The organism is Lentzea chajnantorensis (assembly GCF_054300775.1).
Genome location: NZ_JBSDZT010000002.1, coordinates 511,687 through 566,952 on the forward strand (window position 1 = coordinate 511,687; position 55,266 = coordinate 566,952).

56 protein-coding genes and 2 pseudogenes (2 of these 58 cut by a window edge) are annotated in these 55,266 nt (G+C 70.6%); 33 read left to right on the plus strand and 25 right to left on the minus strand.

Annotation, left to right across the window (positions count from 1 at the left end; all coding sequences use genetic code 11):
* Window positions 1-495: the 3' portion of a helix-turn-helix domain-containing protein gene (locus tag ACVDFE_RS03015; RefSeq protein WP_458429506.1), read on the plus strand. Its footprint begins 354 nt before the window's first position; 495 of the gene's 849 nt are visible here — the last part of the coding sequence; its start codon lies off the left edge, out of view; it ends in the stop codon at window positions 493-495.
* A complete protein-coding gene (locus tag ACVDFE_RS03020; protein ID WP_458429507.1) occupies window positions 470-643 on the plus strand; it encodes a DUF397 domain-containing protein in 174 nt (57 codons plus the stop codon). Before ACVDFE_RS03015 ends, ACVDFE_RS03020 begins: the two co-directional genes overlap by 26 nt.
* On the opposite strand, the gene ACVDFE_RS03025 is transcribed toward ACVDFE_RS03020, so the two are convergent.
* Entirely contained in the window at window positions 640-1,398 is a 759-nt protein-coding gene (locus ACVDFE_RS03025; RefSeq protein WP_458429508.1) for an SDR family oxidoreductase, read from the minus strand. The genes ACVDFE_RS03020 and ACVDFE_RS03025 overlap by 4 nt on opposite strands.
* 75 nt (window positions 1,399-1,473) lie before the next feature.
* On the opposite strand from ACVDFE_RS03025, the gene ACVDFE_RS03030 reads away from it, so the two are divergent.
* From ACVDFE_RS03030 to ACVDFE_RS03075, 10 genes are all read left to right on the plus strand, one after another.
* Window positions 1,474-1,818: a winged helix-turn-helix transcriptional regulator gene (locus ACVDFE_RS03030; protein ID WP_360385683.1), complete on the plus strand. Its 345-nt coding sequence runs from the start codon at window positions 1,474-1,476 to the stop codon at window positions 1,816-1,818.
* A gap of 250 nt (window positions 1,819-2,068) precedes the next feature.
* Entirely contained in the window at window positions 2,069-3,031 is a 963-nt protein-coding gene (locus tag ACVDFE_RS03035; RefSeq protein ID WP_360385681.1) for a gamma-glutamylcyclotransferase family protein, read from the plus strand.
* Window positions 3,032-3,096: 65 nt separating this feature from the next.
* Complete coding sequence (locus ACVDFE_RS03040; RefSeq protein WP_458429509.1) at window positions 3,097-3,690, plus strand: DUF4232 domain-containing protein; 594 nt, start codon at window positions 3,097-3,099, stop codon at window positions 3,688-3,690.
* A gap of 197 nt (window positions 3,691-3,887) precedes the next feature.
* Window positions 3,888-4,319, plus strand: a complete 432-nt coding sequence (locus ACVDFE_RS03045) for a hypothetical protein (protein ID WP_458429510.1) — start codon at window positions 3,888-3,890, stop codon at window positions 4,317-4,319.
* Between the two features lie 238 nt (window positions 4,320-4,557).
* Window positions 4,558-4,818 carry a hypothetical protein gene (locus ACVDFE_RS03050; RefSeq protein ID WP_360385675.1) on the plus strand — a complete coding sequence of 87 codons (261 nt, stop codon included), beginning with the start codon at window positions 4,558-4,560 and terminating at the stop codon, window positions 4,816-4,818.
* Complete coding sequence (locus ACVDFE_RS03055) at window positions 4,818-5,069, plus strand: hypothetical protein (RefSeq protein ID WP_458429511.1); 252 nt, start codon at window positions 4,818-4,820, stop codon at window positions 5,067-5,069. The genes ACVDFE_RS03050 and ACVDFE_RS03055 overlap by 1 nt, the downstream gene beginning before the upstream one ends.
* On the plus strand, window positions 5,069-7,888 hold the full coding sequence (locus tag ACVDFE_RS03060; RefSeq protein ID WP_458429512.1) for an FtsK/SpoIIIE domain-containing protein: 2,820 nt from the start codon (window positions 5,069-5,071) through the stop codon (window positions 7,886-7,888). The genes ACVDFE_RS03055 and ACVDFE_RS03060 overlap by 1 nt, the downstream gene beginning before the upstream one ends.
* Entirely contained in the window at window positions 7,885-8,328 is a 444-nt protein-coding gene (locus ACVDFE_RS03065; RefSeq protein WP_360385669.1) for a hypothetical protein, read from the plus strand. The genes ACVDFE_RS03060 and ACVDFE_RS03065 overlap by 4 nt, the downstream gene beginning before the upstream one ends.
* Window positions 8,329-9,042, plus strand: coding sequence for a GNAT family N-acetyltransferase (locus ACVDFE_RS03070; RefSeq protein WP_458429513.1), 714 nt, complete (start codon window positions 8,329-8,331; stop codon window positions 9,040-9,042). It abuts the gene before it with no gap.
* Between the two features lie 85 nt (window positions 9,043-9,127).
* Window positions 9,128-10,135, plus strand: a complete 1,008-nt coding sequence (locus tag ACVDFE_RS03075; RefSeq protein WP_458429514.1) for an NADP-dependent oxidoreductase — start codon at window positions 9,128-9,130, stop codon at window positions 10,133-10,135.
* A 61-nt stretch (window positions 10,136-10,196) separates the two neighbouring features.
* On the opposite strand, the gene ACVDFE_RS03080 is transcribed toward ACVDFE_RS03075, so the two are convergent.
* The gene (locus tag ACVDFE_RS03080) at window positions 10,197-11,765 is read right to left on the minus strand and encodes an FAD-binding oxidoreductase (protein ID WP_458429515.1); all 1,569 of its coding nucleotides are present in this window, start codon (window positions 11,763-11,765) and stop codon (window positions 10,197-10,199) included.
* On the opposite strand from ACVDFE_RS03080, the gene ACVDFE_RS03085 reads away from it, so the two are divergent.
* Window positions 11,764-12,330, plus strand: a complete 567-nt coding sequence (locus tag ACVDFE_RS03085) for a TetR/AcrR family transcriptional regulator (RefSeq protein ID WP_458429516.1) — start codon at window positions 11,764-11,766, stop codon at window positions 12,328-12,330. The two genes, ACVDFE_RS03080 and ACVDFE_RS03085, sit on opposite strands and share 2 nt — an antisense overlap.
* Window positions 12,327-13,712: a glycerol-3-phosphate dehydrogenase/oxidase gene (locus ACVDFE_RS03090; RefSeq protein WP_458429517.1), complete on the plus strand. Its 1,386-nt coding sequence runs from the start codon at window positions 12,327-12,329 to the stop codon at window positions 13,710-13,712. The genes ACVDFE_RS03085 and ACVDFE_RS03090 overlap by 4 nt, the downstream gene beginning before the upstream one ends.
* Before the next feature lie 73 nt (window positions 13,713-13,785).
* Here ACVDFE_RS03090 and ACVDFE_RS03095 read toward each other — a convergent pair whose 3' ends face one another.
* Genes ACVDFE_RS03095 through ACVDFE_RS03105 form a run of 3 tightly spaced genes read right to left on the minus strand, consistent with a single transcriptional unit; the run spans window position 13,786 to window position 16,330 of the window.
* Complete coding sequence (locus tag ACVDFE_RS03095) at window positions 13,786-15,552, minus strand: WXG100 family type VII secretion target (protein ID WP_458429518.1); 1,767 nt, start codon at window positions 15,550-15,552, stop codon at window positions 13,786-13,788.
* Window positions 15,549-15,857: a hypothetical protein gene (locus ACVDFE_RS03100; RefSeq protein ID WP_360385655.1), complete on the minus strand. Its 309-nt coding sequence runs from the start codon at window positions 15,855-15,857 to the stop codon at window positions 15,549-15,551. Before ACVDFE_RS03100 ends, ACVDFE_RS03095 begins: the two co-directional genes overlap by 4 nt.
* Before the next feature lie 20 nt (window positions 15,858-15,877).
* A complete protein-coding gene (locus tag ACVDFE_RS03105; RefSeq protein WP_360385653.1) occupies window positions 15,878-16,330 on the minus strand; it encodes a YbaB/EbfC family nucleoid-associated protein in 453 nt (150 codons plus the stop codon).
* A gap of 129 nt (window positions 16,331-16,459) precedes the next feature.
* Here ACVDFE_RS03105 and ACVDFE_RS03110 point away from each other — a divergent pair, with 129 nt between their 5' ends.
* Together ACVDFE_RS03110 and ACVDFE_RS03115 are read left to right on the plus strand one after the other, a co-directional pair.
* A complete protein-coding gene (locus ACVDFE_RS03110; RefSeq protein WP_458429519.1) occupies window positions 16,460-17,368 on the plus strand; it encodes an ABC transporter ATP-binding protein in 909 nt (302 codons plus the stop codon).
* The gene (locus ACVDFE_RS03115) at window positions 17,365-18,546 is read left to right on the plus strand and encodes an ABC transporter permease (protein WP_458429520.1); all 1,182 of its coding nucleotides are present in this window, start codon (window positions 17,365-17,367) and stop codon (window positions 18,544-18,546) included. The genes ACVDFE_RS03110 and ACVDFE_RS03115 overlap by 4 nt, the downstream gene beginning before the upstream one ends.
* Here the strand turns inward: ACVDFE_RS03115 and ACVDFE_RS03120 are convergent.
* The 4 genes from ACVDFE_RS03120 to ACVDFE_RS03135 all read right to left on the minus strand — a co-directional run bounded on the left by ACVDFE_RS03120 (window position 18,536) and on the right by ACVDFE_RS03135 (window position 22,918).
* Complete coding sequence (locus ACVDFE_RS03120; RefSeq protein ID WP_458434255.1) at window positions 18,536-19,783, minus strand: cryptochrome/photolyase family protein; 1,248 nt, start codon at window positions 19,781-19,783, stop codon at window positions 18,536-18,538. The genes ACVDFE_RS03115 and ACVDFE_RS03120 overlap by 11 nt on opposite strands.
* Before the next feature lie 68 nt (window positions 19,784-19,851).
* The gene (locus ACVDFE_RS03125; RefSeq protein ID WP_360385647.1) at window positions 19,852-21,165 is read right to left on the minus strand and encodes a citrate synthase; all 1,314 of its coding nucleotides are present in this window, start codon (window positions 21,163-21,165) and stop codon (window positions 19,852-19,854) included.
* A 223-nt stretch (window positions 21,166-21,388) separates the two neighbouring features.
* Window positions 21,389-22,321, minus strand: a complete 933-nt coding sequence (locus tag ACVDFE_RS03130; protein ID WP_458429521.1) for a carbohydrate kinase family protein — start codon at window positions 22,319-22,321, stop codon at window positions 21,389-21,391.
* 6 nt (window positions 22,322-22,327) lie between these two features.
* A complete protein-coding gene (locus ACVDFE_RS03135; protein WP_360385643.1) occupies window positions 22,328-22,918 on the minus strand; it encodes a TetR/AcrR family transcriptional regulator in 591 nt (196 codons plus the stop codon).
* An 82-nt stretch (window positions 22,919-23,000) separates the two neighbouring features.
* On the opposite strand from ACVDFE_RS03135, the gene ACVDFE_RS03140 reads away from it, so the two are divergent.
* Complete coding sequence (locus ACVDFE_RS03140) at window positions 23,001-24,140, plus strand: acyl-CoA dehydrogenase family protein (RefSeq protein ID WP_360385641.1); 1,140 nt, start codon at window positions 23,001-23,003, stop codon at window positions 24,138-24,140.
* On the opposite strand, the pseudogene ACVDFE_RS03145 reads toward ACVDFE_RS03140, so the two are convergent.
* Window positions 24,137-25,352 (minus strand): annotated as a pseudogene (locus ACVDFE_RS03145) (amidohydrolase). The gene ACVDFE_RS03140 and the pseudogene ACVDFE_RS03145 overlap by 4 nt on opposite strands.
* A 659-nt stretch (window positions 25,353-26,011) precedes the next feature.
* Complete coding sequence (locus ACVDFE_RS03150; RefSeq protein ID WP_458429522.1) at window positions 26,012-26,896, minus strand: aldose 1-epimerase family protein; 885 nt, start codon at window positions 26,894-26,896, stop codon at window positions 26,012-26,014.
* 38 nt (window positions 26,897-26,934) lie between these two features.
* Between ACVDFE_RS03150 and ACVDFE_RS03155 the strand changes: the two genes are divergently transcribed.
* The gene (locus ACVDFE_RS03155) at window positions 26,935-27,711 is read left to right on the plus strand and encodes an MBL fold metallo-hydrolase (RefSeq protein WP_458429523.1); all 777 of its coding nucleotides are present in this window, start codon (window positions 26,935-26,937) and stop codon (window positions 27,709-27,711) included.
* Between the two features lie 79 nt (window positions 27,712-27,790).
* On the opposite strand, the gene ACVDFE_RS03160 is transcribed toward ACVDFE_RS03155, so the two are convergent.
* Window positions 27,791-29,185 carry an APC family permease gene (locus ACVDFE_RS03160; protein WP_458429524.1) on the minus strand — a complete coding sequence of 465 codons (1,395 nt, stop codon included), beginning with the start codon at window positions 29,183-29,185 and terminating at the stop codon, window positions 27,791-27,793.
* Between the two features lie 104 nt (window positions 29,186-29,289).
* On the opposite strand from ACVDFE_RS03160, the gene ACVDFE_RS03165 reads away from it, so the two are divergent.
* Window positions 29,290-30,084 carry a hypothetical protein gene (locus tag ACVDFE_RS03165; RefSeq protein WP_360385631.1) on the plus strand — a complete coding sequence of 265 codons (795 nt, stop codon included), beginning with the start codon at window positions 29,290-29,292 and terminating at the stop codon, window positions 30,082-30,084.
* On the opposite strand, the gene ACVDFE_RS03170 is transcribed toward ACVDFE_RS03165, so the two are convergent.
* The 8 genes and pseudogenes from ACVDFE_RS03170 to ACVDFE_RS03205 all read right to left on the minus strand — a co-directional run bounded on the left by ACVDFE_RS03170 (window position 30,068) and on the right by ACVDFE_RS03205 (window position 38,533).
* The gene (locus ACVDFE_RS03170; protein ID WP_458429525.1) at window positions 30,068-31,321 is read right to left on the minus strand and encodes an MFS transporter; all 1,254 of its coding nucleotides are present in this window, start codon (window positions 31,319-31,321) and stop codon (window positions 30,068-30,070) included. The genes ACVDFE_RS03165 and ACVDFE_RS03170 overlap by 17 nt on opposite strands.
* 67 nt (window positions 31,322-31,388) lie before the next feature.
* Entirely contained in the window at window positions 31,389-33,323 is a 1,935-nt protein-coding gene (gene asnB, locus ACVDFE_RS03175; RefSeq protein ID WP_458429526.1) for an asparagine synthase (glutamine-hydrolyzing), read from the minus strand.
* Window positions 33,324-33,509: 186 nt separating this feature from the next.
* Window positions 33,510-34,166: a pyridoxamine 5'-phosphate oxidase gene (pdxH, locus tag ACVDFE_RS03180; RefSeq protein ID WP_360385627.1), complete on the minus strand. Its 657-nt coding sequence runs from the start codon at window positions 34,164-34,166 to the stop codon at window positions 33,510-33,512.
* A 156-nt stretch (window positions 34,167-34,322) separates the two neighbouring features.
* On the minus strand, window positions 34,323-35,024 hold the full coding sequence (locus ACVDFE_RS03185; RefSeq protein ID WP_458429527.1) for an urease accessory protein UreD: 702 nt from the start codon (window positions 35,022-35,024) through the stop codon (window positions 34,323-34,325).
* Window positions 35,021-35,684 (minus strand): annotated as a pseudogene (gene ureG, locus ACVDFE_RS03190) (urease accessory protein UreG). The gene ACVDFE_RS03185 and the pseudogene ureG overlap by 4 nt, the downstream one beginning before the upstream one ends.
* On the minus strand, window positions 35,647-36,258 hold the full coding sequence (locus ACVDFE_RS03195; RefSeq protein WP_458434256.1) for an urease accessory protein UreF: 612 nt from the start codon (window positions 36,256-36,258) through the stop codon (window positions 35,647-35,649). The pseudogene ureG and the gene ACVDFE_RS03195 overlap by 38 nt, the downstream one beginning before the upstream one ends.
* Entirely contained in the window at window positions 36,255-37,934 is a 1,680-nt protein-coding gene (locus ACVDFE_RS03200; protein ID WP_458434257.1) for an urease subunit alpha, read from the minus strand. The genes ACVDFE_RS03195 and ACVDFE_RS03200 overlap by 4 nt, the downstream gene beginning before the upstream one ends.
* Window positions 37,934-38,533, minus strand: a complete 600-nt coding sequence (locus tag ACVDFE_RS03205; protein WP_458429528.1) for an urease subunit gamma — start codon at window positions 38,531-38,533, stop codon at window positions 37,934-37,936. Before ACVDFE_RS03205 ends, ACVDFE_RS03200 begins: the two co-directional genes overlap by 1 nt.
* A 197-nt stretch (window positions 38,534-38,730) precedes the next feature.
* Between ACVDFE_RS03205 and ACVDFE_RS03210 the strand changes: the two genes are divergently transcribed.
* From ACVDFE_RS03210 to serC, 5 genes are all read left to right on the plus strand, one after another.
* Complete coding sequence (locus tag ACVDFE_RS03210) at window positions 38,731-39,555, plus strand: ABC transporter ATP-binding protein (RefSeq protein ID WP_458429529.1); 825 nt, start codon at window positions 38,731-38,733, stop codon at window positions 39,553-39,555.
* A complete protein-coding gene (locus ACVDFE_RS03215) occupies window positions 39,552-40,349 on the plus strand; it encodes an ABC transporter permease (RefSeq protein WP_360385617.1) in 798 nt (265 codons plus the stop codon). The genes ACVDFE_RS03210 and ACVDFE_RS03215 overlap by 4 nt, the downstream gene beginning before the upstream one ends.
* Window positions 40,328-41,383: a sensor histidine kinase gene (locus tag ACVDFE_RS03220; protein ID WP_458429530.1), complete on the plus strand. Its 1,056-nt coding sequence runs from the start codon at window positions 40,328-40,330 to the stop codon at window positions 41,381-41,383. The genes ACVDFE_RS03215 and ACVDFE_RS03220 overlap by 22 nt, the downstream gene beginning before the upstream one ends.
* On the plus strand, window positions 41,380-41,982 hold the full coding sequence (locus ACVDFE_RS03225) for a response regulator transcription factor (RefSeq protein ID WP_360385613.1): 603 nt from the start codon (window positions 41,380-41,382) through the stop codon (window positions 41,980-41,982). The genes ACVDFE_RS03220 and ACVDFE_RS03225 overlap by 4 nt, the downstream gene beginning before the upstream one ends.
* A gap of 162 nt (window positions 41,983-42,144) precedes the next feature.
* Window positions 42,145-43,272, plus strand: coding sequence for a phosphoserine transaminase (gene serC, locus ACVDFE_RS03230; protein ID WP_458429531.1), 1,128 nt, complete (start codon window positions 42,145-42,147; stop codon window positions 43,270-43,272).
* 57 nt (window positions 43,273-43,329) lie between these two features.
* On the opposite strand, the gene ACVDFE_RS03235 is transcribed toward serC, so the two are convergent.
* The 4 genes from ACVDFE_RS03235 to ACVDFE_RS03250 are packed head-to-tail and all read right to left on the minus strand — an operon-like array spanning window position 43,330 to window position 46,654.
* On the minus strand, window positions 43,330-44,442 hold the full coding sequence (locus tag ACVDFE_RS03235; RefSeq protein ID WP_458434258.1) for an ABC transporter permease: 1,113 nt from the start codon (window positions 44,440-44,442) through the stop codon (window positions 43,330-43,332).
* Window positions 44,443-44,471: 29 nt separating this feature from the next.
* Entirely contained in the window at window positions 44,472-45,122 is a 651-nt protein-coding gene (locus tag ACVDFE_RS03240) for an ABC transporter ATP-binding protein (RefSeq protein ID WP_360385609.1), read from the minus strand.
* Window positions 45,119-46,171, minus strand: coding sequence for a peptidoglycan-binding protein (locus ACVDFE_RS03245; protein WP_458429532.1), 1,053 nt, complete (start codon window positions 46,169-46,171; stop codon window positions 45,119-45,121). Before ACVDFE_RS03245 ends, ACVDFE_RS03240 begins: the two co-directional genes overlap by 4 nt.
* A gap of 27 nt (window positions 46,172-46,198) precedes the next feature.
* Window positions 46,199-46,654 carry a hypothetical protein gene (locus ACVDFE_RS03250; protein WP_458429533.1) on the minus strand — a complete coding sequence of 152 codons (456 nt, stop codon included), beginning with the start codon at window positions 46,652-46,654 and terminating at the stop codon, window positions 46,199-46,201.
* Window positions 46,655-46,743: 89 nt separating this feature from the next.
* Here ACVDFE_RS03250 and ACVDFE_RS03255 point away from each other — a divergent pair, with 89 nt between their 5' ends.
* The 6 genes from ACVDFE_RS03255 to ACVDFE_RS03280 all read left to right on the plus strand — a co-directional run bounded on the left by ACVDFE_RS03255 (window position 46,744) and on the right by ACVDFE_RS03280 (window position 50,887).
* Window positions 46,744-47,403: a response regulator transcription factor gene (locus tag ACVDFE_RS03255; protein ID WP_360385603.1), complete on the plus strand. Its 660-nt coding sequence runs from the start codon at window positions 46,744-46,746 to the stop codon at window positions 47,401-47,403.
* The gene (locus tag ACVDFE_RS03260; protein WP_360385601.1) at window positions 47,400-48,548 is read left to right on the plus strand and encodes a sensor histidine kinase; all 1,149 of its coding nucleotides are present in this window, start codon (window positions 47,400-47,402) and stop codon (window positions 48,546-48,548) included. The genes ACVDFE_RS03255 and ACVDFE_RS03260 overlap by 4 nt, the downstream gene beginning before the upstream one ends.
* Before the next feature lie 101 nt (window positions 48,549-48,649).
* Window positions 48,650-49,573 (plus strand): septation protein SepH, encoded by a 924-nt coding sequence (gene sepH / locus ACVDFE_RS03265; protein WP_360385599.1) that lies wholly within the window; start codon window positions 48,650-48,652, stop codon window positions 49,571-49,573.
* A gap of 82 nt (window positions 49,574-49,655) precedes the next feature.
* Window positions 49,656-49,940: a hypothetical protein gene (locus tag ACVDFE_RS03270; RefSeq protein ID WP_458429534.1), complete on the plus strand. Its 285-nt coding sequence runs from the start codon at window positions 49,656-49,658 to the stop codon at window positions 49,938-49,940.
* Between the two features lie 64 nt (window positions 49,941-50,004).
* Entirely contained in the window at window positions 50,005-50,388 is a 384-nt protein-coding gene (locus ACVDFE_RS03275) for a hypothetical protein (protein WP_458429535.1), read from the plus strand.
* A 76-nt stretch (window positions 50,389-50,464) separates the two neighbouring features.
* A complete protein-coding gene (locus ACVDFE_RS03280) occupies window positions 50,465-50,887 on the plus strand; it encodes a hypothetical protein (protein ID WP_360385593.1) in 423 nt (140 codons plus the stop codon).
* Here ACVDFE_RS03280 and ACVDFE_RS03285 read toward each other — a convergent pair.
* Window positions 50,874-51,098 carry a hypothetical protein gene (locus tag ACVDFE_RS03285; protein ID WP_458429536.1) on the minus strand — a complete coding sequence of 75 codons (225 nt, stop codon included), beginning with the start codon at window positions 51,096-51,098 and terminating at the stop codon, window positions 50,874-50,876. The two genes, ACVDFE_RS03280 and ACVDFE_RS03285, sit on opposite strands and share 14 nt — an antisense overlap.
* A gap of 124 nt (window positions 51,099-51,222) precedes the next feature.
* Between ACVDFE_RS03285 and ACVDFE_RS03290 the strand changes: the two genes are divergently transcribed.
* The 3 genes from ACVDFE_RS03290 to ACVDFE_RS03300 form a co-directional block, all read left to right on the plus strand.
* Window positions 51,223-52,995 carry an ABC transporter ATP-binding protein gene (locus tag ACVDFE_RS03290; RefSeq protein ID WP_458429537.1) on the plus strand — a complete coding sequence of 591 codons (1,773 nt, stop codon included), beginning with the start codon at window positions 51,223-51,225 and terminating at the stop codon, window positions 52,993-52,995.
* Window positions 52,992-54,833, plus strand: a complete 1,842-nt coding sequence (locus ACVDFE_RS03295) for an ABC transporter ATP-binding protein (RefSeq protein ID WP_458429538.1) — start codon at window positions 52,992-52,994, stop codon at window positions 54,831-54,833. Before ACVDFE_RS03290 ends, ACVDFE_RS03295 begins: the two co-directional genes overlap by 4 nt.
* 403 nt (window positions 54,834-55,236) lie before the next feature.
* A protein-coding gene (locus tag ACVDFE_RS03300) for a DUF2537 domain-containing protein (RefSeq protein ID WP_458429539.1) crosses the window boundary here: on the plus strand, window positions 55,237-55,266 show its 5' end (the start). The gene runs 582 nt beyond the window's last position; 30 of the gene's 612 nt are visible here — the first part of the coding sequence; it begins with the start codon at window positions 55,237-55,239; its stop codon lies beyond the right edge, outside the window.

A 55,266-nucleotide genomic window follows, 5' to 3' on the forward strand; every position in this document is an offset into this window, starting at 1 on the left:
CTCCTGCAGACCGACAGGTACGCGGATGGTCTCTACCGGCACTCCGGACTCGTCGTGGAGGAGCGAATCCCGGCCCTCGTGCAGATCCGGGGTCATCGCCAGGCGGTTCTGCGGCGGCACGACCGGCCGGACTGCCTGTTCTACATCCACGAGCTGGCCCTGCGGCAGCGGTTCGGCGACGACCAGGTCATGGAGGAGCAGTACCTCCACCTGCTCTTCAACGTGCGCCTGATCCGGATCGTGCCTGCCGACGTACCCGCCATCTCGACGGGACTGATCCTCTGGGAGTTCGAGAAGGCGTTGCCGGTCGCGTTCAACGACTCGGACCTCGCGAAGGTGTTCGTCCAGGAACCCGGAGCCATCGCGCGGATCAGGTTGACCTTCGATCGCTTGAAGCAGGTCGCCCTGGATGAGGAACAATCGCGGCAGAAGCTGATGGAGTACATCAGCCTGCCGCGAGAGGGTGTCGATGAGCGAGGACCGCGAATGGCGTAAGAGCAGCCACAGCGGCGGCAGCGAGGACAGCGCCTGCGTCGAGGTGTCCCTCGGCCACGACGCGCTCGTCCGCGACTCGAAGAACCCGGCCGGTGAGGTGCTGGTCTTCAGCACCCCGGCCTGGCGCGCGTTCCTGCGCCGTCCCTAGACCGCGATCGGGGTGGTGGGGCGGCCGATCAGCTTTTCCAGGTCCGGGCGGACCTGCGCGAACACGCCGTTGCGGATGGCGGTGAAGAAGTCGACGGCGAACGCGGGCACGCCGGCCGCGATCAGGTCCTCGTCGCTGACGTCGCGGAACCGGTCGCCGGCGAGCTCGGGGAACGACCAGGTGGTGGAGCCGGTGAGCTCGTAGGTCTGGTTCTCGTGGCCCTCGGTGCTCAGCGCGACGGCAGCGCCCAGGGCGTAGTCGTCGCGGGCGGCGCTGGCGATGCGGCCGTCGCCGGTGGAGACGGCGACGATCTCGGCGGACAGCGGGCCGAGGTAGTTCTCGTGGTACATGCCGTTGCGCAGGAACGTCCAGGTCAGGCCGGAGTCGCGGATGATCTCCTCGGTGGCCTTGTGCACGACGGCCGCGCCCACGGTGGAGGTGTCGGCGTCGGTGATGCTCGTGTAGAAGACGTGGCCCACGCCGTGCTCGACGGCCTTGGCGACGGCGTTGGCGTGCTGCTGGATGCGCACGTCCGAGTCGTGCGCGTCGGCCGAGACGATGAGCAGCCGGTCGGCGCCGCGGAAGTCGAGGGTCTCGGGGCGGTCGAAGTCGCCCTGGCGGACCTCGACGCCGGGGACGTCGAACTTCTTCGGGTCGCGCACGGACACGACGAGCTGCTCGTCGGTGCGGGCGAGGAGGTGGCGGACGACGCCGCCGCCGAGCTGACCGGTCGCGCCGGTGATGAGGATCGTCATGGCGTCGACGTTATGGTTAGCGCTAACCTGTGGAAAGTACCTACTTCTGAGTGGGGTACTTACCCGGAGGTGAGCATGCAGGTCACGATCTGTCCCGAGCGGGCGGTCATGGAGCACGTCACAAGCAAGTGGGGCGTGCTCGTGCTGCAGGCGCTGTTCGACGGGGCGTCCTGGCGCTTCAGCGACCTGCGCCGCGAGCTGGAGGTCGTGAGCGAGAAGATGCTCACCCAGACGCTGCGGACGCTGGAGCGCGACGGGTTCGTGCACCGCGAGGTCCACCCGGTGATCCCGCCGCACGTCGAGTACACCCTCACGCCGCTCGGCAAGGGCGCGGCCGTCCACCTCGTGGCGCTCGCCTCGTGGATCTCCGCGAACAGCGCCGAGGTGGCCGAAGCGCAGGAAAGCTATGACGCCTCCTGAGCTTCACCGGAACATCTCGCCACAGACATCGGGTCAGTCACCCGTTTGCGCAGTGAACGTTCTCACTTAACCGCCCTCCGTCGGCAGTAGAGATCGGATAGGTCACGATCTGGGGGCGGCAAACCGAGCGAATCCTTGGCACAATGGACCAATGGCCCAACCGTTCACCGACGAAAGCCATCCGGCGGAGCCCTATCCGGGCACTCGTCCAGACCACTGTTTCGTCCACGTCGACGAAACGGGCTGGCCAGTGCGACCGGACCTCACGATGGAGTCGGGATGGCGGGTCGAGCCGGATGACATCGATCTGGACCAATGGCTCATCAGCCGAGGTGAACCGCCCCTCGCGGCCCGGATGCCGGTGCTCGGCTACGGCTCCAACGCGAACCCCAGCAAGGTCACCTGGCTCCGCGAGGAACTGGGTCTCGAAGGCCCCGCGGTCGTCCTGCGCGCGCGTTGCGAGGGCATCTCCGCGGTGTGGGCCGATGGCACGCGTGCGCGCGATGGCCAGCGCCCGGCCACCCTGGCAGCGGCTCCCGGCGTCGTCGAGGAGCACTCGGTCTGGTTCGCCACGCCCGAGCAGCTGCGCGTGCTGGACCGCTGCGAGGGCCGCGGTCTGCGTTATCGCCTTGTACGCCTGCACACGGGCCGTGTGGTGCTCTACAACGGCGGTGTCGTCGACAGCGTTCTGGCCTACACGGCCGGTTCGAAGAAGCGCATGCCGATCCTCGTCAACGGGCGCATGGTGCCGTGCTCGAACCTCTCGCAGCGGCACGCCCTCCACCTCGGCGGCCGTCCTGCGCCGACCGACGGCCTGGACGTGACCGAGGTGCAGGGCGACCCGTCGGCGGACGACTGGCCGGAGCTGCTCTTCGCCTACGGCACGCTCCAGCCGGGCGCAAGCGCTTGGCACCTGATGGAGCCGCACGTCGTGGACTCCGAGGAGACCCACCTGCCCGGCAGGTTGCTCGACACCGGCCTGGGCTACCCGGCCCTGCGGCCCGGCGCCGGCCTGGGCGTGCCCGGCTTCGTGCTGCGGCTGCGGTCGCCCGAGGTGGCGCTGCCGCAGCTCGACGAGTACGAGGGCGCGGACTACCGGCGGGTGCGGGTCGTGCTGCCCGACGGCCGGATCGCCTGGACGTACCTGTGGACCGCCGCCGTGGAGGGGCTCGCCGAGCTGCCCGACGGGTGGGACGTCCACCAGATCCGGTGAATTTCCGGCAGGTTGTGTGAGCTAGTTGGTGAATGGGCACATCCTCACTGGTAGGAGGTGCACCCATGACCCGACGGTTGATCGCTTGCAGCCTGCTGGTGCTCGCTTCCGTGACGGCCTGCGGCGACAGAAGCGCGGAGGTGGGATCGGGCACGCTGCCGACCGCGGCTCCGTCCACGTCGAGCTCTTCGAGCTCATCGGCCACACCGTCCACGGCGGCCGGCAACGCGGGCGGCGAGGTCTCGAACCGCTGCAACGCCACCGTGCTCAAGGGCGCGGTGGAACCCACCGACGCGGGCGCGGGCAACCGGTACGGCAAGTTCGTCGTCACGAACACCGGCTCCCAGCCGTGCACGCTGAACGGCTACAGCGGCTTCCAGCTGGAGAACGGCGCCGGCGCGGTGCCGACGAAGCTGGAGCGCATGGCCGATCCCGGCCCCAAGCCATTGAACCTCGCGCCGGGTGCCAAGGCCGCCGCGAACCTGCACTGGGGTGTCGTGCCCGCCGGCTCCGAGCCGGTGCAGGGCGCGTGCCAGCCGGAGCCGTCGAAGGTCGCGGCCATCCCGCCGAACGAGACGGCGCCGCTGAGCGTGCCGTGGACGTTCGGACCGGTGTGCTCGGGCGGCCACATCACGATCAGCGCGTTCTACGCGGTCTGAGGAACCGGCGACGGGCTCGTCGTGCTCCGGCACGGTGAGCCCGCCGCCGTTCGTCCCGGCGGAAGTTCTCACCCCATCGGCCTATGAAGTGGGTCTTCCACGCTAACGATGCGCGCGCAGGGGGCCACAATCATCCGTACGGCGCAAGCGGCCCGGTACCGGGACTCCGTCCGCGCTGGGGGACAATCACGCCCGAGATGAGCGATGACGACCTCGTGCTGCTGATCACCGTGGTGGTCGAGGCGGCGGACGAGCACCAGGCGCGGGGCGCGTGCGACGCGCTCAGCAGCCGTACCGGCGCGCGGGTCCTGGACGCCAGGGACTGCTCGGACGAGGAACCGAACTGCTGGGCCGTGGTCATCACCGAGCCCAGCGCCGAGAAGACCACGCACAACGTGTCCGCGGCGCTCGCGCGAGCGGTGCGGACGTTCGTGCGCGGGCTGGGTGACGGGTTCCCGACACCGCGGGTGGCGTGCGAGCCGCCGACGGCGTGGACGGTGCTCGACGAGCCCGAGCTGATCAACGGGCTGGTGCCGGGGGCAGAGCGCGTGCTGGTCGAGGCGTGGGCCGGCGATGACCCGTTCGGGGCAGGCACTCCGCGTGACAGGTCACCTGGAAGGAAGTCGTGAGTCACCCGGCCGGCGGGGTGCGGCGACCACGGGCCGTGAGGCGTGCGAGAGCGTCACTTCACGTTCGGGGCAAGGGTTCTGTGACGCGGCTAACTGATCATTAAAGCAAGGCCCGTTCGAGTGCATTCAGGCATCCACCCGGTTAGCCGATCTTCGTTATGAACTGTGAAAATCTGGGCACAATCTCTACTGGGGTGGCCGTGCGACCACCCTGTTCCGGGAGGGTTCGGGAGTCGACATGGCCAGCATCGAAGAGGTCCGTGCCGCAATTGCCCAGGCGATCGACAAGGCGAGCCAAAGCCAGTCGGCCCTCCAACAGGCGGCCGATCTCGCCGAGGACGCGCAGCAGCTGCTGACATCGGTCACCCAGGGCTCCGTGCAGGCGGACGTCGAAACGACGAACGCGCAGTTCCAGCAGGTCGTCTCCGGTGTGAGCGAGCTGCAGAACTACCTCGGCGCCGGCATCTCCGGGGCCGAGGGCATCAACAGCAGGCTTTGATGGCATCGATCGGCGAGGTCCGCGCCGCGCTCGAGCAGGCGAGCGAGATCCTGCGCGAGTCGTACCGCAGTGTGCGCAGCGCGCAGGACGGTCTCGACGAGGCGGTCGCCATCCTCGCCGAGTCGAGCGAGAACCACCACGAGTCGCTGCTTCCAGCGGAGTTCGTGCGTGCGAAGGAAAGATTCCCCGAACAGCTGGAGCTGATGGTGGGAACCCTCGAGCGCATCCAACGACTCACCGTGGAGCTGTGATGAGCAGGCGGGACGACCGGCGGCGCCGGATCGAGGAGGCCTTCGCGGACTTCCAGCGCGCCGTCGCGGCCGCGCTGGGCTCCGTGGCACGGGAGCACCGCGCCCTCGCCACGGAGCACGCGAAGGACATCGTCGAGTTCACCGTGCGCGGCGTGGGCATCGACCGGGCGTTGCGGGACGCGGCGCTCGCCGACGTGACCGCGTTCCTCACCGTGGACGAGAAGCGGACCGGGCACCCGCGCCAGGCCCCGCTGTCCATGCCGGAGTTCGCCGAGCGGCTCGACCAGATCAGGCACGACTGGCAGCAGTCCTACCACGAGTGGTCCGCGACCGGGCCCGACCAGCTGACCGCGCTGGTGAGCTCGGTCGCCGCCGGACCGGCGTCGTGGCCGCACGAGTCGTGGCTCGGCACGCCGGGCGCGCACGACGGCAGCGAGGGCGTGCCGGAGCTGTGGCGGATCGGCACCGGCGTGGTCACCTCCGCGCCGGAGGCCCAGCCGTTCCCGGTCGCCGTGCCGCTGCTGGACCAGTCGCACCTGCACGTGGCGTCCACACCGGACAGCCGCCAGCTCGCGGACACGCTGGTGGAGAACCTGTTGCTGCGGGTCCTCTCGCACTTCCAGCCGGGTCTGGTGCACGTGCACGTGTGGGACGTCGGGCAGCTGACCGGGTCGTTGCCGGGGCTGTACCCGCTGACCCGCGCCGGTCTGCTGACGGTGCACGATCCTGCGCGCCTGCACGAGCTGCTCGACGAGCTGTCCGAGCACATCCGCCAGGTGCACACCAAGGTCCTGGTCGACGGGCACCTCACCGTCCGGTCGGTCAGCGGCGAGGGCCGGCGCACCGAGCCGTGGCGGATCGCCGTGCTGTTCGGCAACCGCAAGGCGTTGCGCGAAGAGCACCAGCAGCAGCTGCAACGCGTGGCGCGCAACGGTTTGGCGTGCGGCGTGCAGCTGTTCATCGTGGACATCCCGATCACGGTCAACTCGCCGGTGGAGACGGTGTCGTTGCGCGGCGACGGAACCGCGACCTGCACGATGACCGGCAAGCACGTGACCGTGACGCTGGACCCCGCGCTGCCGCGGACGCTGGTGCCGCGCGCATGTGCCGCCATCGCGGACAAGCGCGAGGAACGCCGTTCGCGGATGGGCAAGTTCGGCGACCTGCTGCCGGAACGCCCGTGGACGGAGAACTCGGCGGCCGGAGTCATTGCGCCCGTGGGATTCGACGACGGCCAGCAGGTCTGCGTGCAGCTCGGCGACACCTCGCCGCACGCGTTGATCGGCGGGCCCTCCGGGTCCGGCAAGACGAACTTCCTCTACGCGATGCTCGGTTCGCTGTGCGCGCGCTACTCGCCCGACGAGCTCGAGCTGTACCTGCTGGACTTCAAGGAGGGCGTGTCGTTCGCGCAGTTCGCGCCGGGCCGCAAGGACCCGTCGTGGCTGCCGCACGCGCGCCTGGTCGGCGTGAACGTCAACACCGACCGCGAGTTCGGCGTGGCGCTGCTGAAGTTCCTGTCCGACGAGATGCGCAGGCGCGCGGACGCGGCCAAGCAGCACGAGGTGACGAAGCTCGAACACCTGCGGGTCGAGGACCCCGGTGGCCGGTGGCCGCGGATCGTCGCGGTGATCGACGAGTTCCAGTACCTGTTCGGCGAACGCGACCAGGTCACGGCGGCGGCCACGCAGCTGCTGGAGGACGTGGCGCGGCGCGGCCGGTCGCAGGGCATCCACCTGGTGCTGTCGTCGCAGGACGTCTCGGGCATCGAGGGGTTCTGGGGCAAGTCGGCGATCTTCGAGCAGTTCACGGTCCGCATCGCGCTGCCGAAGGCCCGCCGGGTGCTGGCCGAGCCGCAGAACGACGCCGCCGTGGAGCTGCCGCGCTGGCACGCGGTGATCAACCACGAGTCAGGTGTGAAGCCGGGCAACGAGATCGCGCGCATCCCGGACTCGACGTCCAAGGGCACCATGGACTTCCTGCAGTCCGAGCTGTGGCGGCGCGAACCCGGCCAGGCACCCGGCCTGTTCGACGGCAGCAAGGTCCCGCTGCTGGACGCGACACCGGACTTCCTCGACCTGCGACCGGGCGACGCATCGCCCACGGTGCTCCTCGGACAGGTCATCGACGTCGCGGGCAGCGCGGCGAAGGTGCGCTTCGCCCGCACGCCGGGACGCAACATCGCGGTGATCGGCTCCGTGGTCCAGGACGCGGCCGCGGTGCTCGGTGGAGCGGCCGCGTCGCTGGGCCGCCAGCACCACCCGCACGAGGCGGTGTTCACGCTGGCCTGCCTGGTCGAGGAGGCGATGCCCTCCGCGCTCCACCTGATGAAGCGCCTGAGCCACGACGGGCACGACGCGGACGTGGTCCAGATCGACCGCATCCGCGAGGTGCTGGACCAGACGGCGGCCCGGCTGCAGTCGATCGGCACGGGCCAGGCCGAGGCGCCGTTGAAACCGCACTACCTGGTGCTGTACGGCGTCGACGCGGCGCTCACGCTGCTGGAGCAGAAGGACCCGGCGACGCGGTCGTCCGGTGTGGACAGCCTGCGGGCGGTGCTGAAGCACGGCCCGGAGCACCGCACGCACGTGCTGGGCTGGTGGCGCGGTGTGCAGCGGCTGAAGTCGAGTCTTCCGCCCGGTGTGTACGACGACATCGGCGCCTGGGTGGCGTTCGACGTCCAGGGCAAGGAGCTGCTGTCGCTCGGACCGGAACAGGTGATGGCGTGGTCGCCACGACCGCGGCGCGGCCTGTTCTTCGACCGGTTCGAGCACTCGCGACCGCAGGTGATCATCCCGTTCGACACAGGTGAGGTGTCATGAACCCGATGACTACGGCGATGTTCGAGTCGGTTCCGGCTCAACGCCAGAGCGAGGAGGTGGTCGAGGCGCCGGCGCTGTCCGCGGTGGAGCGCTACAAGGAGATCATCGCCATCGCCACGGAAGCGGCGGCACGCCAGCGCAAGCTCGACGAGGTGCGCTGCGCCGAGCTGGCCGAGCGGATCGCGGCCACGCAGCGGCAGATCGCCGAGGTCCGCGACCGCGAGCGGGTGGTGCGGATGGGTGCCGCGCTGCACTGGGAGCAGGCCGTCGAGCAGCTGTGGAACGAGCGCTGGTTGCAGATGACCACGCCGCCGCTGCCGGACGAGTCGGTGCAGCCCCGGCCGCAGAGCGAGTACAACGAGCGGATGGACCTCGCCTACCAGGCGCTGGAGAACGCGCTGGCCAAGCGCACCCTGTTGCGCCGCAAGCAGAAGGACTGAGTGCGCCGTTTGCGCACCACCGCCGACGTGCTCGACGCCTGCGCGGACCCGCTGGTCCGGTGGGCCGCTCAGGCGTTGTCGGCGGGCGGTGCGGCCTGGGAGCACCGCGGCGCGGTCGCCGTGCACGCACCGTGCCTGACGCGCCGGCGCAGGCTGGTGCTGTCCGGTCCCAGCGAGGGCGTGGCGTCGCTGCTGGCGGCGCACGGGCGCGGTGTCTCGTTGCGGCCCATGCTGGAGCGGTCGGTGGCGGCGGAGGTGCGGGCGCTGATGCCGGAGCCGTGGGTGGAGGACGGGCCGTTCGGGTGGATGGACCGCTCCGGTTCGCTGGCTGCTCCTCCCGGCGTGGGCTGGCTGTCCTCGGACGACGAGGTGGAACCGTTGCTGCGCAAGGCGTTGCCGTCGTCGTGGGCGTGGCCGGGCGAACCGGGCGTGCGCCGCTGGGCCGGTGTGGTCGAGGACGACGCGCTGGTGGCGACGGCCGCGGAGGCGTGGTCGTCGGTGGACGTCGGTTTCATGATGGGTGTGGCGGTGCACCCTTCCCACGCGCGGTGCGGTCTGGGGCTGCGGGTGTGCCAGTTCGTGGCGTCGGCGCTGCTCGACCTGTACGGCACCTGCGCGCTGCTGGTGGAGAACTCCAACCAGCCGGCCATCGCCTTGTACCGCAAGCTGGGGTTCGCGTACCGCGACGTGACGACCCTGCTGCCTGCGACCTAGCTCACAAAGTGGAATCTTTATCCGTTTACGGGGCGTTGTGCGGGGTACCGACGTTCACACGACTCTGGATGGAGATGGTTCGACCATGACCAGCACCGCACTCGAGGTCCGGCTCGCGTCCCGCCCGACCGGCTGGCCGACCGAGGACACCTTCGAGATCGCCGAGGTGGAGATCCCGACGCCGGGCGAGGGGCAGGTCCTGGTGCGCAACGTGTTCATGAGCGTCGACCCGTACATGCGCGGCCGGATGAACGACGTGAAGTCGTACGTGCCCCCGTTCCAGGTCGGTGCCCCCCTCGACGGCGGTGCGGTGGGCGAGGTCGTGGCCTCGAACGCCGAGGGCTTCGCGGTCGGTGACCACGTCCTGCACGGCCTAGGCTGGCGCGAGTACGCCGTCGTCGCCGGCACGCACGCCGTGAAGGTCGACCCGTCCGTCGCTCCCCTGTCGGCCTACCTGGGCGTGCTCGGCATGCCAGGGCTGACCGCCTACGCGGGCCTGCTGGTCACCGCGGAGTTCAAGGAGGGCGACGCGGTCTTCGTCTCCGGCGCCGCGGGTGCCGTGGGCCAGCTCGTGGGCCAGATCGCCCGCCTGAAGGGCGCCTCCCGCGTCATCGGCTCGGCCGGCTCCCCCGAGAAGGTCAAGTACCTCGTCGAGGAGCTCGGCTTCGACGCCGCGTTCAACTACAAGGACGGCCCGGTCGCACCACAGCTCGCGGCCGCCGCGCCCGACGGCATCGACGTGTACTTCGACAACGTCGGCGGCGAGCACCTGGAAGCCGCGATCGGCGCGCTGAACCTCAACGGGCGCATCACGATGTGCGGTGCGATCTCGCAGTACAACGAGGCCGGGACGCCCACCGGCCCGCGCAACCTGATCCAGGTCCTGGCGAAGCGGCTGACGTTGCGCGGCATGCTCGTGGGTGACCACAAGGCGTTGCAGCCGCAGTTCGTGGCCGAGGTCGGGGCGTGGATCGCGTCCGGGGAGCTGAAGTACAGCGAGACCGTCGTCGAGGGCGGCGTCCGGCAGGCCCCGGCGGCGTTCCTGGGCATGCTGCGCGGCGACAACACCGGAAAGATGCTCGTGAAGTTCTGATTTCGAGTGCACGCGGGGCGCTTTCGTACTCTTCTGGAGCACGAAAGCGCCCCGCGTGCGTTCACAGCGGCAGCAGTTTGCCGGGGTTGAGGATGCCGGTCGGGTCGAGGCGGGTCTTCACGGCGCGCAGCACGTCGACGCCGATGGCGCCGATCTCGTGCTCCAGCCACGGCCGGTGGTCCCGCCCGACCGCGTGGTGGTGCGTGATGGTCCCGAGCCGGGAGATCGCCTCGGACGCCGCCACCTTCGCCCGCGCCCACTGCCCCACCGGGTCGGCGAGGTCGCGCGGCACCAGCACCGTGAAGTACAGCGAGGCACCCGTCTCGTACGCGTGGGAGATGTGGCACATGACCACCGCGTCCCCCAGCTCGCCCAGCAGGGCCTCCCGGACCGCGTCCCGCAGCTGCGAGACCCGCGACCAGTGCGTGGCGGTCTCCAGCGTCTCCACGGCCACACCCGCGTCGAGCAGTGCGTCGCGTTGGCGCGGCCCGTTGTACCGGCCGTGCAGCCAGGACGCCCCCATGGCGCGACCGAGGCGCACGACGCGGTGGCCGCTCAACGAGCTCATGGTCGCCGACCGCGAACGGCACTCCCAGCCCAAGATGACCAGGCACGGGTTGCGGACTCCCCGTAGGCGCAGATAGCGCGTCACCACGGAGGCCTTGCTACCGGCCAACGCCAGCGCGACCTCCGTTTCGTGCTCATCGGACAGACGGGTGATGTCGGCCAGAGCGCCGTTCTGGGCCAGCGTGCGCACGAGCTCGACGCCCGCCTCCCAGCCGTCGACCACGAAGCCCTCGTAACGCGGGCCGTTCGGCTTGGGGCGCACCCGCACCGACACCTCGGTGATCACGCCGAACTGGCCCTCCGAGCCGATGACCAGCTGTTTCAGGTCCGGGCCCGCGGCGGAGGCCGGTGCGGTGCCGACGACCCACTCACCGGCGGGGGTGGCGATGCGGACCGACTCGACCATGTCCTCGAAGCGGCCGTAACCCGAGGAGGCCTGGCCGGCGGAGCGGGTGGCCGCGAAACCGCCGATCGTGGCCCGTTCGAACGACTGCGGGAAGTGGCCGAGGGTGAAGCCGTGCTCGCCGAGCAGGCGTTCGGCCTCCGGGCCGGTGACGCCCGCCTGGAGCACGGCCACGCGGGAGACCGGGTCGACCGACACCAGGGAGCCGAGTCCGGCCAGGTCGAGGGCGACGACCGCGTCCTTGGGGCCGCGCAGGGCCTCGACACCGCCGACGACCGAGGTGCCGCCGCCGAACGGGACCACGGCCACGTCGTGCTCCACGCAGACGCGCAGGACCTCGGCGACCTCCTCGGGAGAGGCGGGGACGACCACGGCGTCGGGCACGGGCAGGTCGCCGTGGCCGCGGTGGCGCAGCAGGTCGAGGTACGAGAGGCCGCCGGCGTGTCCGAGGCGGTCGGCGGGCAGGACGCTGATCGTGCACACGGCTTCCAGGGCCGTGAACGCGTCCTCGGAGAGCGCGGACGGCGGTGCCTGCACCGGTGCGGGCGCGAGGGGGTCGCCGAGGCCCACGCGGGCGCTCAGCCAGGCCAGCGCGTGCGGCGGCAGCGGTGCGGTCTCGGTGGTCCAGCGGGCCCTAGTCACTGCTACAGTGTTACACATGACGTCTCAACGTCACACCGACGAGGACCTGCTGGACGCGACCCGCGAGTGCGTGCTGGAGGTGGGGGTGCGCCGCACGACCCTCACCGACGTCGCGAAACGGGCCGGCGTGAGCCGCATGACGCTGTACCGGCGGTACCCCGACGTGGACCACCTGGTGCGGGCGTTGATGACGCGCGAGTTCGCGGCACTGCTGGAGCGGACGCAGGGGCGCGGCAACGCCCGTGAGCAGCTGGTCAGCCGGGCCGTGGACGCGATCCGGCTGCTGGGCGCGAACCCGCTGATGCAGCGGGTGCTCCAGCTCGACGCCGAGCTGATGCTGCCGTACCTGGTCGAACGGCTGGGCAGCACGCAGCGGCTGGTCGAGGAGTTCCTGGTGGCGCAGATCGAGGCCGGGCACCTCGACGGGTCGATCCGGTTCGGCGACGCCAAGACGCAGGCACGCGTGGTGCTGCTGACGACGCAGGGCATGGTGCTGTCGACGCGGCCGGCGACGTCGGGCCTCGACCCCGCCTCGCTGCTGGACGAGCTCGCCCGGCAGCTGGACGGGGCGCTGAGGCCGTGAACACGTCGCTGAACGCCGCCCGCCGCCGGGAGGACCTGGAGGCGGCGCAACGGGAGGTCGTCGACGTGCTCGTGGTCGGCGGCGGGGTCACGGGCGCGGGGGTCGCGCTCGACGCGGCCTCGCGCGGGCTGCGGACCGTGCTGCTGGAGGCGCACGACCTGGCGTTCGGGACGTCGCGGTGGTCGAGCAAGCTCGTGCACGGCGGGCTGCGGTACCTGGCGAACGGGGACGTGAAGCTCGCGCACGAGAGCGCGGTCGAGCGCGGCATCCTCATGACGCGCACGGCACCGCACCTCACCCGCACGTTGCCGATGCTGTTCCCGTTGCACGACAAGGCGAACAACCTCGTCCTGGCCGGACTGAAGGCGGGCAACGCGCTGCGCATCGCCGCCGGCACGTCCGCGCGGGTCCTGCCGCGGCCGCGCCGGGTGGACCGGCACGAGGCGCTGGCGCTGGTCCCGGGGCTGAGCCCGCGCAACCTCCTCGGCGGCCTGCTCAGCTACGACGGCCAGCTGACCGACGACGCCCAGCTGGTCGTCGCGCTGGCCAGGACCGCGGCGGGGCACGGCGCGCGGATCATCACCCGCGCGAAGGTCACCGCGCTGGAGGGTGACGGTGCCGAGGCGGTGGACACGCTCACCGGCACCGCGTTCACGGTCAGGGCCAGGGCGGTGGTCAACGCCACCGGTGTCTGGGCCGGGACGCTCGCACCGGTGCGGCTCACGCCGTCGAGGGGCTCGCACCTGGTGGTCGACGCGAAGGGCGTCGGTCTCGCGGGGACGGCGGTCACGATCCCGGTCCCCGGTGAGCGCAACCGGTACGCGTTGCTGCTCCCCCAGCCGAACGGCCGCGCCTACCTGGGTCTCACCGACGAGCCGGTCGACGACGTCCCGGACGTGCCGGTCGTTCCCGAGTCCGATGTGGACTTCCTGCTGCGGACCGCTTCCCATGTGCTGCAACGGGAGCTGACGAGGCAGGACGTGATCGGCAGCTACGCGGGGCTGCGGCCGCTGCTGGAGGCCGAGGGCCGCTCGGCCGACCTGTCGCGCAACCACACCGTCCTCACGGCACCGAACGGCGTGCTCACGATCGTCGGCGGCAAGCTCACCACCTACCGCAGGATGGCGGCGGACGCGGTGAACGCGACGGGCCTGACCCGGATGCCGTGCCGCACCAAGGACATCCGCCTGGTCGACGACCGGCCGCACCCGACCACGCCGATCGCTCCCGGCGTGACGGAGGCGGACGTGCTGCACGCCGTCCGACACGAGGGCGCGCTCACCGCCGACGACGTGCTCGACCGGCGCACCCGCATCGGCCTGGTGCCCGCGGACCGCGCCAGGGCGGAGCCGGAGATCGCGAAACTCCTCGCCACCGTGTGAAAAGGGCGTCTGCAAGTACTACCGGCACGAAGTCGGTGGTACTCGCAGACGCCCTCAGCGCGAGGAACGCGGGTTATTCGCCGATGACGGGCTTCGCGGCCTTGGGCGGGTCGACCAGGGCGTCGCCCTCGATCCGCACCTTCCGCTTGTGCTCGTTGGAGCCGCCCTGCTGACCGGCGGCACCGGCCATCGGAGCGCCACCCATCATGCCGCCCGCGGCACCACCACCGCCGCCACCGCCACCGCCGGCGGGAACAGCGCCACCGACGCCACCCGTGGCGGTCGGCATGACGCCGGCCGCGCCACCGTGCTGCATCGCGGTCGCACCCGTGCCACCGCCACCGCCAGGGCCGCCGCCGAAGGCACCGGCGGGGATGCCGCCGCCTCCGCCGCCCATGCCCTTGGGGATGCCACCGCCGCCACCGCCCGCCGCGGACGTGGCCGAGTGCGCCGACGTGGACGACGCGGGCGACGCCGGGTGCTCGACGGCCGGCCGGTACCAGTCATCCGTGCTCGGGGTGCCGATCGACGGCGGCCTCGTCCCGGTGTTGCCACCGGCCGTGGTCGTCTGGTCGTACTCCCAGTGACCGGGGACCCAGCGGCCGGGGCCCTGGCTGCCGGTGCCACCGGAGCCGCCACCGGGTCCCTGGGGGTAACCGGGGTAGCCGCCGGAGCCGCCACCCGGTCCCTGGGGGTAACCGGGGTAGCCGCCGGAGCCGCCACCGGGTCCGGGCACCCACTGACCGCCGGAACCGCCGGAACCACCGCCGGGACCGGGCACCCACTGACCGCCGCCCGATCCCTGGCCGGGCGGCGTGTACGGCGGGCGGACCACCGGGCCGCCGGTGCCGGACGTGCCGGTGTTGCCGCCGCCCGCGCCGACGGGGACGCCACCGGGGTTGTAGACCGGCTGGACCTGCGGACCGCCGCTGCCGCCACCGGGGCCGCCGCGGTAGCCGCCCTGGTCGTGCGAGTACTGGCCGTTCGCGCCGCCGGACACCCGGTCGAGGTGGCCCGCGTCGATGCCCAGGCCGCCGGAGGACGGGCGGGTCACGCCACCGCCGCCACCGCCGGCGCCCTTGTGCGCCATCGCGGAGATCGCGTTGATGACCTGCTCGGCCGTCTGGGCGATCTTCTGCACGCTCTGGACCAGCTTCATCAGCTTCTGCAGCGAACCGGAGAGCTTCTGCAGGAAGTCGGCCAGCTTCTTCGCGTACTTCACCGCGGTGGTCACGATGTCGGAGATCGCGCCCGCGATGGCCGCGCCGAAGGTGAGGAACGAGGCCGCGAGCCACTGGATGATCTTCATGACCATGTCGGACACGGCCTGGCTGATCATGTCCATGATCATCTTGCGGACGGTGCCGACCAGCTGGCCCGCGCCTTCGACGGCACCCGCGATGCCGTCGGCGGCCTTGGCCAGCGACTCCAGACCGCCCGCGTGCTTCTGGGCGGCCGCGCGGTAGCCGTCGGCGGCCTTGCCCTCCCACTCGCGGGTCTGCTCGACGCAGATCTTCTTGTACTCGGCCGCGATGTCGTGGACCTGCTTGCCGGCCGACCGGAACGACCCGGCCATCTTGCCGATGGCCTCCGGGTTGCCGAGCAGGACGTCGAACGGCTCGCGCAGGAAGTCGACGTGCTGGATGGCCCAGCTGAAACCGGCGGAGAGGAAGCCGCTGAGCGGGTTCGACGCCATGCCGACGATGCCCATCGCGGTGTTGGCGATGCCGAGACCGCCCTGCACCCAGTCACCGCGCTCGATCGCGGAGTAGGTGCTCGAAATGGTGCTGATCAGCTGCTGCGGGTCGGTTCCCGCGGCCTGGGTGGCGGGCGCGTTCATCCTCGGCCCTTTCCGGTGAAGCCGAACATGTTGTCGAGGTCGACCTGCTCGTACTGCTCGATGGTCTCCTTGAGCCCGATGCCCATGTCCATCAGCGAGTTGGCGGCCTTGCCGAGACCGTCCTGCGACAGCCCGGCGGTCTTGAGGATGTGCGAGGCCAGGAAGCCCGCGAACACGCCGAACGCCTCGGTCGTGAGAGCACCCGGATCACACGTCTCGGTGGCCTTGCGCATCCGATCGGTCAGCCGTTCCACGCTCGCGGCGTGGCGTCTGAGCTCGTCGAGATCGAGATTGAACTGGCTCATGCCTTAACCCCCTCCTGCACTCAGGCCATGACGTCGGGCGGGTTCGTGAAGTACTCGTCGTCGGGCCGCGTGTCCTTGCGCTCCAACTCCGACTTCGGTTCGTCCTCGTCGGTTCCGTCGCCCTTGTATCCGTTCGGCATCTGTTGCTTCACGAAGTCCAGGGCCGGGCTCTCGCCGACGAAGTCGGTCATGATCTGCACCACCCGCCCGGAGGCCTCACGCTGGGCCTTCGCCGAGGCGGTGAGGATCTCGGACGCGATCTGACCGGGGTCCATGCCGCGGGCTTCCGGCTTGATGCGGAGATCTGTCAACACGCCGGTGGCGTTGACGGTCACCGTGATCATCCCGTCCGGCGAGCTGGCGCTCCCGCCCACGCCTCCGAGCTGGTCGCGGGCCTGCTCGGCCTGCTGCTTGGCCTGCTCGATCTTCGCCCCGTACTGGGCGAGCCACTGGTCGGGCTCGATGGGCTGCATGGTCACCCCCGTTGAGTGAATCAGTCGTTCGTTCGATTCGCCGTAGACGCCCGTATCGTTTCACCCGTTCCCTGCTCATCGATACTTTGAGTCCGATTACCGCCATCCGGGCTAACGAAGGGGTGCACCGTGCCTGAGGGGGTGCTGGAGATCGACGCGGTCTCCAAGCGCTACGGAGAGGTCGTCGCCCTGCGGGACATGTCGTTCGACGTGCGTGCGGGCGAAGCCTTCGGGTTCGTCGGCAGCAACGGCGCCGGGAAGACCACGACCATGCGGATCGCGCTGGGCGTGCTCGCCGCCGACTCCGGCGAGGTGCGGTGGAACGGCAGAGCCGTCGACCTCGACACCCGGCGGCGGATCGGCTACATGCCGGAGGAACGCGGGCTCTACCCGCGGATGAAGGTCCTCGACCAGCTCGTCTACCTGGCCGAGCTGCACGGCCTGGGCACGAACGAGGCGCACCGCAACGCCGAGAACTGGATCGCCCGGCTCGGGCTGCGCGACCGGCGCACCGACGAGGTGCAGCGGCTCAGCCTCGGCAACCAGCAGCGCGTGCAGCTCGCCGCGGCCCTGGTGCACGACCCGGACGTCCTGGTGCTCGACGAACCGTTCTCCGGCCTCGACCCGGTCGCGGTGGACGTGATGAGCGGCGTGCTGCGCGAGAAGGCCTCCGCCGGGGTGCCCGTGGTGTTCTCCAGCCACCAGCTCGACCTGGTGGAACGGCTGTGCGACCGGGTCGGCATCGTGAGCGAGGGTGCGATGGTCGCCGTCGGCACCGTGGACGAGCTGCGGTCGGGCGGGGTGCCGCGCCTGGTCGTCGAATCGCCGACGACCGACTGGGCTGCCACGCTGGACGGCGTGCGGGTGATCGAGAAGAACGGGACGCGCTGCGTGCTGGAGCTCGTGGACGGCACCGACGACCAGGCCGTGCTGCACGCGGCCCTGTCGGCCGGTCCGGTGCACGAGTTCTCCCGGCAGCGCCCGGCGCTGACCGAGCTCTTCCGCAACGTCGTGACCACCGGGGAGAGGACCGCATGACATCCGCCAGGGCGGTCGGACTGGTGGCGCGGCGCGAGTTCGTCACGAAGGTGCGCACGAGGTCGTTCCTCATCGGCACCGCGGTGATCATCGCGGTGCTCGCCGGGTACGTGGTGCTGCAGTCGGTGCTGTTCGACGACCACCAGCGCAGCGTCGTCGGGTTGTCCGGCCAGGCCACGCAGCTCGCGGAACCGCTGCGGGACAAGGCGATGTCGTTCGGCGTCGAGCTGGAGACGCGCGACGTCACCACCGACGCCAACGCCGAGCAGCTGGTCCGCGACGGCGCGCTCGACGCGCTGGTGACCGGTGCGCCGCCGGAGCTGAAGATGATCGTCAAGGGCTCCGGCGACTCGGTGCTGACCACGGCGCTCAACGACGTGCTGCGCCAACAGGTCCTGGTCGCGCAGCTCGCGGAGGCGGGCATCACCCCGCAGCAGGTCGCGGAGAACCTCGCCAACGTGCGGGTGGGCGTGACAGCGCTGGAACCCGTTGACCCACAGCAAGGTCAGCGCCTCGCCATCGGGCTGGTAGTGGCCGCGCTGCTGTACTACTCGTTGCTGGTCTACGGAACCATGGTCGCGCAGGGCGTGGTCGAGGAGAAGTCGAGCCGGGTCGTGGAGATCCTGCTCGCGACCGTGCGGCCGTGGCAGTTGTTGCTGGGCAAGGTGATCGGCCTCGGCGCGGTCGGGTTGCTGCAGCTGCTGGTGATCTCCACGGTCGGGCTCGCGCTGTCGTCGGGGTTCGACGTGGTCGACGTCGGCGCGGTGGGCGTGACGGCGCTGGCGACCGGCGTGCTCTGGTACCTGCTCGGGTTCTTCCTGTACGCCACGGTGTTCGCGGCCGCCGCGTCGCTGGTGTCGCGGCAGGAGGAGCTGCAGTCGGTGCTGACGCCGATCAGCATGACGATCATCGTGGCGTTCGTGGCCGGCATCAACCTGATGATCGGCAGCCCGTCCGGGGCGACCGTGACGGTCCTGTCGCTGCTGCCGCCGTTCGCCCCGATCCTGATGCCGGGCCGGATGGCGCTGGGCGTCGCCCCCGCCTGGCAGGTGGTGCTGGCCGTGGTGCTGGCGCTGGCGGCCATCGCGGTGATCACGTGGCTGGGCGGCAAGGTCTACGCGAACGCCGTGCTGCGGACCGGCGCTCGCGTCAAGCTCCGCGAGGCGTTCAGGACTTGATGGCCTGGTAGCGGTCGAGCGCGACCTGGCGTTCCACCGCGTGGTCGACGATCGGCGTGAGGTCCGCCGAGTCGGGCGCGTACCTGCGGACGTACGCGCCGGCCGGGTCGAACTTCTTGGCCTGCGTGATCGGGTTGAAGATCCGGAAGAACGGCGCCGCGTCCGTGCCGCAGCCGGCGACCCACTGCCAGTTGTGCTGGTTCGACGCGAGGTCGCCGTCGACGAGGTGCTCCATGAAGTGCCGCGCGCCCCACCACCACGGCAGGTGCAGGTCCTTCACGAGGAAGCTGGCGACGATCATGCGCACCCGGTTGTGCATGAAGCCTTCCGCGAGCAGCTGGCGCATGCCGGCGTCGACGATCGGGTAGCCGGTGCGCCCCTGCTTCCAGGCCTCGAACAGCTCCCGGTCGTCGTCGTGCACCATCCGGTCGAACTTGCGGTCGAGGTTCTGCCGCGCGGTCTCCGGCTTGTGCCACAACACGTCCGCGTAGAACTCGCGCCACGCGAGCTCGCTGCGGTACGTGCCGTCGCAGTCCCGCAGGAGCGTGCGGGGGTGCAGCACGCCCCACCGCAGGAACGCCGACAGCCGGCTCGTGGCGTCGAGGTCGGGCCGGTCGCGGGTCTTGTCGTAGTCGGGGAGCCGTTCGTCGCGGAACTCCTCCCACAACCGCATGGCGTCCGGCAGCTTCTCGGTGGCCTTCGGGATCGCGTTGCTGTGCGGCGGTTCGAGCCAGTCCACAGTGGAGGAGTCGGTGTCGGCGGGCGCGCGCCAGCCGTGGTCGAGCCAGGCGTTGCGGAACGGCGTGAAGACCTTGAACGGCGTGCCGTCGCCCTTGAGCACCCGGCCGGGTGCGACGGCGTAGGGCGAGCCGGAGCGGACGAGCTCGACGTCGCCCAGCGCCTCCTCGACGGCCTCGTCGCGGCGCCGCCCGTACGGCCCGTAGTCCGCGGAGACGTGGACGCTGCCCGCGCCGATCTCCTGTGCGATGCGCGGGACCGTCTTCACCGGGTCGCCGTGCACGACCATCAGCCGGCCGCCCAGCTGGTCGTTCAGCGCGTGCAGGCAGCGGTGCAGGAACTCGATCCGCGGCTGCCCCGACGGCTTCAGCAACCGGTCGTCCAGGACGAACAAGCCGAGCGCGCGGGGAGAACGCCCGGCGGCGGCGAGGAGGGCCGGGTGGTCGGCCGTCCGCAGGTCGCGGCGGAACCAGACGATCGAGGGGGAAGAGCTCACCAGGCGACGCTAAGACGAACGGGGCGCGCCTGCATGACAGGCGCGCCCCGCACGGGTGAAGCGGTGGGTGACTAGCGGTTCTCCATCGGGATGAAGTCGCGCTCGGTCGGGCCGGTGTAGATCTGCCGCGGGCGGCCGATCTTCGTGGCCGGGTCGTTGATCATCTCGCGCCAGTGCGCGATCCAGCCGGGGAGCCGGCCGAGCGCGAACAGCACGGTGAAGAACTTCGTCGGGAAGCCCATCGCCCGGTAGATCAGACCCGTGTAGAAGTCCACGTTCGGGTAGAGCTTGCGGGAGATGAAGTAGTCGTCCGCGAGAGCGGTCTCCTCCAGCTGCTTCGCGATGTCGAGCAGCTGGTCGTCGGCGCCGAGCTTGTTGAGGATCTCGTCGGCGGTCTTCTTGATGATCGCGGCGCGCGGGTCGTAGTTCTTGTAGACCCGGTGGCCGAAGCCCATCAGGCGGACGCCGTCCTCCTTGTTCTTGACCTTGTTGACGAACGACGCCACGTCGCCGCCGTCGGCCTTGATCTTCTCCAGCATCTCCAGCACCGCGCTGTTCGCGCCGCCGTGCAGCGGGCCGAAGAGGGCGTTGATGCCCGCGGAGATGGACGCGAAGAGGTTCGCCTCGGAGGAGCCGACCAGGCGCACGGTCGACGTGGAGCAGTTCTGCTCGTGGTCGGCGTGCAGGATGAACAGCAGGTCGAGCGCGCGGACCAGGTCCGGGTCGAGGTCGTAGGCCTCCGCCGGGAACCCGAAGGTCATCCGCAGGAAGTTCTCCACCAGGCCAAGCGAGTTGTCCGGGTAGAGGAACGGCTGGCCGACCGACTTCTTGTAGGCGTAGGCCGCGATCGTCGGGAGCTTCGCCAGCAGGCGGATCGTGGAGATCTCGACCTGGTTGGCGTCGAACGGCGACAGCGAGTCCTGGTAGAAGGTCGACAGGGCCGAGACCGCGGAGGACAGCACCGGCATCGGGTGCGCGTCACGCGGGAAGCCGTCGAAGAAGCGCTTGAGGTCCTCGTGCAGCAGCGTGTGGCGGCTGATCTTGGAGGTGAAGTCCTCGAGCTGCGCGGCGGTCGGAAGCTCGCCGTAGATCAGGAGGTAGGAGACCTCGGCGAAGTTCGAACGCTGGGCCAGCTGCTCGATCGGGTACCCGCGGTAACGCAGAATGCCCGCGTCACCGTCGATGTAGGTGATCTCGGAGGAGCAGGAGGCCGTGTTGACGAAACCGGTGTCCAGGGTCACCAGACCGGTCGTCGACAGCAGTTTGCCGAGTTCGATGCCGGACGCGCCTTCGGTCGCCGGCACCACCTTCATCTCGAGCTCTCCGCCCCCGTGGCGCAGCGCGACGGTCTGGGTGTCGTTCGGCGCAGTCGTCGCGTCGGGCATTCAAGTCCCTCTCAACGCTCGGACGGGGTGGCGGCAGCCCGCGCGGACTGCCGTCGTCTCGGACCACCCCGTTGGGATCTGAGTCTTCAAGTTCATCCACGCTAGTCGGCGGAAGGCCCGCCTCGCAGCAGCGGTGTGAACCGATTCTGTGAGATGGGACCGGCATCACATCCGCGATGCAGGTTTCTAGCGCGGCTCCCCCACGGTAGTCCGGTTCGGCGCTTTATCCACCCAACGCGGCGGTGAGTTCGCTCGCAAAGGGCGGCTCGGCACCCGCACGCGAACATGTGATCGCGGCGGCCGCACCGGCGTAGGTCAACGCGCTGGTCCACTCCTCCGCGGACAGCGCGCGGACCTTCTCGGCGGACAACGCGTCGTGGTCGTGCAGCCACGCGATCAGGGCGCCCTGCACGGTGTCGCCGGCACCGATGGTGTCGACGACGTCGACCTCCACCGGCGGCACGTCGACCCGGTCCGTGGCGGTGATCACGGAGAGACCGTCACCACCCCTGGTGAGCACGACGGCGGCGGGTCCCTGTGAAATCCAGGTGCGTGCGATCTCGATCACGTCGCCGTCCTCGGCGAGCCACTGAGCGTCCTCGACGGACACCTTCAGCAGCCCGACGTCGGGCAGCCACGACGTGAACCGCGTGCGGTAGGCGCCCGGATCGTCGATCAGGCCTGCCCGGATGTTGGGGTCGAGAACGGTCAGCAGCCGCTTGCTCTCCCGCCGCAGCACCGTCTCGTAGACGCTCGCACCGGGTTCGAGGACGAGGCTCAGCGTGCCGAACGACACGGCCTTCACGCCCTGCGGCAGCGGGCCGGGGTCCTCGACGAGCCGGTCGGCCGTGCCGTCGACGTAGAACGAGTAGCGCGCGCTGCCGTCGTCCGCGAGACCGACGACCGCGAGGGTGGTGTTCTCCTGCCCGCGCTGGACGAGGTCCGTGCCCACGTTCGACGCGTGCAGCCGTTTCACGAGCTGCTCGCCGAAGTGGTCGGCCGACACCCGCGACAGGAAACCCGTCGGCACACCGAGCCGCCCGAGCGCGACGGCGACGTTGTACGGGCCGCCCCCCAGCTTGGGCGCGAGCGGCGCCAGCTCGTCGTCCCCCACCGGCACCATGTCGACCAGTGCCTCACCAGCAACCACGATCACAGCGTCCTACTCCCTCTGGCCGGCCCCGGTCCTCTGCAGACCATCCAACAGCAGTTCCCCCAGTGCGGTGAACGCCTCGGCATCCGAAACACCCGCCCGTTTCGTGAGGACCCCCGTCTGGATGCTCTCGATGAGCAGACCGGCCATCTCGGCGAACAACGTGGCGTGCACCTCGCGGAACACGTGCAGCTCGACGCCGTCCTGGATGAACGCCTTGATGCGCTCGGCGGCGGCACGGGCGTTGCGCTCGTAGGTGGCGCGCGTGGGCGGGAAGTCGGACACGTCGGCGATGAACGCGGCCGAGGCCCTGTTCAGCTCCTCCGCGGCGGCAGCGAGGTAGCTGCCGATGCGTTTGCGCACGTCGTGGAGGCCCGCGATGCGCTTCTCGATGCGTTCGGCCGCGCCTTTGAAGTACCGGCCGACGACCCGCACGGCGAGCTGTTCCTTGCTGCCGGCGAGCGCGTAGAGGGTGGATTTCGAGCAGTGCAGCCTGCCCGCGATGTCGTCCAGCGTGAGGTGACCGAAGCCCTCGTCGAGGAAGAGGACCTCCAACCGGGAGAGCAGCTCGGCCTGCCGCTGCGTGAGAGCCCGCGTCATGTGACGACCTTGCCACACTGACTGGCAGGTGTACTGCGGTACGTCCTACAGTACAGCTACCAGTACACACCGGAGGTCGACGATGCCCGCCGAGCGGCTGCTCCCCACCCAAGAGGCCGAAGACCTGATCGCGCTGGTCAAGGAGATCGCGCGGGACGAGCTGAAGCCGCACGCGGCGGACGCGGAGGAGAACGAGAAGTTCCCCCGCGAGGCGTTCCGGCTGCTGGGCCGCAGCGGTCTGCTGGGCCTGCCGTACCCCGAGGAGTTCGGTGGCGGCGCGCAGCCCTACGAGGTGTACCTGCAGGCGCTGGAGGAGGTCGCCTCCGCGTGGATGACGGTCGCCGTCGGCCTCTCCGTGCACGTGATGTCCTGCTACGGCCTGGCCACGTTCGGCACCCGCGAGCAGCAGGACCGCTGGTTGCCGGAGATGCTCGAAGGCGAGCTGCTCGGCGGTTACGCGCTGTCGGAGACGCAGGCGGGGTCCGACCCGGCCGCGATGTCGACCCGCGCGGTGCGCCAGGGCTCGGAGTACGTCGTGAACGGCACCAAGGCGTGGATCACGCACGCCGGCGCCGCCGACTTCTACACGTTGATGGCCCGCACGTCCCCCGACGCCGGCCGCGGCATCTCCTGCTTCCTGGCCCCCGGTGAGGCGCCCGGTCTGTCCGCCGCGCCCGCCGAGCGCAAGATGGGCCTCACCGGTTCGATCACCGCGCAGCTGTCGTTCGACGGCGTGCGCTTCGGCACCGACCGCCTGATCGGCGCCGAGGGCGACGGCCTGAAGATCGCTCTGTCCGCTTTGGACTCCGGCCGGCTCGGCATCGCGGCCTGCGCGGTCGGCCTGGCCCAGGCGGCACTGGACGAGGCGGTGGCGTACGCCAAGTCCCGCACCCAGTTCGGTCGCCCGATCATCGAGTTCCAGGGCCTGGAGTTCCTGCTCGCCGACATGGCCGCCGCCGTCGAGTCGGCGCGGGCGACGTACCTGATGGCCGCCCGCCGCCGCGACGCCGGCCTGCCGTTCCGCCAGCAGGCGTCGATCGCCAAGCTCGTCGCCACGGACGCGGCGATGAAGGTGACGACCGACGCCGTGCAGGTCCTCGGCGGCGCCGGCTACACCCGCGACTTCCCGGTCGAGCGCTACATGCGCGAGGCCAAGGTGCTGCAGATCTTCGAGGGCACCAACCAGATCCAGCGCCTCGTGATCGGCCGCGGCCTGCGTTAGCCCAGGTTCTCCCGGTAGAAGGGATCGGCGACGGTCCCTTCGCCCTTGCGCTCGTCGAACGCGTAGACCTCGCGCCCCTGGATGTAGACGTGCAGCGCGCGGCTCATCACGTCGAGCGGGTCCCCCGACCAGATGACGACGTCACCGTCGAGACCGGGCTTGAGCGCCCCGACCCGGTCGTCCAGCCCCATGATCCGCGCGGGGTTGGTGGTGATCGACCGCAGCGCGACGTCGCTGTCGAGCCCCTCCTTCACCGCCAGCGTGGCCTGGTGCACCAGGAAGTGGATGGGGATGACGGGGTGGTCGGTCGTGATGGCGAGCTCGACCCCGGCCCGCGCGAGGATGCCCGGGTTGCGCAGCCCGCGGTTGCGCAGCTCCACTTTGGACCGGGTGGTGAACAGCGGACCGATGATCACGGGGATCTGCTTCTCGGCGATGAGGTCCGCGATCAGGTGGCCTTCGGTGCCGTGGTTGAGGATCAGCCGGTAGCCGAACTCGTCCGCCAGCCGGATGGCCGTGGCGATGTCGTCGGCCCGGTGCGCGTGCTGGCACCACGGCAGCTCGCCGGTGAGCACCTTGCCGAGGACCTCCAGCGTGGTGTTGCGGTCGAACGCCTTGCCGTCCGCCTCCGCCTCCGCCTTCTTCGCCAGGTAGTCCTGCGCCCTGGTGCAGCTCGTCGCGGATGACCGCCGCGACCCCCTGCCGCGTGGACGGCAGCTTCCCCTTGTCGCCGTAGACCCGCTTCGGGTTCTCCCCGAGCGCGCTCTTCACGCTGACCGGTTCCTTGACGAGCATCTCGTCGACCGTGCGCCCCCAGCACTTGATCGCGACCGTCTGCCCGCCGATGGGGTTGCCCGACCCCGGCTTGATCACCGCCGTGGTGACACCCCCGCTGAGCGCGTCGGCGAACCCGATGTCGGCGGGGTTGATCGCGTCGAGCGCCCGCATCCGCGCCCCGACGGGGTCGGTCATCTCGTTGGTGTCCTGCCCGGCCCACCCCTCGGCCTCCTCGTGGACGCCGATGTGCCCGTGCGCCTCGACGAAGCCCGGCAACACCCAGGCCCCGTCCGCGTCGACGACCCGCACCCCGTCCGGGATGTCGACGTCGGCGCCGACGGCGACGATCTTCCCGTCCTGGATCAGAACAGTGCCGCCTTCGACGGGCTCCCCGTCGACCGGCACGACGTAGCCCCCGGTGATCGCGATGTTCATGGTTAGCAACGCTAACGGTTGGACGCCGCTCGGGCCAGTCCACCCTCGTGGCTCTCGCTTTGCCTGCGTTTCGTGCGCGGTCGCCTGATCGGGTGAAGGTTGTCCTGATTTGCACGCCTGGGCGTCTGTTGGGATGTCCGGATGCAGGTGGTTCGTTCGCCCGCAGACAAGGAAGCGCGGGAGGGGCGCACGGCACGTTGTCGGGGATCGCGTCGAGAGGGTGGAGGTGAGGGTGCGATGGAAGGAGGGGTGCGTGGGGATCGGGTGGGGAGCCGGGGCGGGGAGCCGCCGACGGAAGCAGCTGGGTGCGAGGCGCCAGGGCGGGAAGCCGGGGCGGAAGCAGCCGGGTGCGAGCGGGAGTGCCTGGGGGTGAGCGAGCACCGAGAGCAGTAGCGGAGACGTGCCGACCCGCCCCGAAACCTCCGCCAAGGACGCGCCGAAGGCCGCGTTCGGGGAATCGGCTTGTGATCGAGCTGAAGGCGAGGCGTGAAGGGCTTTCCTCGGGCGGTTCCGCGCTAGGCGGGGCAGACGCCCACCGCAACGCAACCGGCAGCCGCACAAAGCAACAGGCGTGCCATCAACCCGCGAACGGCGCCGGCGGCTTCTTTGGGAGTGTCGGAGTCTGGGGCGGAGCCCCAGGAACAGCCACCCTCAGCGAGTCACAGCGGCCGAACCCCCCACCGGGCCCCCCAGGACTCCCCCGGAGCCACCCAGATCAAATCCACCCCGGAGTTCAACGCATCCGGCGGACAGGTCATCGGCTCAACGGCCACCGCCCGCCCCCGCCCCGGATAGGCCTCCGGCGTGTACACCTGCACCCACCGGAAGTCCGGGTCGGCCCACAGCTCGACCCCCCAGCCGTCACCGGCGAGCGAGTGCCGCACCAGCCCGTCGCGGCCCGGTTCGCAGCCGCCGAACGGCGTGTCGAGCTGGACCCCGGCCAGTGGGCGGCCGGCGCGGAAGTCGTAGGAGGTTCCCTCGACGGGTACGGCGGGGCCGGAGGGCACCATCCGCTCGAGGTCCAGGGGGAGGACCGTCGTGGCCGCCAGGGTGAGCGTGCAGGAGTCCGTGGAAGCGTTCCCAGCGCGGGGGTAGGGGTGGGTGCCGACGCCGAAGGGGGTGGCGAGCTCGCCGACGTTCGTCACGTGGTGGGCGATGGTCAGGCCGTTGTCGTCCAGGGCGTAGGAGACGGTGGTGCGCAGGGCCGCCGGCCAGCCGGGCTGGGGGTCGATGACCGTTTCGAGGGTCACCAGGGAGCCGGTGTGTTCGAGGACGGACCAGGGGCGGCGGCGGACCAGGCCGTGGATGGCGTTGCCGCGGGCCGGTTCGGTGACCTCCAGGTGCTGGACCTCGCCGTCGAGGGTCCAGCAGGCGCCGGCTGTGCGGTTGGGCCAGGGCACGAGGACGGCGCCGGCGGACATCGGTGGTTTCTCGTCCGGGCCGAACGTCTCCACGTACGGGACGCCGTTCACCTCGAAGGACCGCAGGCCCGCGCCTACAGTCGTGATCACAGCGGTGGCACCCTCGTACGAGATCCCCAACATGAGGCTGAAGCCTACGGGGCCAATGGAAGGAATTGCCCATGAAGGTCCATCACCTCAACTGCGGTTCGATGCGGCCGCCGCTGGTGCCCGGCGGGCTCGTGGCGCACTGCCTGCTGATCGAGGCCGACGACGGGCTGGTGCTGGTCGACACGGGCTTCGGCACGCACGAGGTGAAGGACCCGGCGCAGACCATCGACGGGCTCAGCCGGCGGTTGCTGCGGCCGCTGCTCGACGTCAACGAGACCGCGGTCAGCCAGGTCGAGAAGCGCGGGTTTCGGGCGAGCGACGTGCGGCACGTGCTGCTCACGCACCTCGACATGGACCACGCGGGTGGGCTGCGGGACTTCCCCGGTGCGACGGTGCACGTGCTGGACACCGAACTGGAGGCCGCGACCAACCCGCGCACGACCAAGGAGAAGATGCGGTTCCCGAAGGCGCAGCGCGAGGGGGTCACGTTCCGGACGCACCACGCGACCGGCGAGGAGTGGTTCGGGTTCGAGGCGGTCCGCGACATCCCGGGGCTGCCCGCGGACATCCTCATCGTGCCGTTGGTCGGGCACACCCGCGGCCACAGCGGCATCGCGGTCAGGTCGGACGACGGCTGGCTGCTGCACGCCGGGGACGCCTACTTCTACCGCGGTGAGGTCGAGACGCCGCCGAGCAGCATCTTCGCGCTCAAGATGACCGCCAGGCAGACGGAGACGATCCGGGTGCAGCGGCTGTCCAATGTGGAGCGGTTGCGGGAGCTGAAGGCGACCGGTGAGGTCGAGGTGTTCTGCGCGCACGACCCGGTCGAGCTGGCCAGGCTGGGATGACGGCCGTCCGCGCGCTCGGGTGCGACAAAGGCAGCGGAACCGGTCGGGCGGGCCCGACCGGTCCCTCGTGCCGAACCGGTCACTTCGACAGGTTCTCCGGGCTGATGTCGACCTTGCCGTGCAGCACCCGGTTGATGCCCCAGAGCACCAGGCCGGCGAGCAGCAGGTAGCCGGCGATCTTGTAGTCGTCCCACGGCCGGCCGGACGTGAACGGCAGCGCCAGGTACGCGCAGGTGATGGCGCCCAGCACCGGCGCCCAGGTGGGTGCGCGGAAGTGCTTGTGCTCGGACTTCTCCTTGCGCAGCACCAGGCACGCGATGTTGACGATGGTGAAGACGACGAGCAGCAGCAACGAGGTCGTGCCGCCGAGCTTGCCGATGTCGGCCGTGGACACCAGGATCACCGCGATGCCGGTGGTGAAGACGATGGAGATCCACGGCGTGCGGCGGAACGGGTGCACGGCGCTGAAGAACTTCGGGATGATCTTCTCGTTGGCCATGCCGTAGAGCAGGCGCGACGCCATCAGCATGTTGATCAGCGCCGAGTTGATGACGGCGAGCAGGCCGATGAGGGCGAAGACCCACAGCGGGAAGCCGGGTGCGCCGACGGTGACGACCTTCAGCAACGCGCCGGAGCCGGCTTTGGCGAGCTCGTCGGACGGGATCAGCAGCGACGACGTGATCGCGACCAGGACGTAGATCAGGGCGGCGATGCCCATGCCCCACAGCATCGCGCGCGGGAAGATCCGGACCGGGTCGCGGCACTCCTCCGCCATGTTCACCGAGTCCTCGAAGCCGACCATGGCGAAGAACGCGAGTGCCGTCGCCGAGGTGACTGCGAGCAGGACGTTGGAGCCGGACGGCGTGTGGATCTCGGTGAGCCGCGAGGGGTCGCCGTCGCCGACCATGACCGCGTAGGCGCCGATCGCGATGATGATGATCAGGCCGGACAGCTCGATGCAGGTCAGGACCACGTTGGCCTTGACGGACTCGGACACGCCGCGGAAGTTGATGATCGCGAGCGCCGCGATGAACACGATCGCGATGCCGGTGATGACCAGCGACTCCGGGCTGAGCGCGATGTCGAAGAACTCCACGAGCAGCTGCCGCAGGTAGGTGCGGCCGAACGCGAGGGCGGCGCTGGAGGCGGACGTGATGCCCGAGCACATGACCGCGAACGCGACCATGAACGTCAGGAAGTGGATCTTGAAGGCCTTGTTGGCGTAGAGCGCGGCGCCCGCGGCTCTCGGGTACTTCCCGACCAGCTCCAGGTAGCTGAACGCGGTCAGGAACGCGACGACGAACGCGAGCAGGAAGGGCAACCAGAGCGCGCCGCCGATCTTGCCGGCGACGTTGCCGGTCAGCGCGTAGATCCCGGTGCCGAGGATGTCGCCGACGACGAAGAACAACAGCAGCTTGGGCCCGATCGCCCGGTGCAGCCCCGGTTGTTCCGTTTGTGGAGTCGCTTCAGCCATGCCGTGGAATTGTGCCGGTTCGGTGTGACGACCAGCACTGATGACTGCTTTCCTCACCCGTATGGTGTAATCGACCGGACTCGTTCCGACCTGGGGGTGTCGCGATGAAGCGCGCGGTCCTGCTGATCTCGACCGCGGTGCTGGCGGCCTGTTCCTCCCCGCCGCCGGCCGCTCCGGGGCCCACCGCCGTGGTGCACGAGGACATCGCCTCGCTGGTGTCGGCGACCACCCGTGCCGTGTCGGAGAAGACCTCCTACCGCTTCACGGTGACCGCGCCGGTGGGCGGTGGCGCCGTCGCGTCGGCGTCGGGGGTCGTGCGGCTCACGGCGGGTGACGGCGCGGACGTCGAGGCCACGACCGAGCGACCGGTGCAGACCGGTGGGGCGCCGCAGAAGCTGCACTACGTGTCCACGAGCGAGGACAACGCGTACGTCGAGCTGCCCCCGGTGTTCGGGCTGCCCGCGGACAAGCCGTGGGTGAAGCTCACCCGCGCCGACACCGACGAGTTCACGGACACCATGCTGGGCTTCTACGACTTGGTCCACCAGGAGGCCGTGTTCACCCGGTACCACCTGCCGATCATCGCGGCCGGCGGTGTGGTGCGGTTGTCCGGCCAGTTCGGCGACCGCACGCTGTACACGGTGGACATCGACCACCGGAAGGCCTACGACGCGCTGCCGGACGGTTTCCTGAAGAACGAGGTCAAGATCGCTCTCGACCAGGGCGTGCAGGCGTCGGTCGCCGAACTGGACTTCGACCGGGCCGGTCTGCCGACCCGGTTGAAGGTTTCCCGGCAGTTCGGCCAGGCGACGATCGTCGACGACGCCAGGTTCACCGACTGGGGCACGTCGGCGCGGGTCGTGGACCCGGTGCCGGCCGTGGTCAGCCAGCGGAACTGACGCGGTAGCGCCAGATCGCGGGCAGCAGCAGCACCGCGACGACGGTCGCCACGACCACCAGCACGCCGCCGGCCGTGACCGCCGCGGCCGTGCCGAACGCCGCACCGCCCGTGCCGTGCAGCAGGTCGGCGATCCGCGGGCCGCCCGCCACGACGACGATGAACACGCCCTGCATGCGGCCGCGCATCTCGTCCGTGGCCGCCGATTGCAGGATCGCGCCGCGGAACGCCATCGACACCATGTCCGCCGCGCCCGCCAACGCGAGGAACGCCGCCGCCACCCACAGGTTGCCGGAGAGCCCGAACCCGGCGATGGCCACGCCCCAGGCGACCACCGACACGGTGACCGCGACGCCGTGCCTGCCGACGTTCGCGATCCACCCGGACGTCAGCCCGCACAGCACGGCACCGATCGGGATGGCGGCGAACAGCACGCCGAGGGCGAACCCACCGCCGGGTGGGTCGCCGAACGTGTGCTGCGCCATCTCCGGGAACAGCGCCCGCGGCATGCCGAACACCATCGCGATGATGTCCAGCAGCATCGACGCGAGCAGCACCTTCTGCGCCCACAGGTAGACGAAGCCGGCCAGCACGTCCTTCAGCCCTGCCCGCCGCACCACGCCGTCGAGCGGGGGCATCGGCGGCAGCTTCCACACCGCGTAGACGGTGACGACGAGCGCGATCGCGTCCACCAGGTACAGCGTGGGCAGCCCGACGACGGGCATCAGGGCGCCGGCGAGCAACGGCCCGAGCACGGCGCCGAACTGCATGACCGTCGAGCCGAGCGCGCCCGCCGACGGCAGCAGCTCCGCCGGCACGAGCCGGGCGATGGAGGCCGACCGGGCGGGCGCGTTGGCCGCGAAGAACACCTGTTGCAGGCCGAGCAGCGCGATGACGAGCCACACCGATCGGACGTCGAGCGCGGCCTGCACCCACAGCAGCACGGAGGAGACCGCGATGCCGGTGTTGGTGACGAGCAGCAGCTTGCGCCGGTCGACGGTGTCCGCGATCGCGCCGCCCCACAGCCCGAAGACCAGCAGCGGCACCAGCGCCACGCCCGCGGCGATGCCGACCCACGCGGACGAGCCGGTGAGGTCGTAGACCTGCTTGGGCACGGCGACGGCGGTGAGCTGGGAGCCCACCGCCGTGACGATCGTGGAGAGCCACAACCGGCGGTACGCGACGATCTTCAACGGTCGCGTGTCGATCACGAACGTCGAGCGCGCGCTTCTCCCCACAGTGGCCACTTCGTTAGCCTATGACAACTAACAAGCACTTCACGTGAGGTGTCACCAAGACCACTCGTCAGAGGCGGACCGGGTACACCGGCTCCGGCACCTTCGGGCTGATCCGGCCCTCGACGAAGATCCCGTGCCAGATCATGAAGCACAGCACGGACCACAGCTGGCGCGACCGGTCGAACTGCTCGGACTTGTGCTCGGCGAGCAGGCCGAGCACGGCGTTCTTGTCGAGCAGGTGGCCGGTCTGCGAGTCGGCGATGATCCCACGCGCCCAGTCGTACATCTCGGCGCGCAGCCAGTGCCGGATCGGCACCGGGAAGCCCAGCTTCGGCCGGTTCAGCACGTGCGGAGGGATGATCTTGGCCAGCGCCTTGCGCAGCGCGTACTTGGTCGTGCCCTCGGTGAGCTTTTGCTCCAGCGGCACCTCGGCGGCCACCCGGAAGACCTCGGGGTCGAGGAACGGCACCCGCAGCTCGATCGAGTTGGCCATGGTCACCTTGTCGGCCTTGACCAGGATGTCGCCGCGCAGCCACGTGAACAGGTCGATGTGCTGCATGCGCGCGACCGGGTCCCAGCCCTCCGACTCGCGGTACCAGGGCGCGGTCACGTCCTGGAAGCCGACGCCCTCGACGTAGCCGGGGAACACGGCGCGGACCTGCGCGTCGCTGAAGTTGCGGGCGTTGCCGTAGTAGCGCTCCTCCAGCCGCAGCGAGCCACGCCGCAGCAGGTCCTTGCCCCGCACACCCTCCGGAATGGACTTCGACACCGCGCCCATCAGCTTGCGCACACCGCCGGGCACCTTCTCGAACGGCGACAGCGACAGCGGCTCGTGGTAGATCACGTACCCGCCGAACAGCTCGTCCGCGCCCTCGCCGGACAGCACCGCCTTGACGTACTTGCGGGCCTCCCGCGCGATGAACCACAGCGGCACCAGCGCCGGGTCCGCGACCGGGTCGTCGAGGTACCAGAGGATCAGCGGCAGCTCGTTCATCATCTCGTCCGGCGACACCGTGCGAACCACGTGCCGCACGCCGATGGCCGCCGCCGTCTCGGCCGCGACGTCCACCTCCGAGTAGCCCTGCCGGTCGAAGCCGCTGGTGAACGCGATGAGGTTCGGGTTGTGCAGCTTCGCGAGCGTCGCCGTGGCCGTCGAGTCGATGCCGCCGGACAGGAACGCGCCGACCGTGACGTCCGGGTCGGAGATCATGTGCTTGGCCACCGAGTCGCGCATGACCTCGGCGATCCGCTCGTGCAGCGCCTCGGCCTCGTGCTCGCCGTTGACCGGCCGCGGCGCGAACACCGGCTTGAAGTACCGGTTGAACAGGACCGGCCCGCCCGGCGTGACGCGGAACGAGGTGCCGGACTCGACGCGGCGGATCGCCCTGTGCAGCGACTCGGGCTCCGGCACGTACTGCAGGACCAGGTAGTGCTGCAGCGCGGTCTGGTCGAGCTCCTGGCTGATGCCGAGGGTGCCGGTGAGCTGCAGCAGGCTCTTCTTCTCCGACGAGAACGCCACCCCGCCGGGCCCGGACGCCCAGTACAGCGGCTTGATGCCGAACGGGTCGCGCGCGCCGAAGACCACCCGCTCCTGCGCGTCCCAGATCATGAACGCGAACATGCCGCGCAGCCGCTTGACCGAGTCGGCGCCCAGGTAGTGGTAGGCGGCGACGATCGACTCGCCGTCGCCCTGGGTGCGGAACTGGGCGCCGAACCGCAGGGCCAGCTCGGCCCGCAGCTCCTTGTAGTTGTAGATCTCGCCGTTGAAGTTCAGCGTGTACCGCGCCGGGTTCTCCGGCGGGCCCCAGACCAGCGGCTGGTGCGAGTGGTCGAGGTCGATGAAGCCGAGCCGGTTGAACCCGTAGACGACCTCCGCGTCGGCCCAGGTGTCGCTCTCGTCAGGACCGCGGTGCCGCTGGCAGCGCAGTGCGGCGGCCACTGAGCCGCGCGCCGAGCCGGCGCCGGCTTCGGTGGGGCAGATGAGTCCGAGCACTCCGCACACGTGAAGTCACACCTCGTAGTTCGCTGTGGCTGAGCGCCCAGTATGCCGAGGGGTGGTTTGGGCGCTTAGGTCAGCCTGAGGACGTGTGAGGCCGCCACCAGGTTCCGCGACAGTGTGTCAAGGCCATGCGAAAGGGCGCCTCCCGCCCACAGGAGACGCCCCCTCGCGAAAGCCTCGCGCCGCGGACTACGGCGCTACTCGCTCGACCTGCCAGCCGTCGCGGCCCAGGCGGAACCGCAGCCGGTCGTGCATCCGGTCGCGGCGGCCCTGCCAGAACTCGACCTCCTCCGGCCGGACCCGCCAGCCGCCCCAGTGCGGGGGGACCGGGATCTGCTCGGTGTCGGCGAACTGCCGCTCGATCTTGTGCAGCGCCGAGTCCAAAGTGGAACGGCCGGCCACCACGCGCGACTGCGGCGAGGCCCAGGCACCGATCTGCGACCCGCGCGGCCGCGAGTTCCAGTACTCGGCGGTCTCGACGGGCCCGACCTTCTCGACCGTGCCGCGGACGTGCGCCTGGCGCTGCATCGCGAACCACGGGAACGTGGCGGAGGCGTAGCGGGTCGCCATCAGGTCGTGCGACTTGTTCGAGGTGTAGTTGGTGAAGAACACCACGCCGCGCTCGTCGAGGCCCTTGAGCAGCACCGTGCGCGAGGACGGGCGGCCCTGCGTGTCGGTGGTCGCGAGGACCATGGCGTTCGGTTCCGCCAGACCGGCGCGGGAAGCGTGGTCGAGCCACAGCTGGAGCTGTTCGTGCCAGGTGGCGGCAAGCTCCGACTCGGCGAGCGAGCCCTGCTCATAAGACACGCGCATCGCGGGCAGAGCGATGTTCGTGGTCTCCGTCATCGGCGAACCTCCCAGCACAGCGCAGAACTCGTGGTCCTTGGACCCGCGACCATACGCACGGCGACCCGATCCCGAAACCGCCTGCGCGGTGATGACCACCACCTGAACAGTGACTGTCCGTGGTTTGAACGGATCTGGATCGAATACGTGATCGAGTCAGATGGCGTCGAGCACACGTGTGACGGTGACCACGTCTTCACCCAGTGCGGTGGCAAGGGATCCGCCCGCCGCCAACGGCACGACGTTCCACCACTCACCGCCGTCAGCGGGGCGCTCGACGGCGTCCAGGTGCACCTGGCTGCCCAGGACGCGCTTGCCGGCGAGCCCGGCCGCGGACGAGTCGACCGCCGGGTCGCCGACGACGAGCTGCTGGTGCAACAACGGCGTGCCGCACCGGGTCGCGCGCACCGACGTGGAGAGCACACCGGCTTTCTCGCCGACGCGGCCGAGCACCAGCACCTCGCGCAACGACAACACCGCGTGACCGTCCAATTCGGCCTCCACCACTGCGGTGTGACGCGCGCGGCCCGTCACGACCGTGGGCTCCGGCAGGTACCGGGCAGTGCCCTCGATCGTGAACCGCACGACCGAGGACGACTCCGCACCGGACGGGCCGGGCAGCGCCAGCGTCGCCGCCACGCCCCGCAGGTCCAGCGCGGCACCGGGACCGACCGCGACGTCCAGCTCCAGGGCGTCCCCGCCGAGCGGGGACGTCACGGAGCTGACGAGGTGCACCAGCGCGACCGGACCGGCGCGGCGGTGCGGCACCAGCGTCAGGGGCGCCTGGGAGCGCAGGACGCGCACGACGCTGTTGCCGTGCCGGTCGAGCTCGACGACCAACCGCGCGGACGCCCTCACAGCTGCGCCAGCACCCACTTCGCGACCTCGGGCGCGTCCGGTGTCTCCACCAGCGACTGCGCGATCACCGGCAGCTCGCCGCGCATCCGGTGCGCGTCGGAGGTCATCACGTCCAGGTCGGCGCCGACCAGCGGGGCGAGGTCGGTCTTGTTGATCACCAGCAGGTCGGCGGTCGTGACGCCGGGGCCGCCCTTGCGCGGCACCTTGTCGCCGCCGGCCACGTCCACGACGAAGATCTGCCTGTCGACGAGGCCGCGGGAGAACACGGCGGTCAGGTTGTCGCCGCCGCTTTCGATGATCACCAGGTCGAGGCCGGTGAACCGGTGTTCCAGGCGTTCGACGGCGTCGAGGTTCGCGGTGATGTCGTCGCGGATCGCGGTGTGCGGACAGCACCCGGTCTGCACGGCCTCGATGCGCGCCGGGTCCAGCACGCCCGCGCGGCGCAGGAAGTCGGCGTCCTCGGTCGTGTAGATGTCGTTGGTGACCACCGCGAAGCTCCAGCTGCGCGCCGAGAGCACGGCACAGCGCGGCGGTCAGCGCGGTCTTGCCGCTGCCGACGGGGCCGCCGATGCCGATGCGCGGCGCCTTGCCGTGGTGGTGGTCGTGCGGGTCAGGACCGTGGTCAGCTCCCAAAGAGACGCACCCCTTCACGTCGAACATGAGCCTCCGCCAAGAGGTCCAAGGCGGGTGAACCGAGCGCGGGCAGCTCCTTCACGGCCCGCGCGGCGACCTCTTCCACCGGAAGCGCCGCCACGATCGCGTTGACCCCGAACGGGTCGAGTCCCAGCAGCCGCACCGCCGCGGACGCCGGTCCGCTGACGGCGAGGTAGGCGCAGGTCAGCGCGGCCTTGCCCGGGTCGTCGACCAGCACGCCGATGACCAGCGGCTGGTGCGGGTCCGGCGGCAGGTCGCGCAGGCGCGCGGACGGCCACGCCCGCCGGGCCGCCCGCAGCATGCCGCGGCCCTGCGCCCGCGACGCCGCGCGCTGGGCGGGCGAGGGCGTGCGGGCGTCGAGCTCGGCGTCCAGCGTCGCGAGGTCCTCACCGCGGGCCGCGGCGGCGGCGAACCCGGCCGCGAGCAGCCCCGCGGTCTGCAACCGCCCGCGCAGGAACGACTCCAGCGACGGCTCGTCGTGCACGAGCCGCCGGGTGGCCGCCTCCTCCAGGCCACCGGAGTGCACGTGCCCGCCGCCGGGGAAGCGGGAGTCGGCGAGGATCAGCGCGGTCAGCATCAGAACAGGAAGTACCGCTGGGCCATCGGCAGCTCGGCGACCGGTGCCGGTTCCACCAGCGCGCCGTCCACGTGCACGGCGAAGCTGTCCGGGTCGACCCGCACGTCCGGCAGCGCGTCGTTCAGCACCATGTCCGCCTTGGACACCGAGCGGGTGTTCTCCACCGGCAGCACCCGCCGGGCGTACCGGTCGCCGATACCGGCCTCGACCGCCTCCGGTGCGACGAAGAAGACGCTCGACGCGGCACCGGCCGTGGCACCGAACATCGGCCGCGCCCACACCGGTTGCGGCGTCGGGATCGAGGCGTTCGCGTCACCCATGGCACCCCACGCGATGAAGCCGCCCTTCAGCACGACCGATGGCCGCACGCCGAAGAACTTCGGTTCCCACAGCACGAGGTCGGCGAGCTTGCCGGGTTCGACCGAGCCGACCTCGCCGGCGATGCCGTGCGCGATGGCCGGGTTGATCGTGTACTTCGCGACGTACCGCCGGGCCCGCAGGTTCGGGTCGAGGGTGTGGCGCTTCGACATCACGTGCGCGGTCTGCCAGGTGCGGATGACGACCTCGCCGACCCGGCCCATCGCCTGGGAGTCGGAGCTGATCATCGAGATGGCGCCCAGGTCGTGCAGCAGGTCCTCGGCGGCGATCGTGGTCGGGCGGATGCGCGACTCGGCGAACGCCAGGTCCTCGGGCACCGACGGGTTGAGGTGGTGGCAGACCATCAGCATGTCGAGGTGTTCTTCGAGCGTGTTGACGGTGTGCGGGCGGGTCGGGTTGGTCGACGACGGCAGCACGTTCGGCAGTGAGACGACCCGGATGATGTCCGGTGCGTGCCCGCCGCCCGCGCCCTCGGAGTGGTAAGCGTTGATCGACCTGCCACCGATGGCGTCCACTGTGGACTCCAGGAAGCCGGCCTCGTTCAACGTGTCCGTGTGGATGGCGACCTGGACGCCGGACTCGTCGGCGATGCGCAGGCACGCGTCGATCGCGGCGGGCGTGGTGCCCCAGTCCTCGTGCAGCTTGAACCCGCCCGCGCCACCGCGGAGCTGTTCGCGCAGAGCTTCCTCGGAGACCGTGTTCCCCTTGCCCAGCAACAGGACGTTGACCGGCATGTGGTCCATCGACGTCAGCATCCGGTCGAGGTACCAGGCGCCCGGCGTGACCGTGGTGGCCTTCGTGCCCTCCGCAGGGCCGGTGCCGCCGCCGACCAGCGTGGTCAGGCCGGACGCCAGCGCCTCGTCCACGACCTGCGGGCAGATGAAGTGCACGTGGCAGTCGATGCCGCCCGCGGTGAGGATCTTCCCGTTGCCGGACAGGATCTCCGTCGACGGGCCGATGACCAGGTCGGGGTGGACGCCGTCCATCGTGTCCGGGTTGCCCGCCTTGCCGATCGCGACGATCCGGCCGTCCCGCACGCCGACGTCGGCCTTGACCACACCCCAGTGGTCGAGCACCACGGCACCGGTGATCACCAGGTCCGGCGCTCCCTCGGCACGGGTGGCGATCCCCTGCCCCATCGACTCGCGGACCACCTTGCCGCCACCGAAGATCACCTCGTCGCCGGAGCCGGTGCCGCGGCTCAGGTCCTCGGTGACCTCGATGAACAGGTCGGTGTCGGCCAACCGGACCTTGTCGCCGACGGTCGGGCCGAGCAGCTCGGCGTAGCGCTCCCGGTCGATCACCGCTGCAACCCCCTGACGATCCGCAGGCCGGCCAGCGGAACGAGCGACACCTCGCGCTCGACGCCGGGTTCGAAGCGCGTCGCCGTGCCCGCCGGGATGTCCAGCCGGTAGCCGAAAGCGGCCTCCCGGTCGAACTCCAGCCCGGCGTTGACCGACGCGAAGTGGAAGTGCGAGCCGACCTGCACGGGCCGGTCGGCGGCGTTGACGACGGTGAGCGCGACCCGCGGCCGGCCGGGGTTGAGCTCGACCGGTTCGCTGCCGACGACGACCTCGCCCGGGGCGGGACCGGCGGACGGTGCGATCGGGTGGTGCACCGTGACGAGCTTCGTGCCGTCCGGGAACGTCGCCTCGACCTGCACCGAGTCGATCATCTCCGGCACCCCGCGCATGACCTGCTCCGGCGCGAGCACCGTGCGGCCGCTCTCCATCAGCTCGCTGACCGTCCGCCCGTCCCGCGCGCCCTCCAGCACGTGGTCGGTGATCAGCGCGACGACCTCGGGGTAGTTCAGCAGCACTCCGCGTTCGAGCCTCCGCCGCGCCACGTCGGCAGCGACGTGCACGAGGAGCTTGTCCCGTTCATGCGGCGTCAGGTGCACAGCTTCGTTCTACCACTCGAAAGCCGTTTACCGCCCAGTGGAAACCTTGCCGAAACATGAACGCACGCGGGGAGCTTTCGTTCACCAGGAGCGCACGAAAGGGCCCCGCGTGCCGCCGTGTCCACCGACCGGTGGACAACCGGGGTCGGCGGGGCGGTCGTCCCGGAGAGGCACCCGTGCGCCGGAGGATTTGTGGCATGAACGCGATTCGAGTGCGAGGGCTGGAGAAGGCCTACGGGGGGCACCGGGCGGTGGCCGGGGTGGACCTCGACGTCGCCCGCGGTGAGGTGTTCGCGGTCCTCGGGCCGAACGGGGCCGGCAAGACGACGACCGTGGAGATCCTGGAGGGGCACCGCGACCGGGACGCCGGGGAGGTGAGCGTGCTCGGCGGCGACCCGGCGAAGGCGGGGCGGGTGTGGCGCTCGAAGCTCGGCATCGTCCTGCAGAGCGCGAGCGACGCCGCGAACCTCACCGTCCGCGAGGCCGTGCGGCACTACTCGGGGTTCTACGGGGACCCGCGTGACCCGGAGGAGGTCATCGACCTCGTCGGGCTCACCGAGAAGGCCAAGGCCCGCGCCGGCACGCTGTCGGGGGGTCAGCGGCGCCGGCTGGACGTGGCGCTCGGCATCATCGGGCGGCCGGAGCTCGTGTTCCTGGACGAGCCGACCACCGGGTTCGACCCGGAGGCGCGCCGCCAGTTCTGGGACCTGGTCCGGCTGCTGGCCGCCGAGGGCACCACGATCCTGCTGACCACGCACTACCTCGACGAGGCAGAGGCGCTCGCCGACCGCGTGGCCGTGCTCGCCGGCGGCCGGATCGTCGCCGAGGGCACGCCGCGGACGCTCGACGGCCGCGCACACGCCGACGCCACCGTGCGGTGGCTGTCCGACAGCGGCTACACCGAGATCCGCACCTCCGAACCCACCAAGGCCGTCGCCGAGCTGTCCCGCCACGGCGAGCTCGCCGAACTCACCGTCACCCGGCCGTCGCTGGAGGACGTCTACCTGGAGCTGATCAAATGACCACCGCCGTGCTTCCCGGAACCCTGCGGCTCGGCCTCGCGAGGGGTGCGGCCGAGCTGAGGGACTTCTTCCGGCAGAAGGAGAACCTCATCTTCACGGTGTCGTTGCCGGCACTGCTGATGCTGCTGCTCGGCACCGTCTACGTGAAGGAACCGGCCGCCGCGCAGATGTTCGCCGCCAGCATGATCGGCGCGGGCATCATCTCGACCTCGTTCGTCGGGCTCGGCATGAGCGTCGTGGCCGACCGCGAGGACGGCACCCTCAAGCGCCTGCGCGGCACGCCGATGCCGTTCACGTCCTACTTCATCGGCAAGATCGTCCTGGTCTTCGTGACGAGCCTGTTCGAGGCGGTGCTGCTGGTCGCGGTGGGCGTGCTGCGGTTCGACCTGGAGCTGCCGTCGACCGCGGCGAAGTGGGGCACGTTCGCGTGGGTGTTCGTGCTCGGCGTCGTCTCGTGCTCGCTGATCGGTGTCGCGCTCAGCTCGATCGCGACCTCGACCCGCAGCGCGGCGGGCGTGCTGAACCTGCCCTACATCGTGCTGCAGTTCCTCAGCGGCGTGTTCATCATGCAGTCGGCGCTGCCAGAGTCGCTGCGCACGGTGGGGTCGTTCTTCCCGCTCAAGTGGGTGTGCCAGGGTTTCCGCTCGGTGTTCGCTCTGGACGAGAACTACGCGGTCATGGAGGCGGCGGGATCATGGGAGCTCGGCAGGACCGCCCTGGTGCTCGGGGCGTGGACGCTGGTGGGCCTGGTGGGGGTCAGCCGGACCTTCAGGTGGACGAACGGCAGTCGCTGATCACCTGGTACGTGCTCTTCGCGGTCACCCAGGCCACCGCGCTCGTCCTCATCCTGATCGACAACAACACCCTCGCCGACCGCCTGACGGCGGCGGGGTTGCTGGGACTGAACGCGCTGTGGTTCCTGTTCTACGGCCGCAAGCTGGTCCGGCGCGGGCACGAGGACTGGCACGGGTTCGTCTACGCCGCCGGCTCGCTCGCCACGTTCGCGCCGGCGGTGTGGTTCAGCGGCAACGCGACCTTCGCGCTGTTCGGCCTGGTGCCGCAGATCTACATGGTGCTGCCGACCGCGTGGGCGTTCCTGCCGATGGCGGTGTTCGTGTTCACGCCGCAGATCCTGACCTGGGCCGCGGGCGCCGTGCCCGCGCTGCCCTGGCCGGCCGCGCTGCTGATCATCGGCTTCTCGCAGGCCTTCGGGTGGGCGATCAGCCAGATCTCGCGGCAGAACGCGCAACGCGGTGAGCTGCTGCACCGCATCGAGGCGCTGACCATCGAGGCCGAGCGGGCCCGGTGGTCGGCGGAGATCCACGACACGCTGGCGCAGGGCTTCACGTCGATCATCACGCTGCTGCAGGGCGCGCAGCCGAACGTGGAGCTGGCACTGGCCACGGCACGGGAGAACCTGCGCGAGGCACGGGCACTGGTCGCCTCCACCGCACCGTCGCCTTTGGACGGTTCGTCGCTGGAGGACGCGTTGCGGCGCCTGGTGACCGGTGCGGCGCTGCCGTCGGCGTTCCGGGTGATCGGCGACTCGGTGGCGCTGCCGACGTCGGTGGAGGTGGTGCTGCTGCGGACGGCCCAGGAGGCGCTGACCAACGTGCTGCGGCACTCCGGTGCGTCCCAGGTGGACGTCGTGCTGCGGTTCGACGCCGACGGCGTGTCGCTGGAGGTCCGCGACGACGGCCGCGGCTTCGGCGACGCACCGGAGGGCTTCGGCCTGCGGGGCATGCGCGCCCGGCTGGAGCAGGTGGGTGGCAGGCTGTCCCTGTCGTCGGACGAGGGGGCCTCGGTGCTCGTGGAGGTGCCGCTGTGATCAGGATACTGCTGGTGGACGACCACCCGGTGGTGCGGCAGGGCCTGCGCGGCATGCTCGTGGCCGCGGACCTGGAGGTGGTCGGTGAGGCCGGTTCCGGTGCCGAGGCGATCTCCCAGGCCGCGGCGCTGCTCCCGGACGTCGTGCTGATGGACCTGCGCATGCCGGAGATGGACGGTGTGGCCGCGACCGCCCGGATCGTCGGGACGGGCCCGCGCGTGCTCGTGCTGACCACCTACGAGACCGACTCGGACATCCTCCGCGCGGTGGAGGCGGGCGCGTCGGGCTACCTGCTGAAGGACTCGACGACCGAGGACCTGATCGCCGCCATCCGCGCCGCCGCGCGCGGGGAGACGGTGCTGGCGCCGTCGATGGTCGCCAAGGTCGTCGGCCAGGTCCGGACCCCGCCGCTGTCGGCGCGGGAGGCCGAGGTGCTGCGGCTGGTCGCGAAGGGCCTGTCGAACGTCGAGATCGGACGGGCGCTGTTCATCTCCGAGGCCACGGTCAAGACGCACCTGCTGCGCGTGTTCAACAAGCTCGGGGTGTCCGACCGGACCGCGGCGGTCACCACGGCGATGGAGCGCGGGATGCTGCGGTGACGCGCCGAGCTTCCCCGGCCCCACCGCACGCCGGGCGGCTTCCGGCAGTGACCCAGGACACCCGCCTGTCACCTGCCGGCCACCGGCCTGCAACACTGTGAACTCCGGCAACGGCGCCGGTCAGGTCCGTTAGAAGACTCACCGCCCCGGAGGCGTGACCACATGACCCAGACCGCCGATCCGACCTCGTTGGTGCTGCCCGCCGACCTCAAGCCGTCCGACGGCCGCTTCGGCTGTGGACCGTCCAAGGTGCGTCCGGAGGCCGTGCAGGCCCTGGCCACCGAGGGTGCGGCCCTGCTCGGCACGTCGCACCGGCAGAAGCCCGTCAAGAACCTCGTGGGCCGGGTGCGGTCCGGTCTGCGCGAGCTGTTCGCGCTGCCCGACGGGTACGAGGTCGTGCTCGGCAACGGTGGCACCACGGCGTTCTGGGACGCGGCGTCCTTCGGGCTGGTCCGCGAGACGGCGCAGCACTTCACCAACGGCGAGTTCTCGTCGAAGTTCGCGAAGGTCACGCAGACGGCGCCGTTCCTGAAGGACTCGCTGGTCACCAAGGCCGAGCCGGGCACGGCGCCGGAGCTGTTCTACGCCGAGGGCGCCGACCTGGTCGGCTGGGCGCAGAACGAGACCTCGACCGGTGTGGCCATGCCCGTCACCCGCATCGAGGGCTCCGGGCAGGCGCTGATCGCCATCGACGCCACGTCGGGCGCGGGTGGCCTGCCGGTCAAGGCCGAGGACTTCGACGTCTACTACTTCGCGCCGCAGAAGTCCTTCGCGAGCGACGGCGGGCTGTGGCTCGCGCTGATGTCGCCGAAGGCCCTGGAGCGCGTCGAGGAGCTCAAGGACCGCTGGGTGCCGGAGTTCCTGTCGCTGCCGACCGCGCTCGACAACTCCACGAAGGACCAGACGTACAACACGCCGTCGGTGGCCACGCTGTTCCTGCTGGCGCACCAGATCGACTGGATCAACGGCAACGGCGGCCTCGACTGGGCCGTCGCGCGCACCAAGGACTCGTCGGACCGGCTCTACTCGTGGGCCGAGAAGACCGCGTACACCACGCCGTACGTCGAGAAGGCCGCTGACCGCTCGCAGGTCGTCGGCACGATCAACTTCTCCGACGACGTCGACGCCGCCACCGTGGCGAAGGTGTTGCGCGCCAACGGGATCGTGGACGTGGAGCCGTACCGCAAGCTCGGCAAGAACCAGCTGCGGGTGGCGATGTTCCCGGCCATCGAGCCGACCGACGTCACCACGCTGACGCAGGCGATCGACTGGGTCGTCGGCCAGCTCTGACAGCGCACGCGGGGAGCTTTCGTACTCTCGGAGAGTACGAAAGGTCCCCGCGTGCGTTCAGGCAAGAGCCTCGGTGGGGGATTGGCGGGCGGCCCGCACCGCCGGGTAGAGCCCGGAGATCGCGCCGATGAGGATCGCGGCGCCCACTCCCCCGAGCAGGGCGGGCCACGGCAGTGCCGCCGGCCACCGCTGGCTGATCGAGTACCCGGCTGTGACCGCGACACCCACGATCACGCCGACCAGCCCGCCGAGCCCGGACAGCAGCACCGACTCGGTGAGGAACTGCCACCGGATCTGCCGCCGGGTCGCCCCGAGCGCCCGCCGCAGACCGATCTCCCTGCGCCGTTCCAGCACTGAGATCACCATCGTGTTCGCCACGCCGACACCACCGACGAGCAGCGCGACCCCGCCCAGGCCGAGGAACAGGGCGTTGTAGGAGCTCTCCGCGAGCTTCTGCGCTTCCAGCGCCTCCGAGGGCCGCGACACCTTGACCTCGTTGGCCTGCTTCGGGTTCAGCGTCGGGCCGAACAGCCTGCGGACGTCGTCCACCTGGTCGGGTGTGGTGCGCACGTAGACCGTGCCGGCGTTGCCCTCGAACCCGAACGCCTCCTTGGCCGCCTCCCAGCCGACCAGCGCCGAACGGTCGATCTCCGGCGAGAGCGGCAGCGGGCCGAGAATGCCGACCACGGTGAACCACTGGCCGTCGATCCACAGCTGCACACCGGGCTCCTGCACGCCCAGGCGCGCGGCCGCGGTGCCCCCGAGCACCACCGACTTCTCCCCCGGCGTCAGCCACCGGCCGGCGCGGACCTCGGCGTGCAGCACCGCGAGCAGGTCCTGTTCGGCGGCCTGCACCTGCAACCCGAGCGTGTCGCTGGCGGGCACCAGGTCGTTCTTGCGGACGCTCGCGGAGATCTTGCCCGTCGCGCTCGCCGCCGACACCGCGGCGATCCGCCTGGCCATCGGCACCGCGGTCTCCGGCAGCTTCGCGTCCTGGCCGAAGAAGTCCTGGCCGGGTGCGGCGGTGAGCAGGTTGGTGCCCAGCCTGGACATCTCCTCCCGCAACGCGGCGGCGCTGGAGGCGGGGATGCCGACGACCGCGACGACGGCGGCGATGCCGATCGCGATGCCCAGTGCCGACAGCACGGCGCGGACCGGGCGGGTCCTCATGCCGAAGAACCCGAGGCGCAGCAGGTCGATCACACGACCACCCCGTCGCGGACCTCGACCCGGCGCGGTGCCCACGCCGCGATGTCCCGGTCGTGGGTGATCATCACGATCGTCGTGCCGTCGGAGTTGAGGCTGTCCAGCAGCTCCAGCACGCCCGCGCCGTTCTTCGTGTCCAGGTTGCCGGTCGGTTCGTCGGCCAGCAGGATTCTCGGCGTGTTCACCACGGCCCGCGCGATCGCGACCCGCTGGCGTTCACCACCGGAGAGCTCGTGCGGCTTGTGCAGCGCCCGGTGGATCAGCCCGACCCGGTCCAGTGCGGACATCGCCATCGAACGCCGCTTCGAGCGCGGCACGCCGGCGTAGACGAGCCCGGAGGCCACGTTCTCGATGGCGGACAAGCCGTCCGTGAGGAAGAACTGCTGGAACACGAACCCGATCGTGCGGGCCCGCAGCGCCGAGAGCGCGTTGTCCGACAACGACGAGATGTCGTGGCCGTCGATCTCGACCCGGCCCGTCGTGGGCTTGTCGAGCGTGCCCATCAGGTGCAGCAGCGTCGACTTCCCCGAACCGGACGGTCCCACGATGGCGAGCATCTCCCCGCCCCCGACGGTCAGGGAGACGTCGCGCAGCGCCTGCACGCCACCGGGGTAGGTGCGGCTCGCGCGGTCGACGGTGATCACTCGGTGGTCACCACCTTCACACCCTCGCGCAGGCCGTCGCCCTGGACCTCGACCTGGCCCTTGGCGAAGATGCCGACGGTGACCGGGATGGTCCTGCCGTCGTCGGTGACGACGCCGTAGCCGCCCTCGGCCGACGCGAGCAGCGCGCCGATCGGCACCGCCAGGACGTCCTGCTTCTTCGCCACGGTGAACAGCGCCGTGACGTTGGCGGTCTCGACGCCTTCCGCGGCAGCGGGGTCGTCGACGGAGATCGTCAGCACGATCTTGGCCTTCTGACCCTGGTTGGGGTCGCCCGCCGTGCGGGTGATGCCGGTGATCGTGCCGGTGGTGGGCTTGCCGCCGGTGATCGACAGCTCGACCTTCTCCCCCTGCTTGGCGAGGCGCTGCTTGGCCGTGTCCAGCTCGACGGTGACCGCGCGTTCGGTGCCGGTGACCTTCATCAGGTCACCGCCGGCGGGGGCGCCGAGCTGGGCGGTCAGGGCCGCGACCCGGATGGCGCCCGGCTGGACGACGACGTCGCCGGTGCCGAGCTTCCCGGTCTGCTCCAGGCCGTTGGCCTTCTGCCACTTCTTCAACGCCGTGGCGGTGTAGTAGGTGAACTTCTCATCCGGAGTGCCGAAGTCCTTGTACCCCAACGCGGCGAGGTTCTCCTCCACCACCTTGACGTCGGGTCCGTTCGACATGCCCTGTTCGAGGTCGCGGTAGAGCGGCAGCGCACCGTAGAACAGCGGCACCGGCTTGGCGTCCGCGTGGAACACCGGCTTGCCCTGCTCGATGACGGCACCCTGGTTCGGCAGCCCGGTGACGGTGCCGCCCTTCCGGCTCGACAGACCGCGCTCGGCACCGAAGCCGAGCTGGCCGGTCAGCTGCTGCTGGTCGGCGAGGTTCGTCCGCTTCACCGGCACCGTCTTCGCCGGGTCGTTCCGCAGCGGTGCGGCGTTGGCCTGATCGGCCGCGACCCTCGTGAGGACCACGACCCCGCCGGTGCCGAGCACCACCGCGGCGACGAGCGCGGCGACGACGACCTTCCTGTTGACGCGGCGGGTCATCCGACGGGCCTCGCCGCGACCATGCCCTCACCGAGGCCGCAGTCCTTCATGTCCTGCTTGACCTTGTCGTTCTCCAGGTCGGGGAAGCTCGATCGTGTCGGTGGGGCCGCCGCCTTCGAACTGCGGGTCCGGCCAGTTGTAGCCCCTGTCGCGCATGCACTTCGCCTGCTGGCGCAGCTTGTCCTGCTCCTCGGGCGACGGCGGCTTGAGCTCGCCGCCGTTGGGCAGGTGCTGCTTGCAGGCCTCGTGGGCGGTCTTCATCTTGTCCTGGTCGAGTGCGACGCCGTCCTCGCCGCCGATCGCGATGCCGACGCGGCCGTCGTCCTGCGGGTCCGGCATGTTGATGCCGTTCTCCCGCATGCACTGGGCGAACTCGACCATGTCGCCCCTCTTCTGGTCGTTCTGGGCGGCCGGTTGTTCTTCCGTCCCGCAGGCGCTCAACGCGAGGAGCAGCCCCAGCAGCACAGCGGTGGTGGTCTTCATGGCGACAGGTCTACGGAGGACGTCATTCGACGGCGTTAAGCGAAAGGCTTTATCCAGTGCTTATGCCCCGTTCGCGGAGACTGTGCGGCATGCGTGTGCTGGTGGTCGAGGACGAACGGCTGCTCGCGGACACGGTCGCCGAGGGCCTGCGCCGGTTCTCGATGGCGGTCGACGTCTGCTACGACGGGGAGGCGGCCCTCGAACGCGTGGGCGTGCACGCCTACGACGTGGTGGTGCTCGACCGGGACCTGCCGCTGGTGCACGGCGACCAGGTGTGCGGGGCCGTGCACGCCCGCGGTGGTGAGGCGCGGGTGCTGATGCTGACCGCGGCGGCCGAGGTGGACGACCGGGTCGCCGGGCTGGGGCTCGGTGCCGACGACTACCTGACCAAGCCGTTCGCGTTCGCCGAGCTGGTGGCACGGGTGCAGGCGCTGGGACGGCGGGCGCGGCCCGCGTTGCCGCCGGTGCTCGAACGCGCGGGCGTGACGCTGGACCTGCCGCGGCACCAGGCGTCGCGGGACGGGCGGTTCCTGCCGCTCTCACCCAAGGAGTTCGCGGTGCTGGAGGTGCTGATGCGGGCGGAGGGCACCGTCGTGAGCGCGGAGGAGCTGCTGGAGAAGGCGTGGGACGAGCACGCCGACCCGTTCACCAACGCCGTGCGGGTGGCGGTGATGACGCTGCGCCGCAAGCTGGGCGCACCGCAGGTCATCGAGACCGTGCCCGGTGCCGGCTACCGGTTCGGCCCGTGACGCTGCGGACCAGGCTGACGGCCTGGTACGCGGGGGTGTTCCTGATCGCGGGCGTCGCGCTGGTCGGGCTGAACTACTGGCTGCTCGCGGACTGGTTCCTGCCCGCTGACGGGGTCGCGCTGGCCACGCAGGGGATGGTGACGCGGCCACTGGAGGTGGAGCCGGTGCAGCAGACGGTGGACGTGACCAGGCTGCCCGCGGACGCCGTGGTCATGACGGCCGCGGCGGTCAAGACCGACGTCATGGGCACCGTGCTGTGGCAGTCCGCCATCGCGCTGGTGGTCGCCGCCGTGCTGGCCGCCGGGCTGGGCTGGGTGGTGGCCGGGCGGGTGCTGGCGCCGTTGCACGAGATCACCACGACCGCGCACCGGCTGGAGGCGACCCGGCTCGACCAGCGGATCGAGCTGGAGGGCCCGCCGGACGAGCTGAAGGAGCTCGCGGACACCTTCGACGGCATGCTCGACCGGCTCGCCTCGTCGTTCGACAGCCAGAAGCGGTTCGTCGCGAACGCCTCGCACGAGCTGCGTACCCCGCTGGCCGTGCAGCGGACCCTGATCGAGGTGGCGCTGGCCGACCCGGACGTCACCGAGGAGACGCGCAGGCTCGGCGCGCACCTGCTCGACACGAACGAGCGGAGCGAGAAGCTCATCGACGGGCTGCTGGTGCTCGCGCGGAGCGACCGCGGGCTCACCACGCGTGAGCTGGTGTGGCTCGACGAGGTCGTGGAGGACGAAATCGAGGCGTGCGCGGCACTTTCCGCCGAGAAAAAGGTCACGTTTGCGGTTCGGACACGCAGGTATCTGGTCGACGGCGACCCCGTCCTACTTGCCCAGCTCGTCGGCAACCTGGTGCGCAACGCGGTGCTCTACAACGAGCCGGGCGGGTCCGTCACGGTAGAGCTTGATCAAGACCTCGTCGTCGCGAACACCGGTCCCACCGTGCCTGCGCAGGCGGTACCCGGTTTGTTCGAGCCCTTTCGACGTCTGCGCGACCGCACGGGCACGGCCGGATCGGGCCTCGGGCTGTCGATCGTGCAGTCCGTGGCGAAGGCGCACGGCGGCTCGGCGAAAGCTCGTCCGAACGGGGGAGGAGGGCTGGTGGTCCAGGTGAACCTTCCGGAAACCGGCGTGCGGCAGGGCCCGTGAACTGGCAAGATCACGTAAAGATATCGGCGAGTCTCCCACCTCTTGGCGGCTCGTTGTCTTAACGTTCTTCGCTGGCGAGGTGCAGATTCAGGGAGGCCACGATGCGAGCGCTGCGAGTCATCGGGCTCGACGAGGACGGCAAGTCCGTCATCCTCGAGGACCCCGAAAACCGCGGCGAGCGCTTCAAGCTCCCCGCCGACGAGCGCCTGCGGGCGGCACTGCGCGGTGACCTGGCCCGTCTCGGCCAGATGCAGATCGAGTCGGGCGAGGCCCAGATGCGGCCGCGCGAGATCCAGGCCCGCATCCGCGCCGGCGAGTCGATCGAGCAGGTCGCCGCTGCCGCCGGGCTGCCCACGCACCGCGTCGAGCGCTTCGCCTACCCCGTGCTCCTGGAGCGGTCGCGCACGGCCGACATGGCCCAGCGCGCGCACCCGGTGCGCGAGGACGGGCCGGACGTCCAGACGCTGGGCGAGGTCGTCGCGCACTCCTTCGGGCTGCGCGGCCACGACCTGAGCGACACGTCGTGGGACTCGTGGCGTGGTGACGACGGCCGCTGGATCGTGCAGCTGCACTGGAAGACCGGTCGTTCGGACAACCGCGCGCACTGGGCGTTCCACCCCGGTGCGCAGGGCGGCACGGTCACGGCGCTGGACGAGGCCGCGGTCGACCTGATGGACCCGAACCCGAACCGCACGCTGCGCACGGTGCGGCCGGTGACGCAGCTGGCCCGGCAGGCGCTGGAGGCGGCTCCGGTGATCATCGGCCCCGGTCCCGTGGTGGACGAGCCGGTCGCACCCGCACCGCCGGCACCGGTGGTGGAGAAGCCCGCGCAGGAGGACCTGCCCGAGCCGGAGCCCGTTCCGGCCCAGGCGACGGACTCCCCCGCCACCGCGGTGGCGGAACCAGAGGCACCCGCGGCGGAGAAGCCGGTCCGCAAGGACGCTCCGCCCAAGAGGGGGAAGAAGAACCACCCCATCGTGCCGTCGTGGGAAGACGTTTTACTCGGCGTGCGGTCGAACCGCTGACTGAAGGGCCGACGCCGTCATGGGACGTCGTGTCGCGCTGGCTGCCGGAGTGGGTGCACTCCTCGGGCTGGTCTGGTGGGGGGTGTTCGGACTCATCGCGTCCGGCGCCGTCTGCACGAAGGACGACTACGGGTGCCTCGGCACCGCCGTCATGACCGTGCCGGTGTTCACGGTCGTGGCGTCGGTGCTGGGGTGGCTCGCGCTGCGCGCGGTGAAGCTGGCCCGGCCGTGGCTGGCCGTGCCCGCGGTGGTCATGGCCGTGGCGACGACGGTGTTCTTCGCGCTCGGGTTCTTCTGGGCGGCCGTGCCGATCTTCGCCGTGTTCTTCGCGCTGGCCGCGGTGCTCACCACCCCGCCGCGGTCGTGAAGGTGTTGTGGAGGTTCCGTGCACAACGGCCTGACCAGGTGCTTGATCAGGTAGTCCTGGGCGCATGGTGGTGCGCGTGGTCGTGGGGGCGGTGACCGGAGCGGTCGTCGGCGCGGGTTTTCTGGTGACGCTGCACCAGCTTCCGTCCAGGGGTCCGGCCTACCTGGTGTTCTCGGCGATCCCGGTGCTGTTCGCGTTCTGGACGTTCGTGGCCGGTGTGCTGATCGCCGGCGGGTTCCGGCTGGGGCGGCAGGAGCGCGGCTGGTGGGCGACCGGGATCGGCAGCGGGCTGTGGGTCGTGGTGGTCGTGTCGCTGGTGATGGCGCGGACGTTCTCGAAGCACGCCCACCCGCAGTACGCCGAGACCGCGTTGATCCTCGTGCCGTGCGTGGCCTACGCGCTCGCGGCGCTCTTCACATCGAGACGTCCCGTGGAGTCACACAGCTGAAAGGTGTGGGACGGCCGCTGCCAGGGGTACCCGTCGGCAGGTTTTTCGGGTCCCCACGAGCGATTACGGTGGCAACGTGACGGAACAGAGCACCGCGGGCAAGACGGGCAAGGCGGGGCGCCGGTTGTTGCTGCGCGTCGTCCTGTCGATGGCCGTCGGCGCCGGGCTGGTGCTCGGCTGGACGTGGGCCTACGAGGGCGGCGTGCTCAAGTCGTGGCTCGACAGCCAGTCGATGTCGGAGTTCCTGCTGCTGGTGCTGGTCGGGCTGCCGCTCGCGCTGGTGTCGTCGCTCGTGCTCGCCGGCCCGGTGCTGTGGGTGTTCGGGGTGCGGCCGGTGTGGCCGGTCATCCTGCTCGGACCGGTGCTGCTCGGCATCGGGCTGTACCTCAAGGTGCACGAGCCGCTGCTCGCGTGGTTCTCGAACCGGCACCACGCCGAGGCGCTGCTCGCGGCCGTGGCCTACGGGCTCGTGGCGTTGTTCACGTTCAAGAAGGCGTAGGCACCTCGTCCAGCAGGTGCAGGTCCCAGCCCTCGCGCTCGCACCAGTCCTCCGCCTCCTCGCGGGAGAGGACCGCGGCGTGCTTCGGGCGCTGCCCGCCGAGGTGGTCCCAGCCGTCGGGCGCCAGGACGTAGTTCACCCCATCGCGTGAGGCGATGAGCCGTCCGTGTGGAAACGCCATCGTCTGCTCGGTGCGCAGAAACCGCGTCATGGTGGTCATCGTGCCCTTGACCTCGACCTATGTCGAGCCGGGAGGGTCGGGGCAGCGAAAAACCGGATGCTGAGTGTCGGTGCTCCTTCGTACTGTCGAGGAACACCAAGAGGGGGCTCATCGCGTGAGCGATCAACGAAACACGACGATCAAGACGTTGCGGAGGTTGTGGCCGTACGTGCGGCCGTACCGCGCGCGGATGACCGTCGTGCTGACGGCGACGATGCTCGCGATGCTGTGTGGGCTCGGCATCCCGTTGCTCACCCAGCGCATCGTCGACGGACCCATCCAGAACAAGGAGACCGCGGTCCTGCCGTGGCTGATCCTGGGCGTGCTGGTGCTCGGGCTCGGCGAGGCGGGCCTGTTCTACGTGCGGCGCAAGCTCGCGGCGCGACCCGCCGCCGAGGTCGAGGCCGCCATGCGCGCCGACCTCTACCGGCACCTGCAGCGGTTGCAGGTCTCGTTCCACGACCGGTGGCAGTCCGGTCAGCTGCTGTCCCGCGCCACGAACGACCTGAGCACCATCAGGCGGTTCGTGGCGTTCGCGATCGTGTTCCTGATCGTCAACTCCGTGGTCATCGTCATCGGCATGGGGATCATCGCGTTCCTGTCGCCGTGGCTGGTCGTCGTGTCGTTGTGCGGCGCGCTGCCGTTGATCGTCATCTCGTACTTCTTCGAGGCGAAGTTCAAGGTCGTCGCGCGCAAGGCGCAGGACCAGGCGGGCGACCTGACCACGACGGTCGAGGAGTCGGTGCTCGGCATCCGGGTGCTGAAGGCCTTCGGGCGCGGCCCGGAGCTGTCGAAGCGGTTCCTGGCGCAGGCCCGTGAGCTGCGCGGGACCGAGCTGAACAAGATCTCGATCCTGGCCGCGCTGTGGTCGGTGCTGATCGTGCTGCCGGAGCTCTCCATCGCGGGCATGCTCGCGGTCGGCGCGGTCGGCATCGTGAACGGCTGGCTCACCGTCGGTGCGCTGGTGGCGGCGGTGGCGGTCAGCGCGTACCTGCGGTGGCCGATCGACTCGATCGGCTGGCTGCTCGCCGAGACGAACCAGGCTGCGGCTGCCGCCGAGCGCTACTGGGAGGTCCGCGACGTCGAGGTGACGATCAGCGGGCCGGAGCGGCCGGTGTCGCTGCCGGAACCGGTGCGCGGGCACGTGCGGTTCGAGGACGTGCGCTTCGCGTTCGAGGACGGCCGCGAGGTGCTCGCCGGTGTCGACCTCGACCTGCGGCCGGGCGAGACGCTGGCGCTGGTCGGCGCGACCGGGTCGGGCAAGACGACGCTGACGGCGCTCGTGCCGCGGCTGGCGGACGTGACCGGTGGCCGCGTGACGATCGACGGCGTGGACGTGCGGGACCTGTCGCTGGAGGAGCTGCGGCGAGTGGTCGGCACGGCGTTCGAGGAGCCGGTGCTGTTCTCCGCGTCGGTGACCGAGAACGTGGCGCTGGGCGTGCCGGACGTCGACGAGGACCGGGTGCGCGAGGCGTTGCGGGTGGCGAAGGCCGAGGAGTTCGTGGACGCGCTGCCGTGGGGGCTCGCGACGCGGATCGGTGAGCAGGGGCTGTCGTTGTCCGGTGGGCAGCGGCAGCGGCTGGCGCTGGCCCGCGCGGTCGTCGGCAGGCCGGCGGTGCTGGTGCTGGACGACCCGCTGTCGGCGCTGGACGTGCACACCGAGGCCGAGGTCGAGGCGGCGCTGCGGCGGGTGCTGCACGGCGTGACGGCGCTGGTCGTGGCCCACCGCCCGTCCACGGTGCAGCTGGCCGACCGGGTGGCGTTGCTGGTCGACGGCCGGATCGCCGCGGTCGGGTCGCACCGGGAGCTGCTGGAGACGAACGACGAGTACCGGCGCCTGCTGTCCAGCACGGACGACGAACTGGTGGAAGAGGAGGTGGCGTCGTGAGCGACGTGGTCGTGCAGCAACAGCGGGAAGAAGAGTGGCGCGGCGTCGCCGCCGAGGAGATCGAGGAGCTGTCGCACTCGACGGGGCTGCGGTTGCAGGCCCGGTCGCGGCGGCTGCTCGGCTCGCTGCTGCGCCCGCACGTCGGCCGCGCCTCGGTCGCGGTCGCGGCGGTCGTCGGCGGCAACCTCGCGAACCTCGCGGGCCCGCTGCTGATCGCCGCGGCGATCGACAAGGGCATCCCGGCCGCCGTCGACGGCGGCACGTCGATCCTGGTGTGGTGCGTCGCCGGGTACGCGGTGTGCGCGGTGCTGATGACGTTCCTGCGCTGGGCGTTCCTGCGGGTGTCCGGCCGGGTCGGCCAGGACCTGCTGCTCGACCTGCGCGGACGGATCTTCCGGCACTCGCAGCGGCTGTCGGTCGGCTTCCACGAGTCGTACACGTCCGGCAAGGTCATCTCCCGCCTGACCAGCGACGTCGACGCGATGCAGGACCTGCTCGAAGAGGGCCTCGACAGCCTGTTCAACGCGGCGCTGTCCGTGGTGGGCATCGCGGTCGTCCTGCTGTGGCTCGACGCACCGCTGGCCGCGGTCGTGCTGGCGGGCTTCCTGCCCGCGTACCTGATCTGGCGCTGGTTCCGCCGCCGTTCGATGGAGGCCTACCGCGGCACCCGCGGTGCCATCGCCAAGATCATCGTGCAGATCGTCGAGTCGATGAACGGCATCCGCGCGGTGCAGGCGTTCCGCCGCCAGCCGCGCAACGAGCAGATCATGACGGGCCTGAACGCCCGGTACCGCGACGCGAACACCGACGCGCTGGGCGTGATGGCCGCGTTCACCGCGACGATCCGCGTCATCGGCAACGTGTCGCTGGCCGTGGTGCTGGCGTGGGGCGCGTACCGGGTGACGTCCGGTTCGCTGGAGCTGGGCGTGCTCGCCGCGTTCACCCTGTACCTGCGCCGCTTCTACGACCCGTTCGACGAGCTGGCGATGTTCGCGAACTCCTACTCCGCGGCCGCGGCCGCGCTGGAGAAGATCTCCGGTGTCCTGGAGGAGGAACCGTCGGTGCCCGAACCCGCGTCCCCGGTGGCCCTGCCGCACGCCCGCGGCGCGATCCGGTTCGCCGACGTGGAGTTCACCTACCCCGGTTCCGCGCGGATGGTGCTGCCGAAGTTCACGCTGGACGTGCCGGCCGGCCAGACCGTGGCCCTGGTCGGCGCGACCGGTGCCGGCAAGACCACCCTGGCCAAGCTCGTGGCCCGCTTCTACGACCCGTCGGCGGGCGCCGTGCAGCTCGACGGCGTGGACCTGCGCTCCCTGGCGGACGAGGACCTGCGCCGCGCGGTGACGATGGTGACCCAGGAGAACTTCCTGTTCTCCGGCTCGGTCGCCGACAACATCGCCCTCGGCCGCCCCGAGGCCTCCCGCGCCGAGATCGAGGCAGCGGCAGCGGAGGTGGGCGCCCACGAGTTCATCGCCGCCCTTCCCGCCGGCTACGACACCGACGTGCGCAAACGCGGCGGCCGCCTCTCCGCGGGCCAACGCCAGATGGTCGCCTTCGCGCGCGCCTTCCTGGCAAATCCCGCGGTCCTGGTCCTCGATGAGGCAACATCGTCGCTGGACGTCCCGACCGAACGCGCCGTCCAGGCCGCCCTGGAAACCGTCCTGGCCGACCGGACCGCGTTCATCATCGCCCACCGCCTGTCCACGGTCCTGATCGCCGACCGCGTCCTGGTCGTGGACGGTGGCATTGTGGTGGAAGACGGCTCCCCCGCGGAGCTGATCGGTGAGCGGGGCCGGTTCGCGGCCCTGCACACGGCCTGGCGCGACTCGCTCGCGTAGCGGCCTGGGTCGCGTTCGCGCCAATGGGGATCTGGCGCGAACGCGATCCCACGACGGCGGCTGGGCCGCCTGGCGGGCGGCGGTCGAACGCATTGGCGGTCGCCTGCGGTAGGCCGAGAGTGCCTGCTTGTCGCGCGGGACACGGGCTGAGAGCCCCTGGCTGTTGCCTTGGGAGCGGGGCCGGGGTGGGCCCGTCGCCTGTCGCGTTGCCACCGGGGCTGGTGAGCCCAGGCTGTGCCGGTCCGCTTCGCTTCGCTCAACCGGTGTCCCCCGGCACGCCCCCGGTCTCCCCGGTGTCACCAGGCGAGAAGCGGCCGGCTTCCGTCGAACAGCGCGGTCGATCGTTCTCCCCGCCCTCCCCCGTCCGATAGGTTCTGCGACGTAACCACCGGAGGAGGGGTTCGTGGAGTTGCGAGTTCGGGACGGCCGCGCC

Excerpts from the sequence above, each read along its gene's own strand:
- ACVDFE_RS03020 (WP_458429507.1), top strand. The coding sequence starts at position 470 with ATGAGCGAGGACCGCGAATGGCGTAAGAGCAGCCACAGCGGCGGCAGC.
- ACVDFE_RS03025 (WP_458429508.1), bottom strand. The coding sequence starts at position 1,398 with ATGACGATCCTCATCACCGGCGCGACCGGTCAGCTCGGCGGCGGCGTC.
- ACVDFE_RS03030 (WP_360385683.1), top strand. The coding sequence starts at position 1,474 with ATGCAGGTCACGATCTGTCCCGAGCGGGCGGTCATGGAGCACGTCACA.
- ACVDFE_RS03040 (WP_458429509.1), top strand. The coding sequence starts at position 3,097 with ATGACCCGACGGTTGATCGCTTGCAGCCTGCTGGTGCTCGCTTCCGTG.
- ACVDFE_RS03045 (WP_458429510.1), top strand. The coding sequence starts at position 3,888 with ATGAGCGATGACGACCTCGTGCTGCTGATCACCGTGGTGGTCGAGGCG.
- ACVDFE_RS03050 (WP_360385675.1), top strand. The coding sequence starts at position 4,558 with ATGGCCAGCATCGAAGAGGTCCGTGCCGCAATTGCCCAGGCGATCGAC.
- ACVDFE_RS03055 (WP_458429511.1), top strand. The coding sequence starts at position 4,818 with ATGGCATCGATCGGCGAGGTCCGCGCCGCGCTCGAGCAGGCGAGCGAG.
- ACVDFE_RS03060 (WP_458429512.1), top strand. The coding sequence starts at position 5,069 with ATGAGCAGGCGGGACGACCGGCGGCGCCGGATCGAGGAGGCCTTCGCG.
- ACVDFE_RS03065 (WP_360385669.1), top strand. The coding sequence starts at position 7,885 with ATGAACCCGATGACTACGGCGATGTTCGAGTCGGTTCCGGCTCAACGC.
- ACVDFE_RS03075 (WP_458429514.1), top strand. The coding sequence starts at position 9,128 with ATGACCAGCACCGCACTCGAGGTCCGGCTCGCGTCCCGCCCGACCGGC.
- ACVDFE_RS03085 (WP_458429516.1), top strand. The coding sequence starts at position 11,764 with ATGACGTCTCAACGTCACACCGACGAGGACCTGCTGGACGCGACCCGC.
- ACVDFE_RS03080 (WP_458429515.1), bottom strand. The coding sequence starts at position 11,765 with ATGTGTAACACTGTAGCAGTGACTAGGGCCCGCTGGACCACCGAGACC.
- ACVDFE_RS03095 (WP_458429518.1), bottom strand. The coding sequence starts at position 15,552 with ATGAACGCGCCCGCCACCCAGGCCGCGGGAACCGACCCGCAGCAGCTG.
- ACVDFE_RS03100 (WP_360385655.1), bottom strand. The coding sequence starts at position 15,857 with ATGAGCCAGTTCAATCTCGATCTCGACGAGCTCAGACGCCACGCCGCG.
- ACVDFE_RS03105 (WP_360385653.1), bottom strand. The coding sequence starts at position 16,330 with ATGCAGCCCATCGAGCCCGACCAGTGGCTCGCCCAGTACGGGGCGAAG.
- ACVDFE_RS03115 (WP_458429520.1), top strand. The coding sequence starts at position 17,365 with ATGACATCCGCCAGGGCGGTCGGACTGGTGGCGCGGCGCGAGTTCGTC.
- ACVDFE_RS03125 (WP_360385647.1), bottom strand. The coding sequence starts at position 21,165 with ATGCCCGACGCGACGACTGCGCCGAACGACACCCAGACCGTCGCGCTG.
- ACVDFE_RS03135 (WP_360385643.1), bottom strand. The coding sequence starts at position 22,918 with ATGACGCGGGCTCTCACGCAGCGGCAGGCCGAGCTGCTCTCCCGGTTG.
- ACVDFE_RS03140 (WP_360385641.1), top strand. The coding sequence starts at position 23,001 with ATGCCCGCCGAGCGGCTGCTCCCCACCCAAGAGGCCGAAGACCTGATC.
- ACVDFE_RS03150 (WP_458429522.1), bottom strand. The coding sequence starts at position 26,896 with ATGTTGGGGATCTCGTACGAGGGTGCCACCGCTGTGATCACGACTGTA.
- ACVDFE_RS03155 (WP_458429523.1), top strand. The coding sequence starts at position 26,935 with ATGAAGGTCCATCACCTCAACTGCGGTTCGATGCGGCCGCCGCTGGTG.
- ACVDFE_RS03160 (WP_458429524.1), bottom strand. The coding sequence starts at position 29,185 with ATGGCTGAAGCGACTCCACAAACGGAACAACCGGGGCTGCACCGGGCG.
- ACVDFE_RS03165 (WP_360385631.1), top strand. The coding sequence starts at position 29,290 with ATGAAGCGCGCGGTCCTGCTGATCTCGACCGCGGTGCTGGCGGCCTGT.
- pdxH (WP_360385627.1), bottom strand. The coding sequence starts at position 34,166 with ATGACGGAGACCACGAACATCGCTCTGCCCGCGATGCGCGTGTCTTAT.
- ACVDFE_RS03210 (WP_458429529.1), top strand. The coding sequence starts at position 38,731 with ATGAACGCGATTCGAGTGCGAGGGCTGGAGAAGGCCTACGGGGGGCAC.
- ACVDFE_RS03215 (WP_360385617.1), top strand. The coding sequence starts at position 39,552 with ATGACCACCGCCGTGCTTCCCGGAACCCTGCGGCTCGGCCTCGCGAGG.
- serC (WP_458429531.1), top strand. The coding sequence starts at position 42,145 with ATGACCCAGACCGCCGATCCGACCTCGTTGGTGCTGCCCGCCGACCTC.
- ACVDFE_RS03235 (WP_458434258.1), bottom strand. The coding sequence starts at position 44,442 with ATGAGGACCCGCCCGGTCCGCGCCGTGCTGTCGGCACTGGGCATCGCG.
- ACVDFE_RS03245 (WP_458429532.1), bottom strand. The coding sequence starts at position 46,171 with ATGACCCGCCGCGTCAACAGGAAGGTCGTCGTCGCCGCGCTCGTCGCC.
- ACVDFE_RS03250 (WP_458429533.1), bottom strand. The coding sequence starts at position 46,654 with ATGAAGACCACCACCGCTGTGCTGCTGGGGCTGCTCCTCGCGTTGAGC.
- ACVDFE_RS03255 (WP_360385603.1), top strand. The coding sequence starts at position 46,744 with ATGCGTGTGCTGGTGGTCGAGGACGAACGGCTGCTCGCGGACACGGTC.
- sepH (WP_360385599.1), top strand. The coding sequence starts at position 48,650 with ATGCGAGCGCTGCGAGTCATCGGGCTCGACGAGGACGGCAAGTCCGTC.
- ACVDFE_RS03275 (WP_458429535.1), top strand. The coding sequence starts at position 50,005 with ATGGTGGTGCGCGTGGTCGTGGGGGCGGTGACCGGAGCGGTCGTCGGC.
- ACVDFE_RS03285 (WP_458429536.1), bottom strand. The coding sequence starts at position 51,098 with ATGACGCGGTTTCTGCGCACCGAGCAGACGATGGCGTTTCCACACGGA.